Origin of the sequence: Streptomyces viridochromogenes (assembly GCF_001270495.1) — a bacterium.
GTDB lineage: Bacteria > Actinomycetota > Actinomycetes > Streptomycetales > Streptomycetaceae > Streptomyces > Streptomyces viridochromogenes_A.
In genome coordinates this window covers 1-57,671 of the sequence record NZ_LGUR01000194.1, presented here as the reverse complement: position 1 = coordinate 57,671, position 57,671 = coordinate 1, and the positions used below count along the sequence as shown (strand labels likewise).

At 71.1% G+C, this 57,671-nt stretch carries 45 protein-coding genes (1 of these 45 running past the window's edge); 16 read left to right on the top strand and 29 right to left on the bottom strand.

Going from position 1 to position 57,671, the window contains the following annotated elements:
• Both ADK36_RS19255 and ADK36_RS19250 read right to left on the bottom strand, forming a co-directional pair.
• Positions 1–57, bottom strand: the 5' portion of a protein-coding gene (locus ADK36_RS19255; protein ID WP_053198406.1) for a lactonase family protein. 996 nt of this gene lie to the left of the window's left edge; the window shows 57 of its 1,053 coding nt (coding positions 1–57); it begins with the start codon at positions 55–57; its stop codon lies beyond the left edge, outside the window.
• Positions 58–731: 674 nt separating this feature from the next.
• Entirely contained in the window at positions 732–2,222 is a 1,491-nt protein-coding gene (locus tag ADK36_RS19250) for an FUSC family protein (RefSeq protein ID WP_053198404.1), read from the bottom strand.
• Positions 2,223–2,424: 202 nt separating this feature from the next.
• Here ADK36_RS19250 and ADK36_RS19245 point away from each other — a divergent pair, with 202 nt between their 5' ends.
• The 3 genes from ADK36_RS19245 (at position 2,425) to ADK36_RS19235 (ending at position 6,599) form a co-directional block, all read left to right on the top strand.
• The gene (locus ADK36_RS19245) at positions 2,425–2,904 is read left to right on the top strand and encodes an Lrp/AsnC family transcriptional regulator (RefSeq protein WP_048580784.1); all 480 of its coding nucleotides are present in this window, start codon (positions 2,425–2,427) and stop codon (positions 2,902–2,904) included.
• A 19-nt stretch (positions 2,905–2,923) separates the two neighbouring features.
• Positions 2,924–3,610: an HAD family hydrolase gene (locus ADK36_RS19240; RefSeq protein ID WP_053198400.1), complete on the top strand. Its 687-nt coding sequence runs from the start codon at positions 2,924–2,926 to the stop codon at positions 3,608–3,610.
• 166 nt (positions 3,611–3,776) lie between these two features.
• The gene (locus tag ADK36_RS19235; protein WP_053198397.1) at positions 3,777–6,599 is read left to right on the top strand and encodes a beta-L-arabinofuranosidase domain-containing protein; all 2,823 of its coding nucleotides are present in this window, start codon (positions 3,777–3,779) and stop codon (positions 6,597–6,599) included.
• Between the two features lie 21 nt (positions 6,600–6,620).
• Here the strand turns inward: ADK36_RS19235 and ADK36_RS19230 are convergent, their stop codons facing one another.
• The gene (locus ADK36_RS19230) at positions 6,621–7,424 is read right to left on the bottom strand and encodes a LysR family substrate-binding domain-containing protein (protein WP_053198395.1); all 804 of its coding nucleotides are present in this window, start codon (positions 7,422–7,424) and stop codon (positions 6,621–6,623) included.
• A 58-nt stretch (positions 7,425–7,482) separates the two neighbouring features.
• Between ADK36_RS19230 and ADK36_RS19225 the strand changes: the two genes are divergently transcribed.
• On the top strand, positions 7,483–7,875 hold the full coding sequence (locus tag ADK36_RS19225) for a DUF5997 family protein (protein ID WP_048580781.1): 393 nt from the start codon (positions 7,483–7,485) through the stop codon (positions 7,873–7,875).
• 78 nt (positions 7,876–7,953) lie between these two features.
• Here ADK36_RS19225 and paaE read toward each other — a convergent pair whose 3' ends face one another.
• The 25 genes from paaE to ADK36_RS19100 form a co-directional block, all read right to left on the bottom strand.
• Complete coding sequence (gene paaE / locus ADK36_RS19220) at positions 7,954–9,069, bottom strand: 1,2-phenylacetyl-CoA epoxidase subunit PaaE (protein ID WP_048580780.1); 1,116 nt, start codon at positions 9,067–9,069, stop codon at positions 7,954–7,956.
• Entirely contained in the window at positions 9,070–9,579 is a 510-nt protein-coding gene (paaD, locus tag ADK36_RS19215; protein WP_048580779.1) for a 1,2-phenylacetyl-CoA epoxidase subunit PaaD, read from the bottom strand.
• The gene (paaC, locus tag ADK36_RS19210; RefSeq protein ID WP_048580778.1) at positions 9,573–10,400 is read right to left on the bottom strand and encodes a 1,2-phenylacetyl-CoA epoxidase subunit PaaC; all 828 of its coding nucleotides are present in this window, start codon (positions 10,398–10,400) and stop codon (positions 9,573–9,575) included. The genes paaD and paaC overlap by 7 nt, the downstream gene beginning before the upstream one ends.
• A 10-nt stretch (positions 10,401–10,410) precedes the next feature.
• Positions 10,411–10,704: a 1,2-phenylacetyl-CoA epoxidase subunit PaaB gene (gene paaB / locus ADK36_RS19205; RefSeq protein ID WP_048580777.1), complete on the bottom strand. Its 294-nt coding sequence runs from the start codon at positions 10,702–10,704 to the stop codon at positions 10,411–10,413.
• The gene (gene paaA / locus ADK36_RS19200; RefSeq protein ID WP_053198393.1) at positions 10,701–11,687 is read right to left on the bottom strand and encodes a 1,2-phenylacetyl-CoA epoxidase subunit PaaA; all 987 of its coding nucleotides are present in this window, start codon (positions 11,685–11,687) and stop codon (positions 10,701–10,703) included. Before paaA ends, paaB begins: the two co-directional genes overlap by 4 nt.
• A gap of 116 nt (positions 11,688–11,803) precedes the next feature.
• Entirely contained in the window at positions 11,804–12,706 is a 903-nt protein-coding gene (locus ADK36_RS19195; RefSeq protein WP_048580775.1) for a peptidoglycan-binding protein, read from the bottom strand.
• Positions 12,706–14,256 (bottom strand): DUF6519 domain-containing protein, encoded by a 1,551-nt coding sequence (locus ADK36_RS19190; protein WP_048580774.1) that lies wholly within the window; start codon positions 14,254–14,256, stop codon positions 12,706–12,708. Before ADK36_RS19190 ends, ADK36_RS19195 begins: the two co-directional genes overlap by 1 nt.
• A gap of 78 nt (positions 14,257–14,334) precedes the next feature.
• A complete protein-coding gene (locus ADK36_RS19185) occupies positions 14,335–16,521 on the bottom strand; it encodes a hypothetical protein (protein WP_053198391.1) in 2,187 nt (728 codons plus the stop codon).
• Entirely contained in the window at positions 16,521–20,363 is a 3,843-nt protein-coding gene (locus ADK36_RS19180) for a putative baseplate assembly protein (protein ID WP_234329804.1), read from the bottom strand. Before ADK36_RS19180 ends, ADK36_RS19185 begins: the two co-directional genes overlap by 1 nt.
• Positions 20,360–23,476, bottom strand: coding sequence for a putative baseplate assembly protein (locus tag ADK36_RS19175; protein ID WP_048580772.1), 3,117 nt, complete (start codon positions 23,474–23,476; stop codon positions 20,360–20,362). Before ADK36_RS19175 ends, ADK36_RS19180 begins: the two co-directional genes overlap by 4 nt.
• Positions 23,473–23,868: a GPW/gp25 family protein gene (locus ADK36_RS19170; protein ID WP_048580771.1), complete on the bottom strand. Its 396-nt coding sequence runs from the start codon at positions 23,866–23,868 to the stop codon at positions 23,473–23,475. Before ADK36_RS19170 ends, ADK36_RS19175 begins: the two co-directional genes overlap by 4 nt.
• Complete coding sequence (locus ADK36_RS19165) at positions 23,865–24,200, bottom strand: hypothetical protein (RefSeq protein ID WP_048580770.1); 336 nt, start codon at positions 24,198–24,200, stop codon at positions 23,865–23,867. Before ADK36_RS19165 ends, ADK36_RS19170 begins: the two co-directional genes overlap by 4 nt.
• A 23-nt stretch (positions 24,201–24,223) precedes the next feature.
• Positions 24,224–24,760, bottom strand: a complete 537-nt coding sequence (locus tag ADK36_RS19160) for a phage baseplate assembly protein V (RefSeq protein WP_048580769.1) — start codon at positions 24,758–24,760, stop codon at positions 24,224–24,226.
• 42 nt (positions 24,761–24,802) lie between these two features.
• Positions 24,803–25,942 carry a hypothetical protein gene (locus tag ADK36_RS19155; protein WP_048580768.1) on the bottom strand — a complete coding sequence of 380 codons (1,140 nt, stop codon included), beginning with the start codon at positions 25,940–25,942 and terminating at the stop codon, positions 24,803–24,805.
• Positions 25,935–26,318 carry a hypothetical protein gene (locus ADK36_RS19150; protein WP_030050780.1) on the bottom strand — a complete coding sequence of 128 codons (384 nt, stop codon included), beginning with the start codon at positions 26,316–26,318 and terminating at the stop codon, positions 25,935–25,937. The genes ADK36_RS19155 and ADK36_RS19150 overlap by 8 nt, the downstream gene beginning before the upstream one ends.
• 11 nt (positions 26,319–26,329) lie before the next feature.
• A complete protein-coding gene (locus tag ADK36_RS19145) occupies positions 26,330–27,049 on the bottom strand; it encodes a hypothetical protein (RefSeq protein ID WP_048580766.1) in 720 nt (239 codons plus the stop codon).
• Positions 27,050–27,064: 15 nt separating this feature from the next.
• Positions 27,065–27,634 carry a HEAT repeat domain-containing protein gene (locus ADK36_RS19140; protein ID WP_048580765.1) on the bottom strand — a complete coding sequence of 190 codons (570 nt, stop codon included), beginning with the start codon at positions 27,632–27,634 and terminating at the stop codon, positions 27,065–27,067.
• Between the two features lie 8 nt (positions 27,635–27,642).
• Positions 27,643–34,380 (bottom strand): eCIS core domain-containing protein, encoded by a 6,738-nt coding sequence (locus tag ADK36_RS51140; protein WP_276525837.1) that lies wholly within the window; start codon positions 34,378–34,380, stop codon positions 27,643–27,645.
• Positions 34,377–34,715 (bottom strand): hypothetical protein, encoded by a 339-nt coding sequence (locus tag ADK36_RS19130; protein WP_234329802.1) that lies wholly within the window; start codon positions 34,713–34,715, stop codon positions 34,377–34,379. The genes ADK36_RS51140 and ADK36_RS19130 overlap by 4 nt, the downstream gene beginning before the upstream one ends.
• Positions 34,706–36,724: an ATP-binding protein gene (locus tag ADK36_RS19125; protein WP_053198388.1), complete on the bottom strand. Its 2,019-nt coding sequence runs from the start codon at positions 36,722–36,724 to the stop codon at positions 34,706–34,708. The genes ADK36_RS19130 and ADK36_RS19125 overlap by 10 nt, the downstream gene beginning before the upstream one ends.
• Positions 36,725–36,760: 36 nt before the next feature.
• Complete coding sequence (locus ADK36_RS19120) at positions 36,761–37,621, bottom strand: DUF4255 domain-containing protein (protein ID WP_053198386.1); 861 nt, start codon at positions 37,619–37,621, stop codon at positions 36,761–36,763.
• A gap of 33 nt (positions 37,622–37,654) precedes the next feature.
• Positions 37,655–38,401, bottom strand: coding sequence for a hypothetical protein (locus tag ADK36_RS19115; protein WP_053198384.1), 747 nt, complete (start codon positions 38,399–38,401; stop codon positions 37,655–37,657).
• Positions 38,394–39,131, bottom strand: a complete 738-nt coding sequence (locus ADK36_RS19110; RefSeq protein ID WP_053198382.1) for a hypothetical protein — start codon at positions 39,129–39,131, stop codon at positions 38,394–38,396. Before ADK36_RS19110 ends, ADK36_RS19115 begins: the two co-directional genes overlap by 8 nt.
• 26 nt (positions 39,132–39,157) lie before the next feature.
• Positions 39,158–39,682, bottom strand: a complete 525-nt coding sequence (locus ADK36_RS19105; protein WP_004003113.1) for a phage tail protein — start codon at positions 39,680–39,682, stop codon at positions 39,158–39,160.
• A 33-nt stretch (positions 39,683–39,715) separates the two neighbouring features.
• Entirely contained in the window at positions 39,716–41,581 is a 1,866-nt protein-coding gene (locus ADK36_RS19100; RefSeq protein ID WP_048580760.1) for a phage tail sheath subtilisin-like domain-containing protein, read from the bottom strand.
• Between the two features lie 648 nt (positions 41,582–42,229).
• On the opposite strand from ADK36_RS19100, the gene ADK36_RS19095 reads away from it, so the two are divergent.
• The 12 genes from ADK36_RS19095 to ADK36_RS19040 all read left to right on the top strand — a co-directional run bounded on the left by ADK36_RS19095 (position 42,230) and on the right by ADK36_RS19040 (position 56,386).
• On the top strand, positions 42,230–43,564 hold the full coding sequence (locus ADK36_RS19095; protein WP_053198380.1) for an ABC transporter substrate-binding protein: 1,335 nt from the start codon (positions 42,230–42,232) through the stop codon (positions 43,562–43,564).
• Positions 43,561–44,496: a carbohydrate ABC transporter permease gene (locus ADK36_RS19090; protein ID WP_048580758.1), complete on the top strand. Its 936-nt coding sequence runs from the start codon at positions 43,561–43,563 to the stop codon at positions 44,494–44,496. Before ADK36_RS19095 ends, ADK36_RS19090 begins: the two co-directional genes overlap by 4 nt.
• Positions 44,493–45,437 carry a carbohydrate ABC transporter permease gene (locus ADK36_RS19085; protein ID WP_048580757.1) on the top strand — a complete coding sequence of 315 codons (945 nt, stop codon included), beginning with the start codon at positions 44,493–44,495 and terminating at the stop codon, positions 45,435–45,437. Before ADK36_RS19090 ends, ADK36_RS19085 begins: the two co-directional genes overlap by 4 nt.
• A gap of 26 nt (positions 45,438–45,463) precedes the next feature.
• Positions 45,464–46,372 (top strand): 5-dehydro-4-deoxyglucarate dehydratase, encoded by a 909-nt coding sequence (locus ADK36_RS19080; RefSeq protein ID WP_053198378.1) that lies wholly within the window; start codon positions 45,464–45,466, stop codon positions 46,370–46,372.
• Positions 46,369–47,628, top strand: a complete 1,260-nt coding sequence (locus ADK36_RS19075) for a glucarate dehydratase family protein (RefSeq protein ID WP_048580755.1) — start codon at positions 46,369–46,371, stop codon at positions 47,626–47,628. Before ADK36_RS19080 ends, ADK36_RS19075 begins: the two co-directional genes overlap by 4 nt.
• 104 nt (positions 47,629–47,732) lie before the next feature.
• A complete protein-coding gene (locus ADK36_RS19070; protein ID WP_053198377.1) occupies positions 47,733–48,791 on the top strand; it encodes an NAD-dependent epimerase/dehydratase family protein in 1,059 nt (352 codons plus the stop codon).
• Between the two features lie 407 nt (positions 48,792–49,198).
• Entirely contained in the window at positions 49,199–50,611 is a 1,413-nt protein-coding gene (locus ADK36_RS46365) for a C40 family peptidase (protein ID WP_053198375.1), read from the top strand.
• Positions 50,612–50,742: 131 nt separating this feature from the next.
• Positions 50,743–51,087 (top strand): hypothetical protein, encoded by a 345-nt coding sequence (locus ADK36_RS19060; RefSeq protein ID WP_048580752.1) that lies wholly within the window; start codon positions 50,743–50,745, stop codon positions 51,085–51,087.
• 243 nt (positions 51,088–51,330) lie between these two features.
• Positions 51,331–52,260 carry a DUF6192 family protein gene (locus ADK36_RS19055; RefSeq protein WP_048580751.1) on the top strand — a complete coding sequence of 310 codons (930 nt, stop codon included), beginning with the start codon at positions 51,331–51,333 and terminating at the stop codon, positions 52,258–52,260.
• Positions 52,261–52,448: 188 nt separating this feature from the next.
• The gene (locus ADK36_RS19050) at positions 52,449–53,642 is read left to right on the top strand and encodes an IS5 family transposase (RefSeq protein ID WP_159029128.1); all 1,194 of its coding nucleotides are present in this window, start codon (positions 52,449–52,451) and stop codon (positions 53,640–53,642) included.
• Between the two features lie 173 nt (positions 53,643–53,815).
• Complete coding sequence (locus ADK36_RS19045) at positions 53,816–54,832, top strand: terpene synthase family protein (RefSeq protein ID WP_078916148.1); 1,017 nt, start codon at positions 53,816–53,818, stop codon at positions 54,830–54,832.
• Positions 54,833–55,381: 549 nt separating this feature from the next.
• On the top strand, positions 55,382–56,386 hold the full coding sequence (locus ADK36_RS19040) for a substrate-binding domain-containing protein (RefSeq protein ID WP_053198373.1): 1,005 nt from the start codon (positions 55,382–55,384) through the stop codon (positions 56,384–56,386).
• Between the two features lie 70 nt (positions 56,387–56,456).
• Here the strand turns inward: ADK36_RS19040 and ADK36_RS19035 are convergent, their stop codons facing one another.
• Positions 56,457–57,458 carry a LacI family DNA-binding transcriptional regulator gene (locus ADK36_RS19035; protein ID WP_048580748.1) on the bottom strand — a complete coding sequence of 334 codons (1,002 nt, stop codon included), beginning with the start codon at positions 57,456–57,458 and terminating at the stop codon, positions 56,457–56,459.
• Positions 57,459–57,671 lie beyond the last annotated feature (213 nt).

Genomic DNA, 57,671 nt, shown 5'->3' with positions numbered 1-57,671 from the left:
GGCCGCCGTGAACGACCCGATGTAGGCCCGTGCCGCCCGCCTGCCACCGTCTGTCACCGCTGTCCCCTTTCGGTCGGGTGCCGTTCGGGGTGACGGTAGCAGCGGATCATGATCGGTCTAGACCAAGGGTGCCGAGTCGTCGGCGTGTGGGGTCGCGTGCCGCCCTCGCGCGGGCCGCCCTGACCTAGGGCCTGTATTGAGTTGCTCCGCGGCGTCGCGACGCCCGGCACGCACTCTCGCCGCACCGGCCAAATGCCCTAGTAGCTCCGCTACGAGGACATTCGTCCGGCACGCCGAGAGCACGCACCGAACGCCGCTCCTTCCTCCACGGAGCAACTCAATACAGGCCCTAGGGGTGACGTGCGCCGGCGGGACGCCGCTCCCCCGTCTCGCGGCTGCGACGGACGACGGGCGTGGCGCGCCGCCCGAGACCGGCGACACGATCCGCGAGGATCCGCCCCGGCCGCACGGCGGCGGCGCGACGGAGCGTGTACGGCGGCCAGTCGTGCCGCACGGGGAGTCGCGGGCCGTCCTTCAGCGTGGGCGGGGCCCTGGAGCCCGGCCGCCCGGACAGTACTGCCCCTGAGGGCCCGCCCGCGGGCCGCTCCCGCGCGGCTCGCGGGCGAGTGGGGCCGATGGAGGCGGAATTACCCGCCGGATGGCCTGATCCACCCTCCAGGTGGCCGACAAAAGCGACCGGACGGCCCGAGGGGCCGTTCCGACCGGCGGGGTCAGGCGCCGACGAGCGGCGACCCGGACGGTGCGCGCAGCGGCTGGGCGAGTTCTGCGAGAGCCCGCTCCAGGTCGTGCAGATGGGCCAGCGCGGGGTCGGACTCCGTCGGACGTACGGTGGGCGCGGTGACGTCCGCGCCACCGGTGAGCGCCTCGACCGCGGCCTCGACGCGCCAGCAGGCGGCGGCCAGGCGGGCGTCGTGCGAGGCCACCGGGTCGGCGGCGACGGCGACCAGGCCGCGGGTCTCGCGGGCGCAGTCGTCCAGCAGGGCCAGGACGTGGCGGGCGCGGCGCTTGCGGGCCGGCATCGGGTTCAGCGGGTGCACCAGCGGGGCGACCGCGAGCCGTACCCGGCCGAGCAGCTGTTCCAGTTCGGCCACCCGCGAGGCCGGGTCGGCGCTCTCGTCACCGGCGAGGCGTGCGGCGGCCTCGGCGGTGGCCGCGTGGACACAGCGCAGGGCCCGCTGGATCCAGGCGTCGGTGACGGCGTGGGTGGTGACGGGCAGCACGAACAGCACGGCCAGCACGGCGCCGAGCGCCCCGACGCCGGTCTCGGCGAGCCGCAGCGCCAGCAGGGCGGGATCGAGGACGCCCAGGAGGCCGTAGAGGAGCTCGGCGAGCACCGTGACGCAGAGCATCATCCAGGTGTAGGAGACGGCGGCCGTGTAGAAGACGCCGAAGACGCAGACGGCGAGGAGCGCGGCCGTGGGGACCGCCGCGCCGTGCAGCGGGACGGCGACGAGCAGGCCGAGGCCGATGCCGATCACCGTGCCGAGGACCCGGCGGAAGCCGCGGACCAGGGTCTCCCCGCGCGAGGTGGTGTTGACGAAGATCCACCAGGTGGCGCCGACGGCCCAGTACCAGCGCTGTCCGGACACCAGTTGGCCCACGACGAGGGCGAAGCCCGCGCCGGCGGTGGCCTGAATGGCCTGGCGCGTGGTCACGCGGGCCAGGCCGCTGCCGCCCGGCGGTGCGGGCACGGGCGCCGGGGGCAGGCGGCGTTCGTAGCACCACAGCCCGAAGCGCACCGCGGCCGCGGTGAGCAGGGACAGCAGTACGGCGGCGTAGAGCTCGGGCAGCTGCCCCGGGGTCGCCCGGAGGAACTGCGCCACGAAGAAGGTCATGAACGCGAACACACCGAGGCTGTGCCCGCGCGGCCCCCAGCGGCGGGCGTACACGCCGGCGCCGACGACGGCGAGGAAGGTGAGGTCGCGGGCGACCGGGTAGTCGTGCAGCTCGGCCGCCGCCGCGAGGACGGGGAGGCCGACGAGCGGCAGCAGCGCGGTGGTGACCATCTGCCCGCGGACGGTGGCGTCGGTGACGGTGAACAGGGCGAGCAGCGCGGCGAGCCCGCCGGTGACGGCACCGACGAGGGAGTGTCCGGCCAGTGCGCAGACCACGACCGCGAGCCCGATGCCGAGGACGGCCCGCACGGCGAAGCGCAACCGCGCCCGCCCCGGGTCCGACGCCGCGAACACCCTCTTCAGCACTGTTTCCGCCCCTCCGCACCGGCATGAAAAAGGCGCCGCGGGGTCCGCAGCGCCATCGACGGGTTCATTGCAGCATCAAGAGGCAACCTGGCTCAAGCGCCACCTAGAATGCTGAGCCGTTGGTATAGAAATGGCAGCCCCTTTACGTCCATCGGCGGGCCAACGGACCATGACGGACGAGGGGTGAGGGAAGGTGGACGCCATGGCCGTGGACGAGCTCGACACCCGCATCCTGCGGCTGCTGCTGGAGCAGCCCCGTACCAGCGTGCGCGAGTACGCCCGCATCCTCGGCGTGGCGCGCGGCACGTTGCAGGCCCGGCTGGACCGGCTGGAGCGGGACGGCGTGATCACCGGCACGGGGCCGATGCTGTCACCCGCCGCCCTCGGCCACCCGGTGCTGGCGTTCGTGCACATCGAGGTCACCCAGGGGCATCTGGACGACGTGGGCGACGAGCTCGCCGCCGTACCGGAGATCGTCGAGGCCTTCTCGATCACGGGCGGCGGGGACCTGCTGACCCGGGTGGTGGCACGCGACAACGCCCACCTGGAGGACGTGATCCAGAAGCTGATCAGCCTGCCCGGCGTGGTCCGTACCCGCACCGAGGTGGCCCTGCGTGAGCGCGTGCCGCACCGACTACTGCCGCTCGTGGAGTCGATCGGGCGGGCTGCGGCCCCGAAATGACCTTTGACATGCTGAGGTCATGAGCGGCCTCAGGAACACTTCGGTCATCTTCGATCTCGACGGAACACTCGTGGACAGCGAGCCCACCTACTACGAGGCCGGGCGTCACCTCCTGGCCGAGCACGGGGTTCCCGACTTCACCTGGTCCGACCACGAGCGCTACGTCGGCATCAGCACACTGGAGACGGTCACGCTCTGGAAGCGGGAGTACGGCCTTCGGCCCTCCGTCGAGGAGTTGCTCGCCGCCAAGAACCGCCGCTATCTGGACCTCGCCCGCACCGCCACGCGCGCGTACCCCGAGATGCGCGGATTCGTGGAGCTGCTGGCAGCCGAGGGCGTTCCGATGGCCGTGGCGTCGGGGTCGTCGCTGGAGGCCATCACGGAGATCCTGGCCGGCACGGGCCTGGACGCCCATCTGCGCACGGTCGTCTCGGCCGACGAGGTCGAGCGCGGCAAGCCCGCCCCCGACGTCTTCCTGGAGGCGGCCCGCCGACTGGGCGTCGCACCCGGCGACTGCGTGGTCATGGAGGACGCGGCCCCCGGCGCCGCCGCGGCGCACGCGGCCGGCATGCGCTGCATAGCGATCCCGTACGTGGCCGCACAGGCCGATGCCCCGGAGTTCGCGACGGCCGGGCTGCTGCTGCGAGGCGGCCAGGGAGAGTTCTCGGCCCGCGCGGCCTACGACTGGCTGTGCCGGACGAGTTAGCCCCTGATCCGTCGACGGGCCGAACGGCCGGAGCCCTCACCGGAATCGGCCTGAACTTAAACCCTCCAGACCCGTTGACCCCTGCCCGCCCCCTCCCTATCGTCTGGTCGACTGTCCGTACGTCGTTCGCTATACCGAACATGCGACCCCCCACGTGGAGGCACCCATGGCACCGCCCCTCTCCAGACGATCCCTCCTCCAGGCCGCCGCCCTCGCCGCGGCGGCCCCCGCGATCAGCTACACGGCAACCGGCCGGGCCTCGGCCGCCGTCCAGGAGGCGCAGGCCGTGACCGCCACCCCCGCCCGCTGGACCGTCCAGCCCTTCGCCCTCGACGACGTGGCCCTCAGGCCCGGGCTCTTCGCCGACAAGCGGCAGTTGATGCTCGACCACGCCCGCGGCTACGACGTCAACCGGCTGCTGCAGGTCTTCCGCGCCAACGCCGGGCTCTCCACCGGCGGTGCGGTCGCGCCCGGCGGCTGGGAGGGCCTGGACGGTGAGGCGAACGGCAATCTGCGCGGACACTACACCGGGCACTTCCTGACCATGCTGTCGCAGGCGTACGCCGGCACGGGCGAGCAGGTGTTCATCGACAGGATCCGCACCATGGTCGGGGCGCTGACCGAGGTGCGCGCCGCCCTGCGCAAGGATCCCGCCGTACTGAGCGTGAGCGGGAAGTTCGGTACCGCAGCCGAGAACGTCCGCGGGTCCTACCAGTACGTCGACCTCCCCGCCGCCGTCCTCGGCGGCGCCTCCGCGATCACCCTGTCCGCCTGGGTGAAGCCCACCCACGACGCCAACTGGACGCGGGTCTTCGACTTCGGGAACAACAACACCCGGTACATGTATCTGGCCGCCCGCAACGCCGCCGGCGTGCCGCGCTTCGCCCTCACGACCAACGGGCCGGGCGGCGAGCAGGGCATCGACGGCACCGCCGCGCTGCCGCTGAACCAGTGGAGCCACCTCGCGGTCACGATCGCGGGCGGCACCGGCACGCTGTACGTCAACGGCACCGCCGTGGCCCGCAACACGGCGATGACCCTCACCCCGGCCGCCCTCGGCACTCTCACCAACAACTGGCTCGGCCGTTCCAACTTCGCCACCGACCCCGTCTTCGCGGGCGCCTACGACGAGTTCAACGTCTGGTCGCGCGCCCTGACCGCGGCCGAGATCACGGACCTGCAGAGCCGCCGGGCCGCCGACGCCCCGGCCGGCCGCGGCAACCTGGCGTCGTACGCCTTCGACGAGACCTCCGGCGGCACCTTCGCGGACGCCTCCGGCCGTGGCCTCACCGCGACCCTGCGCCGGACCTGGGGCGGGCCCAGTCACCCCGGGTTCCTGGCGGCGTACCCGGAGACGCAGTTCATCGACCTGGAGTCGAGGACCGCCAGCGACTACACGAAGGTCTGGGCGCCGTACTACACCGCGCACAAGATCCTCAGGGGTGTGCTGGACGCCTACCTCACCACGGAGGACGCGCGGGCCCTCGACCTCGCGTCCGGCATGTGCGACTGGATGTACGCGCGGCTGTCCAAACTGCCCGAGGCCACCTTGCAGCGGATGTGGGGGCTGTTCTCCAGCGGCGAGTTCGGCGGCATCGTCGAGGCGATCTGCGATCTGCACGCGATCACCGGCAAGGCCGAACACCTCGCGCTGGCCAAGCTGTTCGACCTGGACCGGCTCATCGACAACTCCGCCGCGAACACCGACATCCTCGACGGGCTGCACGCCAACCAGCACATACCGATCTTCACCGGGTACCTACGGCTGTACGACGCGACCGGCGAGGCCCGCTACCTGGACGCCGCCCGGAACTTCTGGGGCATGGTCGTGCCGCACCGCATGTACGGCATCGGCGGCACCAGCACCGCCGAGTTCTGGAAGGCGCGGGACGCGATCGCGGGAACGATCAGCGACACCACCGCCGAGACGTGCTGTGCGTACAACATGCTGAAGCTGAGCCGGACGCTGTTCTTCCACGAGCAGCAGCCGAAGTACATGGACTACTACGAGCGGGCCCTCTACAACCAGGTCCTCGGCTCCAAGCAGGACAAGGCGGACGCCGAGAAGCCCCTGGTCACGTACTTCATCGGGCTGACGCCGGGCCATGTGCGCGACTACACGCCCAAGCAGGGCACCACCTGCTGCGAGGGCACCGGCATGGAGAGCGCCACCAAGTACCAGGACTCGGTGTACTTCAAGGCCGCCGACGGCAGCGCGCTGTACGTCAACCTGTACAGCCCCTCCCGACTGACCTGGGCCGAAAAGGGCGTGACGGTCACTCAGACGACCGCCTTCCCCCGGGAGCAGGGCACCACCCTCACCATCGGCGGGGGCAGCGCCGCCTTCGCCCTGCGGCTGCGGGTGCCGTCGTGGGCGACCGCCGGGTTCCGGGTGACGGTCAACGGCAGTGCGGTGAGCGGGACTCCGACGCCGGGAAGCTACTTCACCGTGTCGCGGACATGGCGGAGTGGGGACACCGTGCGCATCTCCATGCCCTTCCGGCTGCGCGTGGAGAAGGCGATCGACGACCCGTCGCTGCAGACCCTGTTCTACGGCCCGGTCAATCTCGTCAGCCGCAACGCCGCCACGAGCCACCTTCAGCTGGGCCTGTACCGCAACGCCGGCCTCTCCGGCGACCTGCTGCCCTCGCTCGCCCCGGTGAGCGGCAAGCCGCTGCACTACACCCTCGCGGGCACGGAGTTCGCCCCCTTCTTCGAGGGCACCGAGGACCCGACCCACGCCTACTTCCGTCGCTCCGAACCCCGGGTGGTCTTCGGCAACTCCGACTCCGGCGTCGCCAACCCCGCGAAGTCCGACGGCACCACTCTGCTGGACGAGATCTGGGCCGGGGCTCCGTTCGGCAACAAGGGCGCGCTGGTCACGCGCGTGCGGTCCACCGTGAACGCGTGGGTCACCGCGGGTCGGCTGAGCCAGGCCGCCGGGCAGACGGTGGTGCGTACGGCGGAGCAGGCGACGTACGCCCCCTGAACCGCCGTGCCCCGCCGCCCGCTAGGACCGGCGGCGGGGCTTGCCTCGCCGGGCGCCCTTGGCACCCTTGGCGCCCTTGGCCCCGCCTGAGCCCCCGGAGCCCCCGGAGCCCCCACGGTGACTCCGGCCGGTTCCGGGCTGCTTCCCCGAGCCGCGGCCGCCGTCGGGGTGCTTGCGCCTGGGCTGCTCCTTGGCGGCCGGGGCCTGGGACGTCGTACGACCCCGGGTGCTGTTGAGCGTGCGGCCGCGGACGACGCCGATGAGGTCCTCGACCAGGTCGGTGGTCGCCTCCTCCGGCCAGGACAGCGCGACACTCGACTGGGGGGCGTCCACGAGTGGCCGGTAGGTGAGGTCCTTGCGGTGGTGGAGACGGGCCAGCGACTGGGGTACGACGAGCAGGCCGACGTTCGCCGCGACGAGCTCGACGGCGTCCGCGGTGGTGGCGGGGCGCTCGAAGGCGGGCTGCCCCGGCGGCCGCTCCCAGTCGAGGACGTCGTCGAGGGGGTGGAAGACGACCTCGTCGGCCAGGTCCTCGGTGGTCACCTCGTCGACCGCCGCGATGACGTGGTCCTTGGGGACCACGACGACCGTGGCCTCGGTGTAGAGGGGGATCGCGCTGAGGACCGTACGGTCGACGGGCAGCCGTACGAAACCGGCGTCCGCGTCACCGTCACGGAGCGCGCCCGGCGCCTCGGCGGCGGTCACCGGGTGGAGGGTGAGGGGGACGTCCGGGAAGCGCTCGTTCCAGATCCGCACCCACTTCGAGGGGGTCACTCCCGGGACGTACGCGAGCCTGAACGAGGGGGGGACTTCCGAGCCTGTCACCTGGCCAGGTTACCGGCCGTGGTCAGCGGCGGTTCACCCAGTCGATACCCTTGAGACCATGACGTCGCACCAAAGCACCCAGACCATGAAGCCCGCGACCGCGGCGAAGAAGCTGGGTGTGTACCTCGAAGCCACCCCCGCCGAGTTCCGGGAGGGCGTGGTCACGCGCGCGGAGCTGAACGCGCTCCAGGCCGACCCGCCGCAGTGGCTGCGCGACCTGCGACGCGACGGCCCGCACCCCCGTCCCGTCGTCGCGCAGAAGCTGGGGGTCTCCATCGCCGGGCTGGCCCGCGGCGGTGTCGCGGAGGCCCTCACCACCGAGCAGATCGAGGCGCTGAAGCAGGAGCAGCCCGAGTGGCTGCAGAAGGAGCGCGCGACCCAGGCCGAGGTCCGCAAGGAGGCGGCCCGCCTCAGGCAGCGGGACGCGGAGCGCACGGCAGAGGGCTCCTGACCTGACCGTCGCCGCGCGCGTCCGGCCCGCCTGCCGCCGACCGGCTCGGTCGGCGGGGGGCCACTCAAGCGGCAGCCGTCAGCTGTCGTAGTCGACCGTCACCGTCTCCGAGACGGGGTACGACTGGCAGGTCAGCACGTAACCCGCGGCCACTTCGGCCGGTTCCAGGGCGAAGTTGCGGCGCATGTCCGCCTTGCCGTCGGTGACCAGGGCACGGCAGGTGCCGCAGACACCGCCCTTGCAGGCGAACGGCAGGTCGGGGCGGGTCCGTTGGGCGCCGTCGAGGAGGGTTCGTTCGCGCGGCAGGGCCGCGGTGGTGGAACGGCCGTCGAGGGTGACGGTGACCTGGCTGACGGGTCCGCGCGGGCCTGCTTCCTCGTGGTGCACCTCCCGGACGGGCTCGTCGTCGGCGAAGAACAGCTCCTGGTGGACCCGCTCCGCGGGGACCCCGAGCCCCTCCAGTACCCGCTGTGCGTCCCGGACCATGCCGTGCGGGCCGCACAGCCACCAGTGGTCGGCGGTCGTCACGTCGACCAGCGCGTCGACGAGCGTCGCGAGCCGGTCGGCGTCGATACGGCCGGAGAGCACCTCGGCCTCGCGGGGCTCGCGGGAGAGCACGTGGGCGAGCTGGAACCGGGTCGGGTAGAGGTCCTTCAGGTCCGCGAGCTCGTCGGCGAACATCACGGTGCCGGTACGGCGGTTGCCGTAGAAGAGGGTGACCGTCGAGCGGGAGTCGGCGGCCAGGACGGACTCGGCGATGGACATCATCGGCGTGATGCCGGAACCGGCCGCGATCAGTACGTGATGGCCGGGCGTGGTGAGGTCGGGCGTGAAGGCGCCGGTGGGGGCCATCACCTCGACGGTGTCGCCGGGGTGGACGTCGTTGACGAGCCACGAGGAGAACAGGCCGCCGGGCACGACCCGGACACCGATCCGCGGGCTCGACCCGACCGGCGAACAGATCGAGTACGAGCGCCGCTCGTCCCGCCCGTCGATCTCGCGCCGCAAGGTCAGCGACTGTCCGGGCTCGAAGGCGAACTCCTCGGCCAGCTCCTCCGGGATGTCGAAGCCGACGGCGACCGCGTCCGCGCACAGGGGCGTCACGGCGGCGACGCGCAGGGGGTGGAAGGCCGGACGGCGGCGGGTGCGCGGGCGTACCGCCGCAGCCGTCTGTGCTTCCTTCAGGCCTTCCATTCAGATCTCCTTGACGTACTCGAACGGCTCGCGGCAGGCGCGGCAGCGCCACAGGGCCTTGCAGGACGTGGCGGCGAAGCGGGAGGTCTCCTCGGTGTTCGCCGAGCCGCAGCGCGGACAGGTCACCGCGTGCCGGGTGGGGGACAGGACGAGCCTGACGGGGCCGCCGTGCGGTGCGGGGCCGGGCGGGGCGATGCCGTGCTCGGTGAGCTTGCGGCGGCCGGCCGGGGTGATCCAGTCGCTGGTCCACGGCGGGTCGAGGACCGTACGGATCTCCACGCGCGCGTACCCGGCCGCACGCAGCCGCGCCGCCACGTCCGCGCGCATCTCCGCCATCGCCGGGCAGCCGGAGTAGGTCGGGGTCAGGCTCGCGACCACCGTGCCGTCCTCGGTCAGCTCGACGTCGCGCAGCACGCCCAGGTCGGCCAGGGTGAGCATGGGCAGCTCGGGGTCCGGCACCTGTTCGGCGACGTGCCGGGCGCGCCGTGCGGCGGGCAGCGTGGTCACCATGTCGCCTCCGGGTGGGCCCGGGCCACGCCCTGCAACTCGGCCAGCAGCGGGGCGAGATGCTCGGTGTGCTGGCCGTCGCGGCCGGATCCGGGCAGCGGGCGGTACACCGGCATGGGCAGTCCGGCCGCCTGGGTGACCTGGCGCAGGACGGCGACGACCTCGTCGCGTACGTCGTACGCCGTGAACAACTCCCCCAGGTAGGGGGCCACTTGTTCCAGGGCCTTGCGGGTCCGGCGGTGCGACTCCTCCGTGCCGTCGCCCAGGCGCACCGTCCACTCCGCCGCGTACTGCCGGTGGTAGGCCAGCTCCTTGACGCCCTTCGTGGCGATCGCCGCCAGCACGGGGTCCGGGTGGGACGCCAGCCGCTCGAAGTGGGCGAGGCGCCAGCTGGAGAGCAGCAGGAGCCGCACGATGGAGAACGCGAAGTCGCCGTTGGGTGCTTCGGCCAGGCGTACGTTGCGGAAGTCGGCGGCGTCGCGGAAGTAGGCGTAGGCGTCCTCGTCGCGTCCGGTGCCGTCGGCCTGGCCGGCGCGGGAGTAGAGCAGGCGGGCCTGGCCGAGGAGATCGAGGCCGATGTTGGCCAGCGCGACCTCCTCCTCCAGCTCGGGAGCCCGGGTGATCCACTCGGCGAGACGCTGGGCCGAGACCAGGGCGTCGTCGGCCAACGCGACGCAGAGGGCGGCGAGTTCACCGGCGTCGATGCCCTGGGGCACCGTGGTGTCCACGCCGTGCAGGGGGTCCTCGAAGCCGGTGCCGTAGGCCCAGCGGGCGTCGTCCTCGTGTCCCTCGGCGAGGGTCAGATAGACGTGGTCGTCACTCATGCCCTCTCCTTCAGATGTGCGGGACGTCGTCGGGGATGTCGTAGAAGGTCGGGTGGCGGTAGACCTTGTCGGCGCTCGGCTCGAAGAACGGGTCCTTCTCGTCGCGGGTCGAGGCGGTGATGTGCTCCGAGCGCACCACCCAGATGGACACGCCCTCGTTGCGGCGCGTGTACAGGTCGCGCGCGTGGGTGAGCGCCATCCGGTCGTCGGCGGCGTGCAGCGAGCCCACGTGGACGTGGTTGAGCCCGCGCTTGCCCCGTACGAACACCTCGTACAGCGGCCAGTCCTGCTTGTCGGCGCTCATGCCGCCGCTCCCTTCTCGGCACGGGCGGCCTGCTTGGCCGCGTGGGCGGTGGCCGCCTCCCGCACCCAGGCGCCCTCCTCGTGGGCGCTCCTGCGCCGCTGCATCCGCTGGTCGTTGCACGGCCCGTCGCCCTTGATGACCCGCATCAGCTCGTCCCAGTCGGGGGTGCCGAAGTCGTGGTGGCCGCGCTCGGCGTTCCAGCGCAGCTCCGGGTCGGGCAGGGTGACGCCGAGCTTCTCGGCCTGCGGGACGGTCATGTCGACGAAGCGCTGACGCAGCTCGTCGTTGCTGTGCCGCTTGATCTTCCAGGCCATCGACTGCGCGGAGTTGGGCGAGGCGTCGTCGGGCGGACCGAACATCATCAACGACGGCCACCACCAGCGGTTCACGGCGTCCTGCACCATCTCCCGCTGGGCCTCGGTGCCGCGCATCATCGTCATCAGCAGCTCGTAGCCCTGCCGCTGGTGGAACGACTCCTCCTTGCAGATCCGCACCATCGCGCGCGCGTACGGCCCGTAGGAACTGCGGCACAGCGGGACCTGGTTGCAGATCGCCGCGCCGTCCACGAACCAGCCGATCACGCCGACGTCGGCGAAGCTCACGGTCGGGTAGTTGAAGATCGACGAGTACTTCTGGCGGCCCTCGATGAGCCGGTTCGTCAGCTCCGCGCGGTCGGTCCCCAGGGTCTCCGCCGCCGAGTACAGATACAGCCCGTGCCCGGCCTCGTCCTGCACCTTCGCGAAGAGGATCGCCTTGCGCCGCAGGGAGGGCGCCTTCGTGATCCACTCCCCCTCCGGCTGCATGCCGATGATCTCCGAGTGGGCGTGCTGCGCGATCTGGCGGATCAAGGTCCTGCGGTAGCCGTCGGGCATCCAGTCCCGCGGCTCGATCCGCTGGTCGCGCGAGATCGTCGCGTCGAAGTGCTCTTGCAGCTGCTCCGTCATCGATACCAGCTTCCGACTTCCGGCTTCCCAACCGACCATTCGTTCGGTACCAGTGTGACTTGTTTTCGGATGCCGAGCAAGACCCGTCACGCAAGTCAGAGCCGCCCCGGATACCGGGGAGGGGTATCCGGGGCGGCTCCGGGGAAGGGATCGTCTCACTTCCCCCCGTCGGGCACCTTCAGCTTGTCCCAGCTGACCTTGCCGGGGATGCCGTCCGCGTCCTTGCCCTTGAAGTGGAGCTTCTGCTGCCAGGCGGCGTAGGAGCGGCGGTCGGCCTCGGTCCACTCCGGGCTCGGGCCCTCCTCGTAGCGGCCGCAGCCCTCGGCGACCAGGCGGTGGCCCATGGCCGTGATGATCGGGGACTTCTGGCCGATGTGGAAGAAGCCGCTGCCGGGGAACGGCACATGCTTCGGCTTGGGCACGGGCTTCGGGTCGGGGGTGGTGTCGCCGCCCCCACCGCCACCGCCGCCCTTCAGCCGTTGCGCGATGCGCTTGCGCATTCCGTCCATGGTGAAGCCGCGCGGGTCCTGCTTGCCGGGCTGCCACTCCTTGTGGCCGATGACCGAGCGCTCGCTCCAGCCGTGGTGGCGGCAGATCGCGGCCGAGACCTTCTCGATGGCCTCCTTCTGCGCCTCGGGCCAGGGATCCTTGCCGTCGCCGAGGTTGATGCACTCGAAGCCGTAGAAGCGGGCGTTGCCGTCGGTGTCGGCCTCGTTGTCGTGCGGCAACCTCGACTCGTTGATCACGGCGCGCAGGACGTCGCTGTCACCGAGACCGGCGTGGTTGGCGCGGCCGTTGCCGACGAGGTGGATCTCGCCCTTCTTGTCTATGACGCCGTGGCAGAGCGGGCCGGGCAGGCCGGAGTAGCCGTTGTAGCAGATGTTCACCGAGGCCTCGGTGCCCTTGGTGACGGTGTGGTGGATCATCACGCCGTTCACCGGGCCCCAGGCGCCCTTGCTGTTGCGGTTGTGGGTGCGCCAGCTGCGCACCTCGTGGACCGTCAGACCCTCCGCGCGGAGGATCTCCACCATCTTGGACGCGCTCAGGGGCTTGGCCATCAGTTGTCTCCTTCCGCCGCGGCCTCCGCGTCCGCGGTGGTCTGCGACCTCCCGCCCGACGGGTCCTCCGCCAGCTGCTCCTCGCGGCGCGCCTGCTCCTCAGCCGCGAGCGTCGCCTCGTCGGCGGCCGGGATGCTGCTGGCCAGGGGGTTGAAGGCGAGGCGCAGATCGACCGTGCCACCCTCACCCTTGACCAGGGCCAGCGGCGCGAAGGCGCGGACGATGCCGGAGGGGCCCTGGAGCAGCGGGCGGCGCGCGGCGTCCGTGGGCCACTCGACGCGTCCGGTGGCGGTGCGGGCGGGGATGATCCAGTGGTCGCCGGTGCGGTAGGCGGCGCCCTTGGCGAAGTACACCTCGACCCCGTCCTCCAGCGGCAGCCACTCCCCCTCGGCGACGGGAACCGCGCCGCCCTTCAGGGCGGTCGTACGGCCCTTGCGCCTCGGTCCGCCGTGGTGGTCCCAGCGGCGCAGGAACGGGTTGAGGTGGGGCAGCCGGCCGACGGACTGGTCGGGCTCGGCGCTGAGGCGGACGCGGCGGCCCGGCAGGTCCAGTTCCTCGACCCGGAGCAGGGGCAGGGGTTCGAGGCGGGAGGCGTACGCGGTGTCGGTGAGCTCCACGTGGTCGCCGACGTCCAGGTCCAGCTTGTCGTCGTGCCCGAGGGACGCCAACTGCACCCAGGTGCCGTCGAGTTCGTCGACCGGGAAGACCACGGAGCCGTTCTCCCGGGACCACTTGAAGGTGGCGTCCTTCGCGTCGCCGCCCGCGTGCACCTCGACGCGGTACAGCTGGTTCTCCGGGCCACGGTAGCGGGCGTCCGGCTTGACCAGGCAGGGGTCCTCGTCGGCGTGGTCGGGCCGCTCGCTGCGGGCGGCCAGGCGTGCGGTGGGCGCGGCCTGCTTCTGCGCCCACTTGTCGAAGGCGGCGCGGACGACCTCCTTGGACGGGTCGGTCTCCTCGATGTCCAGCGCGGCCAGCGACAGCGGCAGCACCTGCCAGACGACCTTCACACGGGCGGCCGTGTCGGGCATCGCGGCGCCGAGAGCGACTTCCCGCAGGGCCGGGTCCTCGGCGGCGGAGACGGCGCGCTCCCACACGTTCAGGTAGACCACGAACGGCGACGTGGCAGGCGAGGGCAGCCGGTCGCCGGGCTTCTCCGGGTCGCGGAAGCCGTCGGGCTGGTCCCAGTAGGTCCAGTACGCGGGCGGGGCGGCGGCCTCCTGCTCCTGCTCGCCGGCGTCGTCCGGGACGGGCACGCCGGGCGCCGGGCGGGTCGCGTCGACCAGGATGCCGTCGACGTAGTACCGGCCGCCGCGGATGTGCAGCGTGTCGATGTCGTGCTTGCCGCCCACATAGTCGATCTTGAAGCCGGCGGCGTCGCGCGGCCCCCCGTGCCGGCCGATCAGGTCGGCGGCGAGCGTGCGGGCCTGGTGGAGCTGGATCGCGGTCTGCTCGTTGATGTCGGCGTCGAGCTGAACGCGCCCCTGCTGGGCGATGACCGCCGAGTAGCGCCGCTGCGGGCGGAACGTGAGGCGGGAGAGGTCAGCGTGCATGAAGGGGGTCCCCCTGGTTCAGGAAAGTGCGGGTAGGGCTTACGACGGCGAAGCGCACGTCATGGCTCATGTCTCGCCTCACGTCACGAAGAAGATCCCGGCGTCCGTGCCCGCCGGGGTGTACTCCGCGAGCCGTGCCCTGAGGCCGTCCTCGCGCTGCGGCCGGTACAGGTCGTGGAAGGCGCCCATCTCGGCGCCGTCGTCCGAGCCGCGCCGGATCTCCTCGGCGCACCGGTCGGCGAGGAGCCCGTACCAGGGAGTCCCGTAGCGCTCGGAGGTGAACAACGGCCGTACGCGACCGGCCTGTTCGGGCCCGGCCAGGTCGGGCTGGCAGCGGTACCGGCGCGGGGTGCGCGATCCGGCCGGAACGTAGGAGTACCGCAGGCAGCCGATGCCGCGCCGGGCCACGTGCAGCCGGCCGGTGAAGACCGAGTTCTCGGCGATCTTCACCGCGTGCGTGTGGATCTCGCCGATGACGGTGGTGCGGTGCAGATGCAGCACCGCGTGCGCGTGCCGGCAGTCCGGTGCGGACAGGGCCTCGCGGTCACTGCCCGTCGCGTCGAGGATGCTGTCGCGCAGGTGGATGTCGAGGGGGTCCTCGCTCACCTCGTCGCCGATGACCTCGATGGTGCCGAGGATGCTGTGCTCGATCTGGAGGCACGCGGTGGTGCGGTCCAGGACGATGCTGGGCTCCTCCGGCGAGTGCGGATCGCACTCGGGCTCCAGCGACCAGCCGGGGACGAGCGTGGAGTGCCGCACGACGACCGCGCCCATGGGGCCCGTGACGTTGATGCCGCGTCCGGCGACCAGCAGGCCGTCGAGGACGATCCGCGGACGTTCGTGCGGGGCGCAGTCCTCGGACACCGCACGGATGTTGAGGGCGTCGGGGCGGTTGCTGTACCAGTCGAGCAGGCGGATCACCGGCCGGGTGCCCTCGGCCGCCCGCACTTCGAGGCGGTCGCCGGGGTCTAGGTCGAAGTCCAGCTGCTCCTGGTAGGCGCCGCTGTGCGTGATCTCGATGATGCCGCAAGCGCCGGTCCGGTCGGCCCGGCGGTCGTGCTGCCAGGCCCGGTAGGCGTCCATGATCTGGCGGTACGGCTGCCCGGGCCCGACCCGGTAGACCTCGGCGTCGGGACGCGGCTCGCGGTCGAGCCGGTCGTACTCGCCGCCGCCCGTGTCGGCGGCGGACGCGTAGTGGTAGTCCACCCACACGCCCTGCCGGGGCGCCGACCGCGACCCGAACGCGATGCGCCCGAGCTCCGGGTCGACGGCGACCTGGCCGCGCCCCGGCCGGTAGCGCCAGTCGGACAGGTCGGCGACCACGATGTCCGACGGCGGTACGGGCTGGTCCTCGCCGTCGCGCCGGATGACCAGGCTCTTGCCGGGGCCGTAGTAGTCGGCGAGCCGGTCGTGGAGCTGGCGGCGGGTGACGAACGCCGGGACGTTGTCGATGGTCGCGATGTGCGTGGGCGACGGCTCCGGGAACGGCTTGGTGACCAGCGGGGTGTCGTTGCCCAGGATCGAGAAGGTGTAGAGGTTGCGGGCGCGGTCGATGCAGTACGCCGGGGACTGCGTGAGCGAGTGCGCCTTCAGCCGCCAGACGAAGAGCGCGACCCCCGCTGGAGTCCAACCACCCTGTCGGTGCCGGGAGTTGGCGCGGCGGACGTCGACCGTGCGCGCCGTCGCGCCGAAAGCGCCGCCCGCGAGGTCGAGGGCGGAGTTGTCGCGCAGGTCGACGAGACGGCCGCGCTCGCCGCGGTGGACGCCGGTGTCGCCGTACAGCTTCACGGGCTGGGTGTGGGAGACCTGCCGGGACAGCTCGACGGCGCGGGCGGGCCAGCCGGTGACCTGGTCGGCGAGTTCCTCCAGGAGGTGGAGGGTGCCCTTGCGGCGGCGGTTGGCGACGGTCGCGGCCACGTCGGCGCGCGGGGCGATGGCCTCGGCGAGGGCGGCGCGGCCGCCTTCGTGCAGGCCGGCCGTCAGGACCCGCTCGTAGCCGGGCAGGGTGCGATAGCCGACCAGGTCGCCGAGGTACGGCAGCACCCAGGGCGCCGCCGTCTCCACGAACAGGTCCTCGTAGCCCTGCTGGACGCCGTCGCGGACCCGGTCGAGCTGCTCGGCGATCACCGCGAGCAGTGCGCGCAGCGGTTCGCCCTCCTCGGCGTCGCGCAGCAGATGCCAGCGAGGCAGCAGGGCGGCGAGTCCGTCCGGCTCCCTGGACGTGCTCGCCGGGGCCGTGGTCTCCAACTGGACGTCCGGGGACATCACTTGACCTCCGTCAGAATCAGGGTGTCCGCGGCCCTCGGCGACAGCATGGCGAGCTGCGCCGGGCGGATTCCGCGGAAGACGAACACCGAACGGCCCTTGGCCAGGCGCCGGGTGTCGGTGATGTCGGGGTTGAGGCGCAGGAGTTCGGCGAGCGGGACGCCGTACTTCGCGCAGATCTCCGACAGTGTCTCGCCGTCGGCGGCGCGCACCGTGTGGATCTTCTCGTCGTACGTCGCCTCACGCGCCGGGACCGACGCCCTGGGCGGGCCGGGGTCGGTGAGGATCCCGGTGAGTTCCTCCGGCGTGGCGGACGCGGGGACGCCGGTGAAGACGTCGACGTCCACGTAGTCGACGCCGGGCACGGAGTGGGCCGTGGCCAGGACGTCCGAGAGCCGGGCGGGTCGGCCCAACTCCCGTCCCTCGTAGCCGAGTCGGTGGAGCAGCGCCTGGCGCAGCCGGGGCTCGACGATCTCCCAGGCATGGTCCCTGGCCACCTTCACCTTGGCCGCGACGAGCAGCAGGACCAGCTCCCGCACGTCCACCCGGACCGTGAGGTTGAGGTCCCCGTACTCGGTCAGCGCCCCGCGCAGGGCCCTGAGGGTGTCCGAGTCGCCGTCGATCGGCACGTCGTCCGTTCCCGCGACCGTCACGTGCAGCACACGTCGCAGCCCGTCGAAGAGTTCACGCGCGGCGGCCCGGCCGATGCCGGCCCGGGAGCGGGCGAAGTCCTCGTAGTCGGACGCGGAGACCAGCCGGTCCAGCGCCGACACGGCGAGCGGGATCGTACGGCGGGTCAGGCCGGGGCCGTCCGCGTCGGCGCCGCCCTTCGCCGGGCGCGGGTTGGTCACCTGGGTGACGCCGAGGGGCCGGGTGAGGGGCTGGGTGACGCGGTCGGCGGCGACGTTGGCGGCCTTGCCGGTGCCGAAGCGGTAGCGGGCGCGGATGTTCTCGTGGCCGGAGGGGAGCCGGGCCCCGTTGACTCCGTCGCCGAAGGTCACCGTCGTACGGCCGTCGGCGGTGGAGCCGGTGATGTAGACGCGCTCGCCCGGGCCGCGTCCGGCGAGACTGTCGACCTCGTGCCACCGGACGCCGTCGACCCGTACCTCCAGCACCGGCGTGGCACCGAGGGGGTTGTCGTCGGCGAGCCAGGTGAGCGGGGACTGCCAGAGCGCGAACGTCTGGTTCGTACGGTCCGAGTCACCGCTGCCGATGGCCTCCTCGCGGCTCTCACCGTGGCTGGCCTCGACCACGTTGCCGAGGATCCTGACGGTCTCGCGCCGGTAGCGGTGGGCGAGGTCGGCGGTCAGGGTGAGCCTGGTGTGGACGTGGTCGCCGGGCAGCCGCGGGTCGACGGCCGCGTCGGCGGCGGCGAGGGTGACGACTTCGGTGGCCTGGACGCCCGCGGTCCCCGGGATGTCGCTGCGCTCGCCGGTGACGACGAGAGTCCGGCCGGCGCGCAACCCGTCGTACAGCTGGGCGAGTTCGATCTCGTTGCCGTGGACGTCCTCGCCGAGCGGTTCGTCGGCCGGGCGCAGGGGTGCACCGGCCGCGTGGACGGTGGTGTCCCGGATGTGCGAGAGCAGGACGTCGAACTCGTCCAACCACGGTTCGGCGAGGGTGAGTTCGGTGCCGCGTCCGGTGATGCCGTAGTTGGTGTACGCCGCCGTACGCGCCGCCACGACCTGGGTGGTGACGAACGCGAGCTTGGCGTCGCCGGGCACACCGTCCTGGGCGCCCTTGGCGGGGCGCTGGATCGCGACCCAGCTGCCGACGGTGATGCCGGTGTGGACCGTGTCCAGCTGGAGGACACGGCGGTTCAGCGGCTCGGGCTTGCTGGCAATGACAACCTCGACGTTGGGCTCGGTGGTGCCCACCGTGTACTTGAGGCTCACCTCGTACTCGCCGTGGGTGAACTGCTCGCTCGCGTTCGGCCGCAGGGCGATCTGCTCGGAGGTGCCGTTGTGGACGCCGACGTGGACCAGGCCCTCGTCGTCCGGCCGGGACACGAAGAGCGTGCGCTCGGGCAGACCCGACAGGAGGCGGGCCGTGACGCCGGGCTCCTGGGAGTCGGAGGGACGCCGGTTGAGCCAGTTCAGGTCGCGGTCCTGGCCGGAGCGCACCGACAGCTCGATGCGGCCCGTGCCGAGCGGGAAGGTCAGCGGCTGGGTGACGGGCAGGTTCTCGGCGCGCTGGTCGGAGCTGCTGCCCTCGACGTACTGGAACTCGGCCCGGACCGGCGTCCTGCCCGACGTGTCGTACACGACGCGCATGCTCGCCAGCACGGCACCGGTCAGCGGCCAGTCGGCGGTACGGATGACCCGGCCGCGGTCGTCCTGGACCGGCTTGAGCGGGGCCGTGGCGCCGAAGGGGGCGGCGGTGACCCGCATGGCGAGGAGTTCGCGGAGCAGTGGCGGGGTGCCGGGGGCGGCGGCTGTGCGCCAGGCCGGGTAGAGGGTGCCGAGGCCGGGGTTGAGGGCGGAGAGCAGGCGGGCGGTGTCGCTGCCCGGACGCTGGGAACCGTTGCCGCCGCGCGGCGCGGGGGTCGAGGCGCGCAGGGCGGGCAGGACAGCGCCCAGGGCTTGCAGAGCCGCGGCGCGCGAGTCGCCCTCCAGGGGCGCGGGGCTGTGTCGATGTGCGGCTCCGCCGCGGGGCGCGACCAGCCCCGACGGCACCGCGGACGACCGACTACCTGGCTCCTCCGATTGCGCCGGCGCCAACTCCAGGGCACGTTGCGTGAGCTCGGCCAGCACCGCCTCCAACTGCTCGAACCAGGCGGCGACGTCGTCATACGCCTCGGCCAACACCTGAGCCTCACCAAGACGCGCGACCGGTTCCGCGAGACGAGCCGCAAGCCGTTCGGGACTCTTGATGCCGTCCAGGTCACCCCGCAGGGGAGCGAGCACCTGGTCCTCGAAGTCCTCGATCAGCCGACTGACGGGCCGAGGGTTCGGCACCTCGGGCGTAGGCGGCTCATCCCCCGGCTCCCCCGGTGCGGCCGGCGCGGCAGTCCACCGCCGCACCTCGTCGACCAGCTCCTTCAACGTCGGCGGCGCGGACTGCGGCAGCGAGATCGCCGTGATCTCGTCCTCCCGGTCGACCCGCGCCTTCGCGACAGGCAGCAACTTCCGTTCGCCACCCGCCCGTTCACCGAAGACGAACAGCAACTGGTCCCCGGTCTGGAGCGAGTTCGCCGTGCCCTCGACGAACAGCTCCGAGCGGCGCTCCAGGTCCGCGGGGGTGACGAGTGAGGGGCGCCGACGGCGCACCTTCAACTCGTTCCAGTCCCAGCGGGCCGTGAGGTCACGGCTGGTCTCGAAGGTGAGGGACTGCTCGTCGGCGGAGGCCGGCACGCTGTGGCTGCGGGCGCCGCGCGGGATGGTGACCGGCAGCGCCTCCGCGCGCGGGTCGCGTTCCAGCGTGTACGCCAGATGCGTGGCGGCGGCGACGCCGGGGCGCGGGCGGTGGCCGACGAGGCGGCCGAGCAGGACCAGGGAGCGGTGCTCGTTGGCCGTGCGGATGTAGGCCTCGTCCGCGATGCGCTCGGAGTGGAAGGTGAGCAGGTCACCGAGGACGGCGGTGGCGTCGAGGAGGCCGATCGCCGGGTCGTCGGGGGTGCGCACGGTCAGGCCACCCAGCGCCGGGTAGGCCGGTGAGGCGAGGCGGTCGAGGAGGGCGGCCAGGAAGGAGCCGTACTCGCCGACGCGGTAGTCGAGGGCCGTGCGGCCGGGCGGGTTGTGCACGGGAGCCGGGGCGAGGCGCTCGTCGTGGCCGCCGCGGCAGGCGCCGCCGCAGGTGCAGTCGTCGGTGATCGTGCCCTCGGTCGTCATGGTCTCGCTCATCGGGCACCTCCCAGGGAAATCGCCAGCCGGCCGTTCTCCGGCCGGTCCGGGTCGTTGTCGCAGGTGGCGATCTCCAGCGGGCCGAGCCGCAGCACGCCGTCCTCCTTCTCTCCTCGGTCCGGCTCGAACAGCCTTTGCAGTCGGGTGACTTGGACGCTCGCCACGCCGGGCACGGCTGCCGCGACGGCGACGAGCCGGCTGAGCCGCACCGGTTCGCCGAACGTCAGCGCGTCCGGGTGGAAGAAGCCGAGGCGCCCGTCCGCGAGGCGGCCGTTGCCCAGGACGCGGTACAGCTCGGCCAGGATCTGCCCGTGCTGGTGGCCCGGCTCGGCGCACACGCTCAGCGCGATGTCCAACGGGACGAGACGCGCCGCGCCGACCACGAGGTCGTGGCCGATGCGCCGGTACGACTCCAGGGACTGGGCGACCGAGGCCAGCAGCTCGGCCGACGGGGCGCCGGTGCCGTAGGCGTCGATCGCGATGTGCGCCTCCTGGACGCTGCCCGTCCAGCGCAGCTCCGCCGCCGCCCGCTGGACGCCGGGCAGGGCGGAGGCGAGGGCCGCGTAGTCGTCGGCGGTGACCGCGCGCAGCCGGGTGCGGCGCAGGTCGAGCGGGGCCAACTGGCGTACCTGCTCGACGGGTTCGGGCGCCGTGCCGCCGACAGCCGGGAGCGGGTTGCGGACCACGGCGGCGGGCGGGGGCTCGCAGTCGGCCTGGACGACGAGGTGGTTGATGGCCTCCGCGCCTACGTTGCCGGCCGTTCCGCCACCGAGGCGGTAGTGCAGGGCGAGCCGGGATCCGGGGGTCGGCTTCGCGCCGTGGCGTCCGTCGCCGAACCGCAGGGCGAGACGGCCGTCGTCCTCCAGTTCGCCGACGAAGTGCCGGTCGCGGGGGCCGCTTTCGAGCAGGTCGCGGCGCGGCTCCCACACCGAGGTCTCGCCCTCGTCGACGCGTACGGCGGGCAGGGCGTGCCGCGGGTCCTGGGCGAGGGCGTCGGTCGCGGAGCCGCGCAGCACCGTCTCGTCGGGGTGCAGTCCGGCGGCGTAGGCGGGGCCCCAGCTGTGCGCGATCTCCCAGGCGATGTGCCCGTCGAGCACGGTGCCGGCGCGGGCGCGCGCGGTGAGGACCTCGACGCGGCGCAGTTTGGCGCCGAGCAACTCGTCGTTGCGGTGCAGGAGTTCGCGCAGGGCGCGGACGGGGTGGCGGTGGAGTTCGATGTGCTCCAGGATCCTCAGGCCGTAGATCACGGTGAGTTCGTCGATCTCCCGCTCGGAGAGGCCGTCCCGATCGCGGGCGCTGCGCCACAGTTCGACGAGCCGTTGCCGGACGCGCCCCGGGATCGCGGCGATCCGCTCGGCCTGCCCGGCTGCGACGGTGGCCGGCTCGGGGAACGGCACCGTCTGCGCCACCGGCGCGCGACCGAGGACGGGGCGGAAGCGGGGCTGGACGCCCGGGTAGACGGACTGGGCGAGCAGGGTGCGCAGGGCGGCGGCCTGGGCGTACGCCGTGCCCGGCACGACCCGTTCGTGGCGTTGCCCGGCGCGTTCCAGGCCGAGTCCGGCGCGGTTGGTGGCCGACTCGCCGACGACCTCGAAGAGTTCGCGGATGTCGTCGGGGGTGAGGGCCTCGCCGGAATCCGCCTGATCTGTAAGGGAGTTGATGAGCCGGGCGGGGGCGTTGCCCTCGTCGCGGTCGTGGCAGCCGAAGGAGGGAGGGTCGCAGGGGGCGACCTCGGCGGGGACCTGCGGGACGGTGAACGTCTCGGGGAGCCCGTGCAGGGTGCGGCCGTGGTCGACGAGGACGACGTTGCCGCGGGCGAGGGTGATGTCCTCGACGGGCAGGCAGTCACGGCCGCCGCGGGTGGTGAGGCAGAGCGGGAAGCGCAGGGCGTCCTCGGTGGCCCAGGTGACCTCCAGGACCGGCTGGTCCTCGATGCGGTCCACGGCCGGGGTGACGGAGGTCAGCCGGACGGCCTGGCGGTGGCTCGGGGCGGCGTCGCCGGGGGTGCCGGTGCGCGGGCCCTTGACCTCCTCCAGGACGAGCACGTCGCCGGGCTTCAGATCGAGTCGGCGGTCCCGGCAGGTCTCCGGGTCGACCCACGCGTCGCGCAGGGTGGCGGAGGTGGCGCCCTTCGGCAGGGTGCACACCTCGCCGCCCCAGCTCCACAGCCGGATCGCGTTGTGGGCGACGCGCAGCTCCAGCGGGTCGGCGGTGACGACCGGTTCGAAGACCTCCACCGAGCCGCGCTCGTCGAGGTCGCCGAGGTCGGCCTCGTCGATGACCGTGCCGGGCTCGGGCCGGTCGTGCGGGTCGAGGGCGCGGACGTCGACGGAGGCGAAGCGGTAGGTGCCCGGCGCGAGCGTGTGGTCACCGGCGGTCTCGACGGCGACGTATGCGCGCGCCGCGCACCCGTCGTGCATCGCGTAGTCGATGAGCCGGACGTGCCGCCGTACGGAGACGCGGCGGCGGGCGGTGTCGAGGTAGGCCTCGGTGGCGACGGCGTCCTGCTGGTAGCTGATCTGGTCGCCGGTGTACGCGAGCAGCTCGACGAGGGTCATGCCCAGGTCGGCGGGGTTGCGTTCCACCCAGTCCGGGGTGGTGAGCGCGAGCCGGTCCAGGAGCAGCTTGCGGATGGTGTCGTAGTCGCGGGCGGTGTAGTCGACGACGGGCGCGGCGGGGAAGCCCGACTGCTCCGGATCGTCTTCCTCGCAGTCGAAGGGAGTAGGGCAGTCGGGCCGGAAGGCGAAGGTGGCCCGGTGGTACCGCTGGTCGAAGCCGCGGAAGGGCTCGGTGCCGGGGCGGCCGTACGGGTCGGTCTCGACGAGGGAGAGCCGGTAGCGGGAGGTGTCGCCGGCTCTGTCGAGGGTGACGTAGAGCCGGTCGTCGAGCTCGGGGTCCTCCTCGCGCTCCACGCTGACGTCCACGGCGGTGATGCCGGTGATGCGGCGGCCGCCGTCGATGCGGACGTTCTCGGGGCCGAGGCCGTGCGGGGCCTTGCCGAGGAAGGTGACGGTGAGGAGCAGGCCGTCGTCACTCACCTCGACGGCGTCGACGCCGCCCAGCTGGGCGGCGCGGACCTTGGCCCGGCGGGAGGTGGCGGTGGTGCCGGTCATGCCGTGGCCCTCCCTTCGAAGACGTCGTCGCGCCGGGCGCCGTCGGCGCGTACGACGTACGACAGGTACACGCGGACGACGTTGTCCTCGCTGACCACGTCGAGGGCCTCCACGTCGATGAGGTCGCCGAGCCAGCGCTGGAGCGAGGCCTGCACGGAGAGTTCGAGGGTGCTGATCAGCTCGGGGCTGGTCGGGGCGAAGACCAGGTCGAGGAGCCCGCAGCCGAAGTCGGGGCGCATCACGCGCTCGCCGGGGCTGGTGAACAGCAGCTGCTCGATGAGGTCGTGGACGTGTTCGCCGTGCCTGGCGTGCGCGGTACGGCCGCGGCGGTCCGCCCGGAAGGGGAAGGCGAGGTCGGAACGGGGCCTGGTTGCCCGGCTGGTGGGACTCATCGGACGGTGACCTTTCGCTGCGCGGCCTGGACGACGGGCGGTCCCTGCGGCACGAAGGCCGCGGTGAAGCACTCGGCCGCGGAGGTGTCGAGCAGCACGGGCGCGCCGTCGACGGTGATACCGGAGCCGGCGGCGGTCCAGCGGACCGTCACGCACGGCGAGGGCACGCCGTTCACGGTGTGCGGGCAGCCGGTGACCACATAGCTGTGCGCGGCTGTGGCGACGGCGGCGCCCGCGAGGCGTACGCCGCCGGAGGGTGTGGTGGCGGGCGCGGCACGGCCGCCGTGCGGACAGCCGATCACGGCACCGGCGTCGAGCAGACTCCCGGACATTCTCTTCTCTCCCCCGTCTTCCTTCATCGCTTGGAGAGCACGGTCAACTGGCCCTCGTTGATGGTCACTTCGTTGCCGCGCAGCAGGATCTCGGCGCCCGCGCCGGTCGAGATGACCACGGCCTCCCTGGTGATACGGATGTATGCGCCGCCCTGGGCCTGGAGCAGAATCCCCTGCTCGGCGCCGGGCGTGTCGTTCATGACGAGCTTGTGCGCCTGCGGCGTCTGTACGACGACGGGCTTGTTGGGCGAGTTGGCCTGGAGTTCGCGGCGCGCGTCGGGCGGAAGCTCCTCGGCGGCCCCGTACCAGCACCCGGTCCACACCGGGAAGCTGGGATCCCCCTGCTCGAACTCCACCCATACGCCCGCCCCCGGCGGCGGCACCACGAACTGCCCCGACTGGGGTCCGGTGAACGGCAGGCAGGGCAGCGCCCACGTCGACGGCTCGTTGCCGAGGACGTCCGGGACCTCGACGGTGATCCGGCCGATGCGCAGCGGGTCGTCGTTGTCGACGACCCGGCCGCGGAACTTGCCGAGGTAGCGATTGCTGGGTGCCGCCATGGTGGGGGTGCTCCTGGTCGATGGTTCGTGGGGTTACGCGGGTCAGGGCCGGACGTAGTCGCTACGCGCTTCCAGGCCCTCCCTTGAGAGGGTGAAGTTCTGCTGGTACGAGCCCGGACGCAGGTTGTGCGTGACGGACTTGACGAAGTAGTCGCCGTCGTACGCCCGTCCCGAGCCGCGTACGCCGACGAGCTGGCGGGGCTGGAGGATGTAGCCGTGCCGGATGACGTCGAGTGAGCCGGAGCCGGAGACGACGTCGGCGGACACGGCGGCGCGGGCGAGGAGTTCGGCCTCGGCCTGCTCGCGCTGGTGCTTGGCGGTTCCGGAGAGGGTCCTGCGCTTCAGCGCCGGGGTGGGCCGCTTGCCGAGGGGTGGGCGCAGCGGGCTGATGGACGGCTGCGGGAGCAGGTCCGACTGCCGGGTCTCGGGGTTCTGCCAGCGGGCCTGCGGCTCTTCGCGTGCGGTTCCGTCGTAGGCGAACGTCAGCTGGTCGACGGTGGAGTTGGCGTCCATGTTGACGTTCAGGGCGTGCTGGCGGATGCCGAGGCGGATCTCCGGTCCCCAACGGGCGGAGGACTGGCCGGGGTTGGGCCCGGGCTCAAGGTAGAAGGTGTACCCGTTGGCACGGGCGAGCTCGGTGACGTACTGGAGGTCGGTGCCGGTCTGGTAGTGCACGCGGAGGTCCTGGTGCGGGGGTTGGGCGACCTGCTCGGTGTAGACGTCGGGCCGGATGCCGTAGTCGGAGTACCGGCGCAGGATGGCGAGTGCGCGCTCGGAGGGCGGGAGGTTCGGGTACCGGGCGGTGCGTTCCTCCAGATCCATGAGCAGTGTCAGGTCCTCGCCGGTGACGGTGAGGGTGGAGTGGCCGGGCTGGTTGCTGGCGCCGACCTCGTGGCGGACGACGAGCCCGTCGAAGAGGACGGCGGAGGTGCCGCGGACGGTGACGGTGACGATGAGCCGTGTCTTGGGGTCGAAGAACCCCTCGGGCAGGAGCCGCCGGCTGATGATCCCGTTCTTGGTGAGGTCGAAGGCGAGCTGGAAGCCGCTCCGCTCCCCCGCGGTGGCGGTGATCTGGGCGGACAGCAGGGCCTCGGTCACCTCGGCCGGGACGGGCCGGGCGAGCTTGGGCCCCATCTGGAGCGCGATGTGGACGGGGCCCTGCCCCACGGGCAGATCAAACACGCCGGTCTCCCCTGCCGCCGGGGAACCCGCCGGCGAGCGGGATGTCGATGACGCGCCCGGCCTCGTCGGTCAACTCCCGTGGATCCAGTACGGGGTTGGCGTCGGCGATCTGCCACCACTGGCCGGGGTCGCCGAAGTACCGCTGCGCGAGGAGGTCGGGGCGCTCGCCGGCGCCGACGGTGTGCGGCTGGGTGAGGTCGGGGTCCCCGGTCTGGTCGACCGGGGGCAGCAACCGCCGCTTGGTGTAACGGACCTCGGTCCCGTCGGGACGCCGGTGGATCCCGATCTCGGCGTCGTGGTACCGGCTGGTGCGCGGGTAGGGGTGGGCACCCGGTATCGCGTCCAGGGCATTCTCGTACGGCTCGATCTCAGCCATGGTCGTCCTCCTCAGCCCCTGCCGATCACGGCGTTGGTTCCGAATCCGCCTATTCCGCCTCCGCCGATGCCTCCACGGAGCCCGAGCGAGCCGAGGCTGCCGCCGCGGGCGGCCGCGGCGAGGCGTTCCTTCTGGGCGAGGTGGGCCATGTACAGGTCGGCGCCCCGGTGACCGGCGGGGAGGTCGCTGACGGTGAGGATCTTCATGCCGATGCTGAGCGAGGCGCGGATGGGGTTGAGGTTCACGTCGAAGGCGGACTCGTTGACGGAGAGCTCGGTGAGCCGCACGGGCATCACCCGCTTGCTCCCCCAGGTGAAGAGGGTGAGCGGCATCTCGATCGGACTGATCTCGATGGCCCCCTTCTGGGAAAGCTTCATCGCGGCGCGGAGCTGGGCGGTTGTCGGTTGCACCAGCATTTCGAGGGTCGCGAGCTGGGGGTGAATACCGTCGGGCGCGGCGACCTCGAACTGGTCGGTCGCGTCGATCTCGGCGGTGAACTTCCAGGTCTCCTGGGCGGGGCCCTTGAGCCGGAGGGCTTCATTTCGGTCGCCACTGCCGGTGCCACCGCTCCCGGAGTCACCGCTGTCGCCGGCGGACTGGGGGGCGACGCTGCGCTCCAGGGTGTCCGGGTTGAACTGGAGGACGATGATCCGCTGGGGGGTGCCGGTGTCGGGGTTGACTACGACTATTCCGGAGCGGATGGGTTTGGGGATGTCGGCGTAGCGGGTCACTGTCGCGGTACCTCGTCAGTTCTCGTTGCCATGGATACTCAGGCCCTCCAGCAGCAATCGAGCGTTCTCCCTCACATGGTCCACAGGGTCGGTCCGAGACAGCTCCCGAACGATTTCGACGAGCTGCGGCCAGGGGACATAGCCGGTCGATACGACGATCGACTGCCGCACACCGGCATCAGGATCTGTGGCCAGCGAGTGGAACAGTTCGATCATTTCGTCAACCGGCTGCTCCGGAGCCGTAAATGCTGCCGCGTACACCGCGGTCAGCCTCGCGTCCCGGTCCGCTGCCCGGCGCGCTCCTTCCAACGCCTCGGAAAACTCCCACACATTGCAGGACGCCTTGAGCATCTCGGCGGTTCGGGCTGAATTTTCACCGCGGAAGGTGACGAACGGGATTCCGGTGAGCGGATCCTCGATGTAGTGGACCTCGACCCGGTCAGAAGTGATCCACACATTCATGAAGATATCCGCTTTGCGGTTCCCCAGGATGCGCATCTCCCACCTGTTCCGCATAGCGAAGCTTGCCACACCCGCTTCAGCCTTTTCCGCCTTCAAGGCAAGGCGAACGTCGTAGTCGGCCACCGCTCCTCCTACAGGTTGTAGTAGTTCCACATGTAGTCCCTCACGAGTTGCCGACCCTGAGCCATGGCATCCTGCTCGGTGTCGCCGACTATCTCGTCACGCTGCAGATGTGTCCGAACCCAGCGTTCCGCCAAATCTATCTCACGCCTGACCAGTTCATCCCGTACCTGCTGTGCGACGCTGTCCTCTTCCGTCCCGTCCTTGTTCTTCTTCTTGCGGCCGACGACCCCCTTTGCCAAATCCCGGGCTGCTGCCACTGCTCCCTGCATGGACATCGGGAACAGCCCGCGCCCGCCCAACCTGGTCCAGGGCTTCTTGCCTCGCCACTTTCCTGTCTTGGGGTTCCGATTTCCTTGATAACCGCGGAACGCTTCGTCCCAATTGACATCACCCGCGGCAATCAAGGTGGTGAGCATGGCGGCGAATCCGAGGTTGCCGGGGTTACGGACAGATTCGCGCACGAACATGAGCCAGTGCAGTTCGCGTATCAGCTTTCTCTGTTCCGTGGTCAGGTTTCCCGGCATGACGCCGTGCGCGGTGAAGCTGTGCATGGCGGCCGCGAGAGACGGACCATCGAGCCCTTCCGCAGCGAGCGCGTCGATTTTCCTGGCGATGTTCGGATAGCTCGACTTGATCGGCTTGCCGTTTCGCATCTTGCCGAGATCTATCTGCGTATACGCATTCAGTTCGCCGGCCGTGTTTTCTTCCTGCACCAACTCCTGGTTCTGGCCGACATGGTAGTCCTCCATGACTCCGGGCCCGGGCTGATGCGGCGGAATCGTTCGCTGCTGCCCACCCGGTGTCGACACCGGCAGACCGCTTCCGCGGTTCCGCAGGTAGTTGACTGCGCCCGGGAAATCAGCTGCCGCGTTCACGGACACGGGGTCGGTTGCCACCGCATTCTTCGTCTGAAGCATGCTCGTGGCCGCTGCCTGGACTCTCGGATCCTTCAGCATGTCGGCGGAGACCCCCTGGATGATCTGACGGAGATCAGCCCCCGTCAGCTTGAACCCACCAGCCGCTCGCGCCTCGGGATTCAGTCTGGCTGTAATGTCGAACAGCCGATCATCTTCCCGGGTCAGACTGGTCAATCGGTACCAGGTTTTCGCCGACCGGAGAAAGACATCCAATAGCTTCGCCGTTGTCCCACGGCGCAGGACACTGTTCAGCTTGGGCCGCAGCCGGGCCACGATCTTGCGGAGACGGTCCTCCTTGGAATCCGATGATTCCTCGTCCTTCTTCCGCTGATCCTTCTTGTTCTGCTTCGACTTGGCTGGGTCTGCGTCCTTGCGCCTGTTTTCCTTGTTCTTACCGTCGCGCTTCCCGTCCCGGTCCTGGCGGTGCTTGGGCTTCTTCGGGTCCTGATCCCGATCCCGGGCCTTCCTGTCATCCCCGTCCTTGGACTTGGCGGGAGAGTCCTTCCCCCCACTCTTCGGCTTGGCCGGGTCCTGGTCCTTCGGCTTGGCCGGTGCCGCGCCGTCGGTGTCCTTGGGCTTGCCTGTGGTGTCCTTGTCGTCCTTCGGCTTGGCGCCAGCGTCCTTGTCGTCCTTCGGCTTGTCCGACCCCCTGTCATCCGCGCTCTTCGCCGTCGTGTCCGGGTCACGTTTCGGCGTCGCCGGGGGTTCCGCCTTCGGCTTCGGCTTGACCGTCGGCGTCGGCTTGGTGTCCGGCTTCTCGTCCCTGTCCTTCGGCTTGCCGTCCTTGTCCTTGCTGGCTGCGGGCGTGGGCTTCTTGGCGTCACCCTGCGTCGGCTTCGTCTTCCCCGGGGCGCCGTCCTTGCCCTGGCCCGGCTTCGGCGCCGTAGCTGTCTGGGTCTTCGGGTCCGTGCCCGGCTTCTTCGCCGGATCGGCCTGGGGCTTCTTGTCCCCGCCCTTGTCGTCCGTCCCGTCAGCCCCCGCGCCCTTCCCCCCGCCCGGTTTCTCCCCCTTGCCCTTGCCGCCCAGCTTCGCGGCGATGTCCTTGAAGCGTCGGCCCACCTTCGCCACGTACTTGCCGATGCCGCTCAGCAAGGCCTCGTAAGCGAGTTCGAGCAGGGCCACGATGCCCGCGGCGACCGCCTTCGCGAAGAGGACGCCGGCGCCGCCGCGGCGGACGGCCTTCAGCCAGTCGAGGACGGCTCCCATGGCGCGCAGGATCTCGCCGAGGGCGCCGATGGCCGTGCGGATGGCGTCGATCACCGCCATCACCCAGCCCGCGCCGGGGATGAGCTTGGCGATGACCTTGGTGATGACGATCTCGCCGATGATCAGGGGGAGTTGGGGGACGATGGCGTCCCAGGTCTCCTTGACGATCTGTTCGAGGGTGATGCCGCCCTTGATCAGTTTGTCCAGGATGGCCTTCGGGACGCCGATGATCTCTTCGATCTTGGACTGGAACCAGTCCTTGACAGCCGCCTTGACCTCGCGGAACAGATGGTTCTTCGCGCCGTCCACGGCGGAGTCCTTGGCACCGCTCAGCCAGCCACCGGGGTCGGAGAGGAAGTCGACCGCGACGAGCATGAACTCGCCCAGTGCGCCGAGCATGCGTGAGGCGAACTGGAGGACCGCCTTGACCGCGTCCACGATCGCCTTGACGACATCAAGGAGCGCCTTCTTCAGGACGTCCAGGATGCTGCTCAGGAGCTTGCCGATGGCGTCCAGGAGGTCGCTGATCGCCTGCTTGAGCGCCTCGGCCAGCCGCTGGACGAGGGCGATGGCCGCCGCGATCAGGTCGGTGATGAACTTGCGGATGCGGGCCGCGAGTTCGATGACCGCCCGCACCATCGCCACCGCGAACTCGATCAGTTCCTTGATGAAGTTCTTGATCGCTTCGACGATGTTCTTGCGGGCCTCGTTGATCCAGCGCTCGACGGTGTCCTTGAAGTTCTTGATGAAGCCGACGACCGCGTCGCGCGCCGCCCGGATGACCCGGACGATCGCGTTCTTGATCTCGATGACCTTCTGCTTGATCCAGTCGAAGGCCTTGGTGATCCAGTTGCCCGAGTCCTCGACGGCGCCGTCACGCTGCTTCTCCGCGTCGCGCTCCGCCTTGTCGCTCTCCTCCTGGATCTTCTTGTCGCTGCCCTCCTTCTCCTTGTCGACGTTGTCGTCGGTCTGCTTTTCCTTGTCCTCGACGTCCTTGCGGACCTTGTCGTGCCGGTCGGTCTTCTTGTCGCCGAGGCTCTTGAGCTCCTTGTCCTGCTCCGTGCGCCAGCCCTCGCGCTGGGCGGTGACCTCGCCCATCGCCTTCTCGCGCTCGCCCGCCTGTGTCTCGGTGTTCCGCCCGATCTCGGCGTCGACCTGCTGTTTGTGCTTGGCCTGCGAGTCCCGGAAGTCCCGGTCCTTGGCCTGCCGGCCCTCGGACACGCCCTTCTGACCGTCGTTGAACGCGGCCTGGACCTGCGGTCCCTGCTCGTGCTCGGCCACTTCGGAGGCCGCCTCGGGCGGTACGGCACCGGTCGCGCCGCCGCCGTCGACCGCGACTCCCTCGCCGCCCTGCGCACCCGGCACCGATGCGCGCATCTCCTCCTTGGGGGCGTTGGGGTAGACCTGGTCCTCGCCCATCGCCCGGCCTGAGTCGTCGCGGGCCGTGGCCACGGTCTCCTGGCCCTTGGCGTCGACATGACCGTCCTGCTGACCGGCGCTGTCCTCCGCCGAGCCCTTCAGCTCCACGCCGGGCGCGTTGCCCGCCTGGGCCTGCTTGAGCGCCTCGTCCTTCGTGGGCAGCCCGGCGAACTTGGCGGCCAGTTCCTGCGGATCCACCTCGAAGCCGAGCCAGCTCGCCACCTTGCCGATGCCGAAGCCGAGCGCCATCTTGAAGGTGTCCCAGCCGCCGGGCTCCTCGGCCTTCTCCGCCTCGATCTGGCCCTCGGGCTCCTTGGCGCCCTCGACCTCGGCGTTCTCCTGCTCGGGAGCCTCGGCCTCCTGAGGCTTGTCCTGCGAGTACTCGGCCGGGGCGTCCGACTTCGGCTTGCCCTGCAACGTCTGCGGCGCACCCGCAGGGCGCTGCATCGAGGGAGGCGCGGAGGCCAGCGTCTTGTGTTCGTCGCCGACCGTGCGGTCCACCGCGCCGCCGACCCCGCCCATCGCCTGAAGTGCCTTGTGCGGCTTGAGCTTCGACGCCGTCGCGAGCCCGGCCTCCGGCGAGACCCCGGAGAGGTTGGGGACCGGCGCGGAGTCCTTCTTGCCCTTGCCGGCAGCCGGGGCGGCCCCACCGCCACCGCCGGCACCTCCTCCGCCGCCACCTCCGCCTCCACCGCGCGCCGCCTTCGGCGCCGGTGCGCTCTCCCGTTCCGCCTTCGGTTCCGGGGAGGCCTTCGCCGAGGCCGACGTCGGCTCCGACTTCGCGGCGGCGGGCGCGGATGCCGAAGCCGACCGTGCGGGCGCCGCTGATGTCTCCGTACGAGCAGGCGCCTCCTTACGGCTCTCCTGTGCCGGTGTCTCACCAGCCGACTCGGCCCCGGAAGTCACGGAAGTACCAGCCGACCCCGAAGTCCCGGCCGAGCCGGACGAGTTCGCCGTACCGGCACCGCCCGTTCCGTCGGACGCCCCGGGCGCCGTAACCTCACCCCCGCCGCCGGACGACGCGTCCTGTACGGACCCGCCGCCCTGCTCGCCCCGCGCGCCGCCCCCGCCGTCCTCCTTCGCCCCGGCGTCGCTCTGCGCCGACTGGCCGCCCTTCGCCTGCTGGGACTCCTTCTCCGGAGCGGTGGCACCCTTGTCGCCCGCCGCGTCCGTGCCCTTCTCCTCCTTGGCGGCCGACTCCTTGGCCTCGGTGCCGCCCTCGGACTTCCCCTCCTGCTTGCCCGGCGCCTCCTGCACCGTGGTCTGCGCGGCCACCGGCCCGGCCTTGGGGTCGTCACCGCTCTTGGGGTCCCGGGTCCCCGGTGCCGGACGCGCGGCCTGCTCCAGGGCCGGGCCGCCCGGACCGGCGAGGCTGTCCGGGCCGCCCTCGGTCTCCGGCGCCGACGACTCCGGCTCCTCGACGGACTCGGCCGGTTCCTCCTCGGGCTCCGCCGCCTCGTCCTCGGCGTCCTCCGCCTCCCGCTCGGCCTGCACCTGTTCGGCCCTCGTCGGAGGCGGGGCCGCGAACGACGGGGCCGTCTGTGCGGCCGCGGGCGCGGAAGGGTCCAGCTTGTCGGCGGTCGGTACGGCGGACACGTCGATGTCATGCTGCGGAACGAAGTCGTCCGGCTGGAGCTTGACGTCCCAGGCGCTCGGCTCCTCGCCCCCGACCTCGACCTCGGACTCGCTGCCGGAGCCGAACGGGTCCTCGTCGGTCTCCTGGTCCCGGCCGTCGAGATCCTGGTTGCGCTTGCCGTCGAGCGTGCTGAGCCTGCCGGGCAGCTGGGTGTCCTTGCCGGACGCCGTCGGCGAACCGGTCGGCTTCTGCTGGCCCCGCTTGTCCTGCTGCTTCAGCTGACGTCCGGCAACGGCAGCCTCGGCCGCGCCCGGGCGGTTCTTCGCCGCGGACTCCTCTTTGCTCGCGGCGGCAGCGTCCTCGCGCTCGGTCCGCTCCTGACCGCCCTTGTCGCTCTCCTTGCCGCCCTTGTCGTTCTCCTTGCCGTCGTTGCCGTCCTTGCCCTCCTGGCCGGCCGCGCCCCCGGACCTTCCCTCCGAGGCGGACGAGGACTGCTCCTCACGGGCCGCGGCCGCGCCCCCACCGGATGCCGGGGCCCCCGCCGTCCCGGATCCCTGCCCGGCCGACGCCTCCTGCTCCTGTGCCCCGCCGGGCGCACCCCCGCCCTGCGGAGTGCTCCCCTGCTCCTGCGTCCCACCGTTCTGCGGAGTACTGCCGGCCGCGCCTTCCTCGGCGGTCCGGTCCTTCTCCGGGCCGGGCGCGAGCCGGGGCCGCTCCTCCTGCGCCCGCCGCTCCTCAGCGGAGCGCACGGCGTTCTCGCGCTCGGTCCGCACCTCCTCGGCCGTGTCCGGCTCGATCTCCGGAGCGTCGTGCGCGTCCCGCTCCAGACCGTCCTCGGCGTGGTCGTCGTACGCCTCGATCTCGTCGACGAGGTCGAGCACCCGGTCGTGCTCCGAGCCGAGCAGCCGGCTCTCCAGGCGGACGAGGACGCCGTCGAGCAACTCCTCGGGCAGTCGGGCGAGTTGCTTGCGGGTGCGCTGGGACAGGTCCTCGGGGTCGCCGCGCAGGGATCGTACGAGGGAGTTCGCGAGGCGGTCGACGAGGGTCGCGGGGTCGATGGCCTCGGCGCGGTTGCGGTCGGCGTCGACGGTGGCGTAGCGCAGCCAGCCGGGGGTGGCCTGGTCCTCGGCCACGTCGGCCGAGGACTGCTCCGGGCCGGTCGCCGACGGACGTACGAGATCCCGGGCGGCCGACTCCGCCTCCCGCTCGATCGCCTGCTGCGGCAGGCTCACCGCCCCCAGCTCCCGGCCCGCACGCAGCGTGCCGAGGCCGTGCGGGTTCTGCACGGTGTGCAGGAGCTCGTGGGCGAGGAGGCGGTGGCCATCGTCGGTGCCCGGCTTGAAGGCGCCCTCGCGGAAGAAGATGTCCTGGCCGACGGCGACCGCGTCGGCGCCGAGGAGTTCGGTCAGCTGACCGGCGTCCCGGTCGGTGTGCAGGCGGACGCGGCCGAGGTCGTGGCCGAGTCGCTCCTCCAGCTCCCGTCGCACGCCCGGGTCCAGGGGCTGGCCGGCGCCGCTGACGATGTCCTTGGGCTCGGGTGTACGGGACTTGGCGGCACGCTCCTTGCGCTTGCGGCGGCGTTGTTCGGCCGCCTGCTCGGAACGGGCGTCCTGGGAGTGGGTGCTCATCGCGTCACCTCCCCGTGGCCGCTGAGTCCTTCGTGCACCGCCCGGGCCAGTTCCTGGCCGAGGCGGCGGGCGGACAGGCCGGCGGGCAGGGGTGGCAGGCCGGACAGGGCGTCGAGGGCCAGGGCACCGTCCGCGGCGAGCGGGACGCCGTGGGCACGGACCAGGCGGGTCAGTTCGCGTTCGAAGGCGGCCGACACCCGCTCCGGGTCCACCCGGAAGCCGTGGAGGGCGAGTTCGCCGATCTCCACCCGGATCTCCCGAGGCTCCCGGTCGTGACGGGACTCACGGGACTCGCGGCTCTCACGCGCGTCACGGAACCCCCCGTTCACACCCATCCCCGCACCTCCCCCGGGGTCAGGGAGCGCTCCAGCTTCTGGTACTCCGTGCGGGCCGCCGCCAGCATGTGCCGCATCTGGAGCCGGTCGCCCTCCTCGGCCGCGAGGAAGGCCCCGGACAGCGCGATGTTGCGGATCGAGCCGCCCGCGACGGTGAGTTGGGCGAGCAGGCCGGGGTCGATGCCCTTGGCCGGAGCCTGCGAGGGCAGCACGCGGCGCCAGATCTCGGCGCGCTCGTGCTCGGCCGGGAAGGGGAAGTCGACGACGAAGCGGATGCGGCGCAGGAAGGCGGTGTCGAGGGCCTTCTTCATGTTGGTGGTGAGGATGGCGAGTCCGCGGTAGGCCTCCATCCGCATCAGCAGGTAGCTGACCTCCAGGTTGGCGTACCGGTCGTGGCTGTCCTTGACCTCGCTGCGCTTGCCGAACAGCGCGTCGGCCTCGTCGAACAGCAGGAGCGCGCCGCCGCGTTCGGCGGCGTCGAAGACCCGGCGGAGGTTCTTCTCGGTCTCGCCGATGTACTTGCTGACGACCTGGGAGAGGTCGACGATGAACAGGTCGAGGCCGAGTTCCTTCGCCATGACCTCGGCGGCCAGCGTCTTGCCGGTGCCGGAGCCGCCCGCGAAGAGGGCCGTGACGCCGAGGCCGCGGCGCAGGGTGCCGGCGAATCCCCACTCCTGGTGGACGGTCGCCCGCTGCCGTACATGGGCGACGATCTCGCGCAGCACACCGGTCTGGCGGTCGTGCAGGACCAGGTCGCCCCAGCCCGCCTCTGGTTCGATACGGCGGCCCAGCTCGTCCATCCCGATCCTGGCTTCCTCCAGGCCCGCGCTCCAGGCGAGTTCGGCGGCGTCCAGGGAGTCCTCGTGCGGCAGGCGGCGGCGCACGGTCGCGGCGGCGGACCGGATGACGTGCGGGGGAAGCTGGAACTGGGCGACCAGGGAGCGCAGTTCACCCTCGTCGAGATCGGCGACCGGGTGGAACGCCTGGGCCCACAGCTCGACCTGCTCGTCGTCGTCGAGGCGCGGTACGGCAACCTGTGCACCGTGCGGCCGCTCCGAGCGCAGCGGGTCCTCGCTCGATACGACGACCGGTACGGCCGCCCCGGCCAGGAACGCCTCGGCCGCCGCCCGCTGGTCGCGGTCCAGGTCGCCCACGTCGACGAGCAGCGCGGCGGGCAGCAGGATGGCCTCGCGCTGCCAGAGGCGGGCCAGGCGGTCGCGTTCGGCGGGGTCGGCCGGGATGTCCTCGGCGCCCATCGCGTACAGCCCGAGCCCGGACCTGGCGGCCGCCGCGGCGGCGATGTCGGCACGGCTGCGCAGGTCGCCGCCGGTCACCTCGACGAGCAGCGGTGCGTCGGGGCTCGCCCCCGTCGTCCAGCCCTCGGCGACCCTGCTCGCGGCCAGGTCGTACGACGGCGGCAGTTGCTCCGGCACCGGTGTGCGGCGCAGGCGGCCGTGCAGGCGGGCGTCCAGGTAGGGCGAGCCCAGCAGGAAGTGCAGGATGCGCTCGTCGAGCCGTAGCCGGGAGGTCGTCAGCCGGGAATCGTCGTCGAGCTCGACGATCCGCCAGCGCCGCAGCGGCGCGACGGGCGTGAGCGCGCTCCAGTGCGGTTCGGCGAGGGCGGCCAGGGCGAGCGAGAACGTCGGGTACGCCCGCTGGGGGTCACCGCAGGCCGCGGCGCAGCGGGCGGCGGTCGTGGGGTCCAGTTCGTCGGCGGCGGCGAGGAGGATGAGGTCGCGTTCGAAGGTGGTGAGGCCGAAGCAGGTGACGAGGGCGTCGAGGGGGGCGGTGCCCGGGGCGGCCAGGGGTGCCGGGCTCGCGGAGCCGGCGGTGGTCGGCGCGGCGGACTCGGCGTCGGACTCCGGACCGGCGGCCGGCCGGCCGGGTCCGGTGGCGTGGGCGTCGATGCGGGCCAGGACACGCCGGACCTCCGCGGTCAGCGTCGCGCCGGCCTCGTGTCCGGCGGCCGTACCCGAAGTACCCGCCGCTCCCCGCCCGTTCGTACCCATGCCCTCATCCACCCCCGTCGTTCTCCCCATCCCCTCTCAGCCCTCCGTGCCCTTCCGGGGTTCCGGCTGCGCCGACTTGCTCACCCGGGTGGCCTTGCGGGCGCGTGCCGGAGCCTTGGTGACGGCCTTGGTGACGGTCTTGGCCGGTGCCTTCGCGGTCTTCTTCGCGGCACCGCTCCCCGGCCCGGGATCGTCGACGACCGCCGCGTTCACAACACCCGCTGGCGAACGGTCGGTTGACGTCCCCTCAGCCTTCGGCTCAGCCCCCGGAGGGGCCGGCGCCCCCGGCGCCCCGAAGGGCAGCACCCGTACGTCGGGCCGCTCCACCGGCTTCGCCGGTACCGGCTTCTCGCGTCCGTCGATGAGGATCAGGGTCGCCTGGTAGACCACCGACAGCGAGTACGGCGTCTGGTAGAGCATCCCCCACAGCTTCGACGTCTCGTCGATGTCCATCACCGTGGGGACGAACCGCACCCGCTGGGCCGCCTCCGCGAGGTCGCTGCCCGCCAGGTGCGGGAGTTGGCCCGTCTCCTCGATGACGTCCTTCGGCAGGATCGGGATCTCGTGCAGGGTGCGCACCACGGAGCCGATGAGCCGCTGCCCGACCAGGGTCGTCTCGTCGCCGTACGCGCTGATGAGGTAGTGCAGGTCCAGCGCGGCGGCCGGACGCTTCACCAGCGTGCCGTCGGAGGCACGGGTCGGCAGGTCGTTGTTGCGCATCGAGGTGTTGGGCGTGACCTGGTAGAGGAACACGTTGAGGGTGGGGTGGTCCGGCGGCTCTGTGGGCGGCCTGTGCGGCTCCACCTTCACGGCCTCGTCGAACTCCGGGCCGATGTTGGACGCGAGCAGCAGGGCGAGGGCCTGGGTGACATGGGCGATGGCGAGTGCGTTGCTCATGGCGTCGGTTCCTCGGTTCCTCGATCTGTCATGTCACTCCCACCCCCGCGCCAGATAGTCGGCCAGGCTCAGGGTCGGGCCCGGTCGCTCCGTGGACGACGTGCGCTGCCGGGTGCCGCCGGACGGTGACGGTCCGGCCGTCACCTCCAGCCGCCCGATCTGTACCTGCACCACCTGCTCCGGCGTCCGCGAGGGGCGCCGCGCGGCGGCCTGCCGTACGGCGTCCCTGGCTGCCGCTGTGTCCGCGGCGCTGGGGCGCAGCGCCGCGGACACAGCGGCGGGGGAAGCGGCGTCCGTACCCGGGGGGTTGGGTACGGCCGCCGCGGTCGGAGGTGCGCCCCGCTCCGGGCGCCCACGGCCCGTCGCCCGTTGCGCGGCGTCGGGCATCGGCCGCGGCTCCGCGGCGAGCGGCGCGACGGGGCGCAGCAGACGTGCCTCGGGCAGGGCCCTGAGGGCGGGCCGCGGTGCCGGGTCGGCCGGGGTGCGTTCGGTACGTACGACCGTCCGCTCCCGTTCCGTGTGCGGCCGGGCCGGCGGTGTCGCCGGGCCCGGCGCGTCCCCCCGCGGTACGGCCGAGGGGGTGGTGGAGGGCCACAGCAGGTCGGTGCCGTCGTCCGGGTCCGGTGCCGTGCTCCGTACGGCCTCGACCCGCTCGAACGGGCCGGGCAGCCGAGGACGTACCCGCACCACACCCGGGCGCGGGCCGGCGGCGGCCGGGGTGTGCCGGGCGATCAGCCGGTCGAGGAAGTCGGGCACCGGCGCCCCGTCGGCGTCAGACATCCGCACACAGCTCCAGGTAGTAGCGGCGCCGCAGCGGGCTGAGCGCCAGGATCTCCGGCTCGCTCCAGCCGTACGACGTGGCGAGCAGATGGACGTCGAGCAGCAGGTCCCTTGCCCAGGCGTCGAGTTCGGTCCACAGGTAGGAGGCGATGTCCAGCTCGGCCCTGGTGGCATCGCCGCACTCGGGGCAGGCGATGGTGAGCGTGACGTCGGCGCCCGGGTCGGCGGCCTCGACGGCCTCGGCGATCCGGCGCTGGACCGGGACCGGCAGATCACCGGCGCCCACCGGCGTCCCGTCGCGTACCGCCGAGACCAGGCACCGCGCGAGCAGGGCGGTGCGCGGGTCGGCAGCCCGGGCCGCCGCCGTCAGGTCGGCGACGCCGGGCAGCCGGAACTCCACGTCCCACCCGTCCTGCCGGACGCGCACCACGGAGTCGCCCGGGGTGCCCTGCCCGGCCAGTGACCGCGCGAACTCCCCGGCGTCCAGGTCGAACTCCATGTCCTCCCCGCACGCCGAGCACGCCAGCCGCACCTGCATCCGCTCCCCGAACAGGGCGCGGCGCAGCGCGAACAGGTCGGCCTCGCGCTCCCCCACCGGCAGGACCGGCAGGGTCGCGGTGTCGACGTCCGGGCGCGCCGTGCGGTGCAGCAGCAAGGCGCGCCCCGTCGGTGCCTCGGCGAGGCCCGCCTCCCAGGTGGCCAGCAGCTCGGCCGCCCCGGTGATCGCCATCTCGTCCCCCCTCGACTACCCGCTGCTCAGGCCGGGTTGAGGAAGGACGGCTCCTCCGGCTCGGGCACCTCGTAGTCCCGCTCCCAGCCCTCGCATTCCAGCTTCAGCGACTGGATGGCCACCGCGTTGGCGTTGGCGTCGAGCTCGCCGAGGACCTGGTACTCGCTGGGCCAGGTCCGGTAGAGCTTGTGCGAGACGGCGACCTGGCCGGCCTCGTTGAGGACCTGGATCACTATGTCCTTGCGGAAGTCGGCGAGGGACACCTCGGAGCCGAGGCCCGCGCCGACCTGCCAGACCTTGTTGGCCCAGCGGTCGAACTCGGGGTCGTGGGTGACTCCGCGCTCCAGGGTGATGCCCTCGAACTCGGAGCGGCCCGGCGACTTGCGCGGCGACGAGGGGTCGCCGCCGTGGCGGTGCTTGACGACTTCCGTCGTCCGCTTCAGCGGACTGATCTTGCTGATGCCGGCGACCGTGCGACCGTCCCACAGGACCAGGAACTTGAAGTTCTTGTAGGGGTCGAAGCGATGCGCGTTGACCGTGAACTCAGCCATCGGATTCCTTCAGTTCTCCACGATTCCCGGCGCCTAGAGCGCGAACTGCCCGGACGTCTGCTGGATTTTGACGATCACGAACTCGGCCGGCCGGACCGGTGCGATGCCGACGAGGACGTTGACGATGCCGTTCTCGATGTCCTCGGTGGTCGTCGTGTCGCTGTCGCACTTGACGAAGTACGCCTCACGCGGGGTGCCGCCCTTGAAGGCGCCCTGGCGGAAGAGCGTGTGCAGGTACGAGGAGGCGGCGAGCCGGATCTGCTGCCACAGGTTCTCGTCGTTGGGCTCGAACACCACCCACTGCAGGCCGCGCTGGAGGCTCTCCTCCACGTGCAGCGCGAGGCGCCGCACCGGCACGTACTTCCACTCGCTGTCGAGCGCGTCGGAGCCCTCCAGCGTGCGAGCGCCCCAGACGACCGGGCCGGTCACCGGGAAGGTGCGCAGGCAGTTGACGCCGAGCGGGTTCAGCAGTCCCGTCTCACGGTCCGTCAGGTTGACGGTCAGCGAGTGCACGCCCGCGAGCCGCGCCTCGGTGCCGGCCGGGGCCTTCCACACGCCGCGCTCGGAGTCGGTGCGGGCGATGACTCCGGCGACCGCGCCGGACGGCGGGAAGGAGCGCAGCCGGCCCGTGAGCGGGTCGGTGAGCTGGAGGTGCGGGAAGTACAGGCCGGCGTGGTTGCCGCGCACGGCGTCGAAGGCGGCGAGCCCGGCGCGTGCGGAGTCGACGCCGACCCAGGTGCTGGGCGCGTCGACCAGCAGGAAGATCCGCCGCTCCTGGCACAGCCGCTGGGCGGCCGAGATGACGGTGAGGGCGTCCTCGGTCTTCTCGTACGCCGCGAGCTCGGGCAGCGCCAGCAGGTTGACGTCGGCGACGCCGCGCAGCGCCTGGATGCCGGTCTTGTCGCCCTCGCTGCCGATGAGGTCGCGCGGGCCGGGCGCCGCGCCGTCCTCGCCGCCCTCCAGCGGGAAGACCGGCGGGTTGACGGAAGCCTCCAGGCCGAGGTCGTTGGCGCACTCGCCGAGGAAGCGGACGACGTCCTCGGGGTCGGTGGAGCCGGCGACGACCTGGATACGGCGGCCGAAGGCGGTGACCTCGGCGCCCGCGAAGGCGTGCTTGCCGGGCGCGTCGGGCAGGGCGCGCAGCTTGCGCTCCAGGAGCAGCGCCAACTCGGCGACGCCGCACGGGGCTTCGCCGTCGCAGTCGGGGTCGTAGAGCGTGAACTCGCGCTCCACCTCGCCGATCTTGACGGTCAGGTCGACGGCCAGGTTCGGGAGTTCGTCGCCGAAGGGCTTGGAGACGGTGCCGGACGGGTCGGGTCGGCCCTCGCCGACGACCTCGACGCGGATGAGGCGCGAACCCGAATTGATCACGGTCTGCGCGTAGCGGCCGTTCGCGGGGTCCATGGACAGGCCCGTGAAGCTCTCGCGGGCGTCGCCCTTGGCGTCGTAGACACGCAGGTTGAAGGTCTCGTCGGGGCACGGTGTGTCGTGGTCGACGGCGACGCGCAGGCCGTTGCCCCAGAGGCCGGGTTCCTTGGCGTGCACTTCGAGGACCGGGCCCTCGCTGTGGCCCTCGGTGGACTTGAGGGTGACGCAGGCGGCCTTGCCGCTGCCGGCCTTGGCGACGCGGACGATCACCGCGACGGTGCCGCCGTTGCCGAAGAACTGGTGGACCGCGTAGCCGACGGCGCTCTGGGCGCTCAGGCCCCCGAAGCGGCGCTCGAACTCCGTGAAGCTGGTGACGCGAACCGGCTCGTTGAGCGGACCACGCCGGGTGTGGCCCACGAAGGCGGTCACGGACGTGGTCAAGGTCGAGATCGTGCGGGTGCTGCTGGGGAGCTCTTCGACGTAGACGCCGGGATACGTCGGCTTTGCGGCGCTGACCGCGCTCATCGGCATTCCCCCTCCTTATCCCTGTCTCGGGTACCGGACAAAGGCACCAAGAGATGGCAGAGGGAGGCATTCCCGACCCGGGGCACGAAAACGCCACTCACATGGGCGACGTAGTCACGTGCACCGCACCAGTTCCCCCGTCATCACCCCGTGGACGGTCGGCCGCACGGGTCAAGCAACGCGCTTGTGACTCCTGATGCTCAAGTGCTCAACACACCTTGCTGGGTTCGAAGTTGACCGAACAAGACGCCTTCCGGCCAGCCGGCGAGGGGGTTTGGTGAAGGCCCGCTCCCCGTATCAGCACATCACGCCTGCGCGCCCCGGCCAGGTGGTTCACAGATCCCGCACAGGGGTGCCGCCCCGGAGCGCCGGAGCGCCCCCGGCGAGCCACCAAGACACCCCCCTCACACCGTTCGACTGGTCGCACGGACGTACGGCCTCCCCGAGTCGCACACAACGCGCCATGGCTGGTTTTCCCCGGGGTGACCAGATACCGCCGAGAGTCCGCCCCAACCGCCATCCACCCCTCTAGGGCAGGTGAAATCTCGCCGTCATGTCTTGACATACGGCTGAAATGATTCGTAGCTTGGCCGATCATTTAGATGCGTGAAGTCAGTTCATGCATATGAACTCCAGATCCAACGGAGTGTATCCATGCGGGATCACCGACAACGCCGCCGCCCGGCCGCCCTGCTCGTCGCCGCGGCGCTCGCGTTCGGAGCGGCCGCGTGCGGCTCCGGGTCCAGCAGCGCGGGCAGCGACGACCCGAACACTCTGGAGGTGTGGACCCGGAGCAATCCGGACTCCGCCGCCACCTACGACCGGGTCTTCGCCGCCTTCACCAAGAAGACCGGCATCAAGATCGACTACCAGCCGGTCATCAACTTCGACCAGCAGCTCCAGAGCCGGGCGTCCACCAAGGATCTGCCGGACGTCATGATCAACGACACGGCGCTGATGGGCAGCTACCAGAGCCAGGGCCTGCTCAAGCCGATCGACCCCGCCTCGATCGAGGGCGGCGACCAGATCACCGGGAAGTCCTGGTCCTCCACGGTGGGCGTCGACGGGAAGCATTACGGCATCCCGTACTCGCGCCAGGCCCAGACCCTGATGATCCGCACGGACTGGCTGAAGAAGCTCGGGCTGAAGGCGCCCCGGACCTGGCAGGAGATGCTCTCCGTCGCCAAGGCGTTCGCCACCCGGGACCCGGACGGCGACGGCAAGGCCGACACCTACGGCATCGTCGCGCCGGGCAGCGCCCAGAACGGCTACGCCGCCTGGTGGGGCGCGAGTTTCCTGTGGCAGGGCGGCGCCGAGATCATCAAACCGGACGGCAAGGGCACGTACACCCCGGCCATGGACTCGGCGGCCGCCGTGAACGCCGTGACCTGGATGAAGGACAACCTCTTCTGCGGTGACAACGGTGTCGTCCAGCCCGGCGCGCTCACCGCCGTGACGTCGACGGCCACGAACTTCCAGGACGGCAACGCCGGGATGTACATGACCGGCCCGTACAACATCACCACCTTCGACGGCACGCTCGGCAAGGACAAGTACGAGGTCGTCCCCGCCCCCGCGGGCCCGGCCGGCGGCGATGTGCTGGCCGACGGCGAGAACGTCTACCTCGGCGCCAAGACCGGCAAGGACAGGCAGGAGCTGGCGCTGGCCGCGTTCCTGGTCTCGCCCGAGGGCCAGAAGATCGCCATGACCAGCGCCGACGGCCACCAGCCCGTCGTCCGCATCCCCGTGAACTCCACGCTGGACGCGGCCAAGGTCCGCGGCGACGCCCGCTGGAGTGTCGTACAGAAGGCCTACGAGCAGGCCTCCCAGCAGTTTCCGAACGCGCCGGACTTCGCCCCGATCAAGCAGGACACCGCCGACGCGCTGAACTCGATCTTCACGTACTGCGGCGGTGACGTCCGCTCACAGCTCAAGGAGCTCAACGAGACCCTCGCCGGTGACCTCAAGGACCAGGACCTGCTGAAATGACCGCTACCGTCCCCGCCCCCGCGGCGCGCAGAGGCCTCGACAAGAGGGGCTCGCACAAGAAGGCGTTCAACAAGAAGGCCGTAGTCCCCTGGCTCTTCCTGGCTCCGGGGCTGCTGCTCGCCCTCGTCTTCAAGTTCTGGCCGATGGCCAAGGGCATCTGGCTCAGCTTCTTCGACGTACGGCCCTTCCTCGGCGACCGGTGGATCGGCCTCGACAACTACACGAGGGTCCTGTCCGACAACCGCTTCCAGGACGCCATCGGGCACACCCTGATCCTGGGCATCGGCCAGTCGGTCGGCGCGATCCTGCTCGGGTTCGTCCTCGCCCTGCTGCTGGAGGGCCAGGCCCGCTCGCTGAAGATCCTGCGCACCGCCGTCTTCCTGCCCGCCGTCACGGCCACCGCGGTCGTCGGCGAGCTGTGGCGGCTGATGTACTACCCGACCTCCGACGGCCTCCTCAACAGCGGCCTGCACCTCCTCGGGCTCGGACCGGTCCAGTTCCTCGACAACCCGAACATCGCGCTGTACTCGACGATGGCGATGGGCATCTGGATCTGGGCGCCGTACAACATGGTGATCCTCCTCGCCGGTCTCGCGGGCGTGGACCGCTCGCTGTACGAGGCGGCGGCGATGGACGGCGTCTCGCTGTGGCAGCGGCTGCGTCACATCACGCTCCCCGCGATCCGTCCGGCGCTCATGATCGTGCTCACGCTCGCCACGATCCGCGGCCTGCGCGTGTTCACGGAGGTCTACGTCCTCACCGGGGGCGGCCCGGCCGGGTCCACCGACGTCTGGATGACCCGCGCCTACACCCTGGGCTTCACCCGCAACGACATCGGCGGCGCCTCCGCGGCCTCGGTCGTCCTGCTCGGCGTGACGCTGCTGCTCACCGTCACGATCAACTACCTCCGCAAGAGGGGAGAAGCGCGATGAGCGCCCCCGTCATCGACCCGGTCCGGCCGGCGGCCCCCGGCACCCCGGCCGGACGGAGCGCCAAGGCACAGCGGGCCACCCCGGCCCGCTTCGACACCGCTCTCGGCTGGAACGACAAGCCCTCCCTCGCCTGGGCCCTGCGCATCCTGCTCTGTCTGATCGCCCTCGGCATCTTCGCGGCGCCGTTCCTGACGATCTTCTCGGGCGCCTTCACCACCAACCCCAGCGGCTCCTCGCTGTCGTTCCTGCCGCACGACAGCACGCTGCTGAACTTCAGGGTGGCGGGCGAGCGCGGCATCTGGGACTACCTCGGCAACTCGCTCGTCATAGCGGGCGGCGGGCTGCTGCTCCAGCTCGTGGTGTGCACGCTCGCCGCGTACGCGTTGGCCCGGCACCGGTTCCGCGGGCAGGCGCTGATCATGATGCTGTTCATGATGACGCTGATGCTCCCCGAGGAGGTCATCGCGATCCCGCTGTCGCTGGTCCTCGGTGACGTGCCCGTGGTCCACCTGGACCTCAAGGGAACCGTCTGGGGCGTCATCCTGCCGCTGGGCGCCTGGGGCTTCTCGGTGATGATGCTGACCGAGTTCATGCGGGACATCCCCGCCGAGATCGAGGAGGCCGCCCGCCTGGACGGCGTGGGCGAGCTCAGGATGCTCTGGCAGGTCGTCCTGCCGCTGTGCAAGCCCGCGCTCGGAGTGGCCGGCGTGCTCGGCTTCATCATGATCTGGGACCAGTATCTGCTGCCCCTGATCGCCGCCAAGGACCCCACCGACTACACGGTCACCGTCGCCCTGTCCATCCTGCGCACCGACCCCGAGGTCGGCTCCGGGGTGGTGCTGGCCGGTGCGGTCATCGCCCTGATCCCCAGCCTGATCGTCTATCTGCTCCTCCAGCGCTCGCTGGTCACCGGCATCGCCGCCGGTGCCACCAAGGGCTGACCTCTACCCCCACGTTTGAGAGAGACATGAAGTTCCAAGGAGTGCTGTTCTTCCCGGTCACGCCGTTCGGCGCGGACGGCTCGCTGGACGAGGAACGGCTGGCTCAGCACATCGAGGCGGGCGTCGCGGCGGGCGCGGGCGGCGTGTTCGTCGCCTGCGGCACCGGCGAGTTCCACGCCCTGACGCCCGACGAGATCGAGCGCGCCACGCGGATCGCCGTCGAGACGACCGCCGGCCGCGTGCCCGTCCTGGCCGCGGCGGGTGGCCCGCCCCCGGTGGCCCGCGACCAGGCCGCCCGCGTCGCACGCGCCGGCGCCGACGGCATCCTGCTGCTGCCGCCCTACCTGGTGACGGCACCGCAGCGGGGCCTGGTGCGGTACGTCGAGGAGGTCACCGCCGCGACCGACCTGCCGGTGATCTTCTACCAGCGCGGCAACGCCCGTCTCACCGAGAGCACGGCGGCCGAGATCGCCGCCCTGCCGAAGGTCGTCGGCCTCAAGGACGGCCTCGGCGACATCGAGCGGATGCACCGCGTCGTCCGGGCCGTACGCGCCGTGCCCGGCGACGCGGACTTCCAGTTCTTCAACGGCCTGCCCACCGCCGAGATGACCGCGCCCGCCTACCAGGGCATCGGCGTCGACCTGTACTCCTCGGCCGTGTTCGCCTTCGCCCCGGAGATCGCGCTGGCCTTCCACCAGGCGCTGGCGCGCGACGACCGGGAGCTGGTGACGACCCTCCTGGACGAGTTCTACGGCCCCCTCGTGGAGCTCCGCGACGAGGTCCCGGGCTATGCAGTGGCCCTGGTCAAGGCCGGTGTGGCCCTCCGCGGCCTGGACGTCGGCGGGGTACGCGCCCCGCTGGTCGACCCCACGCCGGAGCATGTCGCCCGGCTCGCGAAACTGATCGACCACGGTCTGGAGGCGGTCCGCGCATGAGCACCACCATCGGCACCCGCATCCGCGAGCTGATCGTCACCCCGATCGCCTTCCGCGACCCGCCCCTGCTCAACTCCAACGGCGTCCACGAGCCGCTCGCCCTGCGCGTCATCCTCCAACTCGTCCTGGAGGACGGCACGGTGGGCCTCGGCGAGTCCCCGGGCGGCGTCGCCCGCCTGGAGCGACTGCACGCGGCGGCGCAAGTGGTCGTCGGCATGGACGTCTTCGACACGACGGCCGTCACGGCCGCGATCGACGCCGCGCTGCTGCCCACCGTGCCCAGCTCGCACGAGCGCGGCTGGACCACCTCGGCGGTGGAGGTCGCCTGCCTCGACGCGCAGGGCAAGCTGCTGGACCGCCCGGTCAGCGACCTGCTCGGCGGGAAGGTCCGCGACTCCGTGCCCTTCGCGGCGTATCTGTTCTACAAGTGGGCCGAACACCCGGCCCTGGACGGCCGCGTGGCGGTCGGCGACGACTGGGGCGAGGCGCTGGACCCGGCCGGGATCGTCGAGCAGGCACGGCTGATGCAGCAGCGGTACGGGTTCGAGTCGTTCAAGCTCAAGGGTGGCGTCTTCCCGCCCGACGAGGAGATCGCCGCGATCAAGGCACTGGCGGACGCCTTCCCCGGCCGGCCGCTGCGCCTGGACCCCAACACCGCCTGGACGGTGGAGACTTCACAGTACGTCGCCCGCGAGCTGGACGGCGTACTGGAGTACCTGGAGGATCCCACGGCGACCATCCCCGGCATGGCGGAGGTGGCGGAGGACTCGCCGCTCCCCCTCGCCACCAACATGTGCGTGATCGCCTGGGAGCACCTGCGCCCGGCGATCGAGCAGAACGCGATCCAGGTGCTCCTCACCGACCACCACTACTGGGGCGGACTGCGCCGCACCCGTGAACTGGCCGCGGTCTGCGAGGCGTTCGGCCTCGCCCTGTCGATGCACTCCAACTCGCACCTGGGCATCAGCCTCGCCGCCATGACCCATGTCGCGGCGGCCATCCCCAACCTCGACCACTCCTGCGACACGCACTACCCGTGGAACTCGGCCGACGACGTGATCGTCCCCGGTCCCCTGGAGCTGCGCGACGGGGCGGTGGAGGTGCCCTCGGGCCCGGGCCTCGGCGTCGAACTCGACCACGACGCCCTCGACCGGCTCCACCGGCTGTATGTGGACTCCGGGGTGCGCAGCCGGGACGACACCGGCTACATGCGGCGGATCCAGCCGGAGTACGAACTGCGGTTGCCGCGCTGGTGACTCGGGCCGCGGCGGCGGGCGCGGTCCGAGTCACCTCGTGGCCCGCCTCGACGGCCGCGGCCCCATAGGGTGACCCGCGACCACACGACAGGAGGGGTGAGGGCGTGGGTGAGGGCGGCTCAGCAAGGGCGTTGGTGACCGGCGGCAGCGGTTTCGTCGGAAGTCACCTGGTCAAGCGGCTTCTGGAGCGCGGGTACCGGGTGCACGCCACCGTGCGCGGCACGGCCGACGCGGCGAAGGTACGGCCGCTGCGCGAGATGCAGGAGGCGCACCCCGGCCAACTCTCGTTGTTCGAAGCCGACTTGCTGAGGGAGGGCTCCTTCGACGAGGCGATGACCGGCTGCCGGGTGGTGTTCCATGTGGCGTCGCCGTTCCGCATGCCGGAGAAGATCAAGGACGGCCGGCGGGACATGGTCGACCCGGCTCTGCTCGGCACGCGCAACGTGCTGGCGGCCATCGAGAGGACGCCCACGGTCGAGCGGCTGGTCCTCACCTCCACCGTGGGCGCGATCTTCGGCGACTACGCGGACGTACTGGCCATGGACGACGGGGTGCTGTCGGAGCGGTACTTCAACACCACCAGCACGGTCGAGAACAACCCCTACCACTACGCCAAGACGGTCGCGGAGCGCGCGGCCTGGGACGCGGAGGCCGCCCAGGGCCGCTGGCGGATGGTCGCGGTCAACCCCGGCCTGATCCTGGGCCCCTCCCTCACGCCCGCCTCGGAGTCGGGCAGCCTCTTCCTCCTGGAGGAGCTGTTCAAGGGCTACTTCTTCTACGGCGCCCCGGACTTCAGCTTCACCACGGTGGACGTGCGCGAGGTGGCCGACGCGCATGTAGCGGCGGCGGAGAACCCGGACGCGAAGGGCCGTTACATCCTCGCCGACCGGACCATGACGTCCTTCCACGAGATGTCCCGCATCATCCGGACCCGCCATCCCCGTGACCTCCGCCTCCCGCGCACCGCGCTCCCGCACTGGCCGGTACGTGTCCTGGGCCCCGCCTTCGGACTGACCCAGGACTACATCCGCAAACACCTCGGCATCCGGTTCCGGGTGGACAACAGCCGCAGCGTGAGCGAACTGGGCATCACCTACCGCCCGATCGAGCAGACGGTCCTGGATCACTACGAAGCGTGGCGAAGCCAGCGCGCCGCGCAGTGAATTCGGGTGCCCTACCGCTCCAAGCGTCGAAGGTCACAAAAACGTATCGGACATTTCACATGTCAACCTTCACGCGAGGCTCACAAGTTGGTTAAGTTACGCCTCGGACCGCACGACGACCTCCGGCGAACCCCGCCGGGACGCGCGGCCTCCGCCGAGTCCGGTGTGCGCCCGCGAGGGTCCACTGGAGCCGGGGACCCAACCGAACCTGGGGTGAATCGGCCCAACCGCCCTGCGGGGCAAGGGCCGTAGGGCACACCTTCCGGAACCGACCGCCCGAACCCTCCCCCAGTGCCTGAACGGCCTGGAGGACCCCCACGCTAACCCGGTAGGCGGAGTACGGAAGGAGTACGTCGCCCATGGCGCCGGAACGCAGCGCGCGTCCGGGGGCTCTGAGCCTCCCTGGCATGCGCAATTCCGCACTCGCGTCGGCAGCACTCACCTCTGTGGCCCTGCTCGCCCAGACGGCCAACGCCGCCCCCTCGGCCGCGGACGAGACACCGAGTCGCGAGGAGGTCAGCCGACGGGTCAGCTCCCTCTACGACCAGGCCGAATCCGACACGGGCACGTTCAACGCCACCCGCGCGGCGGCGACCGGCCCGCGCAAGCGCGCCGACCGCCCGACGGACACGGGACGCAGGCCCGCCCCCACGTCCCGGAACGACGACAGCGGGCGCGGCGGCCCCGCGCTCGACAGCGTCGCCCGGCAGTGGTTCGATGTCGCGCGCTCGAAGCTGGGGCCGACCGTCCCGGCGGTGCTGCCGGGCGACAGGATGCCCGACCGCCCCACGGGAGGGCGGGCCGCGCGTACGGGAGACGGCCTCACCGACCGCGGGCGGGAGGCGACCGGCCGGGCCGCGCTGGAGCTGCCGGCCGCACCTGTGGCCGAGTTGACGGCCGGACCGGCCACCGCGACGGCTCCACCGGCCGAACTGACCGCCGGCCCCCTCGCCGCCCTGCCGGCCGCGCCGGAGGCGCCGCGGGACACCTCCCGGACCGCTCTCGCCCTGCCCGCCCCGTCCGCCGAACCCACGGCCGACCCGCAACAGCGGTCCTCGCTGCGGACGTCCAAGGAGCAGAACCAGCGGAAGCTGTCCCAGGCCCGCGAGTTGCTGTCCCTGCACGTGGCGCGGCAGAGCACGTCGCTCGCGGCGGTCGGGGCCCTGCCCGCCGCCGACACCTGGAGTGCCACGCCGGCCCAGGTCCAGTCCGCGGCCGAGACACGGTGGGAGGCGCTGCGGAACCAGGGACCGGCCGACCTCACCACGGTCCCGCCCGGCACGTCGGCGTGGCCCACCACGGCAGACCCGCTCACCGACCCCCTCGCCGCACCCCGGCCCTACGCCACCGAGCAGACCTACGGCACGAGCCATGCCTACGACACGGGGCAGCTCCTCGCCACGAGTCAGGACGCGACGGGCCAGGTCCTCGCCACGGGCACCGCCCTCACAGCGACCGCGCCGCAGGACACCCGGGCCGTGCGGGCCCTGGACTTCGCCCGCGCCCAGCTCGGCAAGCCCTGCGTCTGGGGCACGAGCGGCCCGGACGCCTACGACGGCCCCGGCCTCACCCAGGCCGCCTGGAAGGCCGCCGGTATCGCCCTCCCCCGGACCGCGCCCGAGCAGGCCACCGCAGGCCAAGGGATAGCGCTCACCTACGTCGAACCCGGCGACCTGGTCCTCTTCCACGTCGGCCACGTCGGCATCTACTCCGGAAACGGCATGATGATCCACGCCCCGGGGCCGGGAGCGGCCATCCGCGAGGAGTCCATCCACTACGCCGGGGAGTCGGCGATCCACAGCGTGATACGGCCCGCCTGAGCCATCACCGGGGCCACGACCAGCCAACGATCAGGACTCCACCACCCCGCCGTCCCCGTCAGAAGCTGTTTCAGATCTGCTGATCAGTGACTCTCCATGAAACCCCGCCGGTGCCCGCTCGTTGGGGGGTCATGAGCAACGACACTGTTCGGACTGCCCGCGCGTCGGCGAAAGACTTTGCACTGGGCTATGACCCCGGCGATTCGCTCCGTACCAGGGCATTCGGGGTCTTGGTCGACCGAGCGGCAGAGGCCTATGGGATCAACATGCACTACGCGGGGGACGACCCGGACGCCGCGCGCGAAGCAATGGAAGCTGGCCTGGCGTCTGTCTCTCGGGGTTTCGCCGCTGCGGCACTGGAGGCTGTCGCTCAGAACGAGACGCTGGCGCTGAGCCTCGACCAGAAGTTGCACCTGGGCGAACTGGCCGGCGAGTTGGATCTGGAGACCGTGGAGTTCCTCCGTGGTGCATGCTGATCAGGAGCAACGTGCCTGAGAACCGGTGATCTGTGCTGCTCTATCACATATGACGGAGTCGTTCAGCCGCATGCCAGATACGAGCCGTGTTCGGGCAGGAACGGGATAGCTCGCACGCGAAGTGGGGTATTTCCGGTCGTTTGTGGTGACCTTGGGGCGGTCGGTGGAGCCTCGGGCATATGCGGGCCGGAGTGATGGTGGCCGGTGAAGTGCTGGTCCTTCCGGCCCCTGGGAGTGTGCCCCGTGGTCCAGACGGTCGGCAGTGTGCCATGCGAGCGTTTCGATGATCTGGTGGACCGGTCGGTGGAGCTGGTCCGCGTGATGACAGGCTGCCAATTCGCCCTGGGAGACATCGCGCTGGAGATCGCCCCGTTGCGCACGCACGGAGGGAACATGGCGCTGGGCGAGGGCGAGGAGCTGGGGGTGGAGGACGCGTTACGCCTATTCGCCGAGCAGACAGGGCTGTCCTTCCATACCGTGCGCACGTATCGGTGGGTGGCCGCACGCTGGCCGAAGGACCAGCGCCAGGAGGGCGTCTCCTTCGAGGTGCACCGGATCCTGGCATCGACGCCGGACGCGTACGAGCTGATCCAGCACCCGCCGGCCAACGAGCGGACGGGCCGCTGCGAGTGGAGCGGGGACGCAGCGAAGCGGGCGGCGGGCTGGGCGACCGCGACACCCGTGACGGTGGAGGAGAAAGTCGAGGCCATTCGTGACCTCGCGCAGGACGAGCAGGTGGCCGCCCAGGCCGCATGCGATCTGCTGCACCGGCCGGAGGTGGCCTTCCGGGCCATGCGGGACCGGCAGGCCCGTGAGCTGGTCAACCAGGCCCAGTTCGACCAGGCCGACCTCGCCGAGGAAAGCGACGAGGAGGAGTGGTGGGAGGGGAACGACGCAGAGGAGGACAGCGTCGTCGATCCCGTCGCAATCGTGCGCGGGTTCCACCGGTCGATGGAGTTCACCGACTTGATCGGCGTCTGCCAGGGCTTCGTGGCCGGGGCAAGCCGACTGGTGCCGAAGCTGCGGGGCCGGGAGTTCTCCGAGTCCCAACTCGCCCTGGTCACACGCCAGGTGGAGAAGATCAGGGCCACGGCGGACTGGATCGAGACAGCGGTGTCCACCGGCAGGGTGGACCTGGATGAGGCCCTGGCCGAGCTGTTGCGGGGCCAGTAGCCATGAAACGGAGGGCGGGACACCCCGCTCATGTTCATGGTGAAGCCGTACGCAAGGCCCTGGAGGAAGCACGTCCAGCCGGGCTGCACCTCAAGCAACTGGTCAAAGCCACCAAACGGACCCCCGCGCAGGTCTGGACGGGGCTCCGGTTCCTGCGCAAGACCGCGGTCAAGGAAGGAATACCCCCGGTGACTTTCAGCAGACGGGACGGGTTCCAGCTGTCCGAGGAGCCCGAGGTGTGGATCGCTTACGAACGGGCCGTCTTCGAGGCCGAGTTGCACCGGATCACGAACTTCATCGCCGGGATCGTCGCCCCGCACACCAAGCGCACCCCCGAAGGACGAGTGGGCCCGCCTGGTCCTGGAACAGCTCGGCGGGGTCAAGGCAACCCTCGAAGTCCTCACCCGCATGGAACGCTGATGACCTGCACGAACGAAACCGGAGCGCCGGCCGTGCGTGAGCGGCACTATCCCAGCGACATGACGGACGCCGAATGGGCCGTCCTGGAGCCCCTGCTGCCGCCGATGGCCTGCACCCTGCCCACGGGCGGGCGCCGGGAGAAGCATCCGCGCCGTAACGTGGTCGATGCCATACGGTATGTCAACGACAACGGGATCAAGTGGAGGTCCGTTCCCGTCGACTTCGGCATCCCCTGGCGGACGGTGTATGGCTATTTCCAGCGCTGGCGGGCCAGCGGGGACCTGGCCCGCATCCATGCCGAGCTGCACGAACAAGTCCGCGTCCATGACGGCATCAATCCCCGCACCGTAGCGGTGATCCTGGACTCCCAGTCCGTCAAGGGATCCGAGACGGTGGGCCAGGACACACGCGGGTTCGACGGCGGCAAGCTGATCAACGGCAGGAAGCGACACCTGGCCGTGGACATGCGCGGCATGCCCCTGGCCGTCATGGTCACCAAGGCCTCGCCGCACGACAGCATCCCCGCCCGCGACCAGCTCTTCCGCCTGCGCCTGACTCATCCCGAACTCACCGTCGCCTGGGCCGACTCCGCCTACGGCGGGACCCTCGTCGACTGGTCCCGCTCCTTCCTCGGCATCACCCTCAAGACGGTACCCCGCCGCAAGGACCAGGACGGATTCGCCGTGCTGGCGAAGCGGTGGAGGGTCGAGCGGGCCATCTCGTGGATCATGAGAGCCAGGAGAAACGTCCGCGACTACGAGCGGCTCATCTCCCACAGCGAGGCCCACATCACCTGGACCTTCATCACCCTCATGGTCCGCCGCCTCACCCGCCCTCCCCGGCCACCACGCGCCGCGCCCCACCCCGTCGAACCGGTGAAGACGATCAACAAGCCCAACCCCATACGCCTCCGGATGCAGCAGCCGAACACCATCCGCCTCGCCCCCACCGCCTTGCACTGAAGTCCTCCATTCCGGCCGCGTAACTCATACGGATGGGATCCCCTATGCGGTTGCCGTTGTGCCTGTTTCCGAACTTAACGAGCGGGATCCCCCGACTGCGTCCGGTATAGGGGTATCACCGAGATACGGGTACAAGCCCCGCTTTGGCTTACGAGAGAAAACAGGAGCAGACGATGACAGGTATGCGCATTCCGGACTTCTATGCTCCGTTCCCGCTGGAATGCAACCCTCATATGCAGGAAGCCTCCAGGGTCATGTGGGAGTGGATCGACTCCCACGGGCTGGCGGCGACAACCAAGGCCCGTGCCCGCATGCTCAACACCGGGGCCGATCTGTCGGGTGCGTACGTCTGGCCGCGAGCCGAACCCGGCATGCTGTCACTGGGTCTGAGGTGGCTCGCGTTGACGTTCCGGATCGATGACCAGCTCGACGAGGACGACTCGGACGAGCAGCCGGGCTCTCGCTCCCAGGCAATTGAGGAGCTGTGCGGGATCCTGCACGGCGCTCCTGCCCAGCCGTCCCCGGTCGCCGATGCCCTGCACGGACTGTGGGAAGAGACGAGGACGGGGACGCCGGCGAGCTGGCGGCGCGTCTTCGTCGCCAGCTTCGAGGCGTTCTTGCGGTCTTACACCCTGGAGGCAGAACTCAAGGCAGCCGGCCGGATACCGGAACTCCCCGAGTACCTCGGGTGGCGGATGTACTCGGTCGGCATGCCTTGGCTGTGGGACCTCGACGAACTGCGCCTGCCGCTGTTCCTCCCCGACAGCGTGCGCACCTGCGAGGCGATGAGCACGCTCCGGCGGGCGGGCTCACTGCACATCGCCTTGGTCAATGACGTGTTCTCCGTGGAGCGGGAAAGCATGCTCGGCTACCCCTACAACGCGGTCTCCCTCATCATGCGGGCACAGGGATGCTCTTTGCAGGAAGCGGTGGCCCAGGTCGCAGGCCTGGTCGCCGAACACGCTCGCACGGTCAGCCGCATCCTTGAAACAGACCTCGCCGCCGAACTCCGGCACCAGCATCTGCCCCCCGACGCCCACGCGGCCGCCCTCGACTACGGTCAGAACATCGCCTTGAACCTCCGCGGACAACTCGCCTGGCACGCCTCGGTCCGCCGTTATGTCACCACCGACATCACCGGGCCATGGGCAGGGAATTACCCCGACGATCTGCTGCGGCAGACAGACTGACCCACACGATCGGGCGGCGCCGTCGGCGTCCTCGGCGAGGATGCGGTAAACGGTGGCGACCGAAGGGCGCTTGCCCTGGTTCTTGCCCGAGGTGATGACCAGCTTGCGGGCGATCAGGCATGGACCCCGCCCTGCGCCCGTGGAGGAAACTCATTGCCCCATTGACCCGTATCTCGGGTATCGCCGAGATGAGCCCAAAGGGGCCATGGAATGTTCTTGAAGGCGTGCAATAGGTGCTGCGGGTCCCATCCGATCGGGTAGCGATGGACGTCCTGCACGCCTGTCGGTGGGTGGGAAGAACACGCGCGTCACTCAACGTCACTGATCAGCGGATCTGAAACAGCTTCTCAGGCGGGGTGGTTCTTCTTCGCCCACCTCGGCTTTGTCGATACGTCCTGACAAACCCATTGACATCATCTGCCGTCCGCCGCATAGTACCTGCCACTAGAGCGCGCTAGTGGAGCGCTCCAGCCGTTATCCAGCGGGCGGTACCCGTGAACCTCCCCCACCTGAGATCCGCCCCGACCAGCACAGCGAGGTGCATGGGACATGCGCAGACACCACCGAGCCGCGACACTGACCGCCGCCGCCCTGGCCGCCGCCCTGTTCGCCGCGGGATGCTCCAGCAGCTCCGGCGGGAAGGAGGCCGAGGAGGGCTCCGCCGGCGCCTCGGCGGGCAAGGCGACCACACCCCGGATGACCGTGGCCATGGTCACCCACGCGGCTCCCGGTGACACCTTCTGGGACCTGATCCGCAAGGGCGCCGAGGCCGCCGCGGCCAAGGACAACATCAAGCTCGTCTACTCCAGCGACCCGAGCGCCGGCAACCAGGCGAACCTGGTGCAGAACGCGATCGACCAGAAGGTCGACGGCATCGCCCTCACCGCGGCCAAGCCGAGCGCCATGAAGGCCGTGGTGGCCAAGGCCACGGCGGCCGGCATCCCGGTCGTCGGCTTCAACGCCGGCCTCGACGACTGGAAGGGCCTCGGCATGCTCGAGTACTTCGGGCAGGACGAGAACATCGCCGGTGAGGCCTTCGGTGAGCGGCTCAACGAAACCGGTGCCCAGCACGCCCTCTGCGTCATACAGGAACAGGGCCATGTCGCCCTGGAGGCCCGCTGCGCCGGCCTGAAGAAGGGGTTCGAGGGCAAGACGGACATCCTCTACGTCAACGGCACCGACATGCCGTCCGTGAAGTCGACGATCACCGCCAAACTCCAGCAGGACTCCTCCGTCGACCAGGTCGTCACCCTCGGCGCGCCGTTCGCGCTGACCGCCGTGCAGTCGGTGTCCGACACGGGCGGCAAGGCCAAGGTCGCGACGTTCGACCTGAACAAGGAGTTGGTCACGGCCGTCCAGGACGGCAAGGTCGAGTTCGCCGTCGACCAGCAGCCGTACCTCCAGGGCTACCTGGCGGTCGACTCGCTGTGGCTGTACAGGACGAACGGCAACTTCAGCGGCGGTGGCACGGCTCCGGTGCTGACCGGGCCCGCCTTCATCACCAAGGACAACGTCGACGCGGTGGCCGAGTTCGCCGCGAAGGGCACGCGCTAGCCGCGTCCATGGACAGGCGGGGTCGGCCGTGGCCGCGACGGGGCGCGGCCGATCCCGCCGCTGTTGCTGCTCAGGCCGGCTCCCGCGGGACCGGCCCGCTTGTGCCCCGGACGACGAGCTTGGGGTCCAACACCGCCTCGCGCGGCTCCCGTTCGGGGTCCTGCAGCCGGTCCACCGCGAAGCGGACCGCGTGCTCGGCCATGAGGACCGCGTCCTGGCGGACGGTGGTCAGGCCGATCGACATCAGATGGGAGAGGTGGCTGTCGTCGTACCCGACGACCGACACATCGCGCGGGACCTCGACGCCCGCCTGCGTCAGTGTCATCAACAGGCCGATCGCGCAACGGTCGTTGCCCGCGAGGACCGCCGTGGGAAGCGGCAGCCCCCGCTCGCGCTCCGCCAGCAGCAGGTGCGCCGTCTCGATGCCCGACTCCTCGGTGTGGAAGCCGGGGATGACGCGCGCCTCGTCCGCCAGCCCGTGCCGGCGCATCCCGGCCCGGTAGGCGCGGCGCCGCTCGGCCGAACCGGGGCCGCGCCCGCCGTCGATGTGCACGATCCGGCGGTGGCCCAGCTCCACGAGGTGGTCCATGGCCTGCCGGACGCCCTTGCCCTCGGCACTGTGCACGAAGTCCATGCGCGCGTGGGGCACCCGGCGGCTGACCGAGACGGTGACGGTACGGCGGCTGAGCGCGTCGAGGTAGTCGGGCTCCGCGTCGGGGCCGAGCAGGATCACCGCCTCGCAGCGATGTCCGAGCAGCGCCTCGACCGCCTTCTCCTCACTGCGGCCATGGGTCGCGGCGGAGAGCAGGACGTCGTAGCCGAGCCGCTCGGCCTCCGGGTAGATGCCCGCGATGAGGTCCGTGTGGAAGGTCTGGTGGACGGTGAAGAGCACACCGAGGGTGCGACTGCGGCCGCGGGCCAGCAGCCGGGCGGCGTTGTCGGGCCGGTAGCCGATCTCGTCCGCGATGCGTAGCACCCGCTCACGGGTCTCACGGCCGGCGCCCGGCAGGTCGCGGAAGATGATCGAGACGAGCGCCCGGGAGACACCCGCCTTCTCGGCGACGTCCGCCATCGTGGGCCGCTGCTTGCCTGCTGCATCCACCTGTGGCTCCCACCCTTCGACGCTGCTCACCTTAACGGGGCCTCGAAATCTCCCGGCAACAAGCTATTGACATGACATTTGGACCAGGGTCATCGTACTCGGACTAGAGCGCGCTAGTAGAGCGCGACAGCACATCCGTGAACACGTTCGCCGGCATCCGTCCCTCCCCTCCCCTCCCCTCCC

Excerpts from the sequence above, each read along its gene's own strand:
- ADK36_RS19235 (WP_053198397.1), top strand. The coding sequence starts at position 3,777 with ATGGCACCGCCCCTCTCCAGACGATCCCTCCTCCAGGCCGCCGCCCTC.
- ADK36_RS19075 (WP_048580755.1), top strand. The coding sequence starts at position 46,369 with ATGAGCACCACCATCGGCACCCGCATCCGCGAGCTGATCGTCACCCCG.
- ADK36_RS19080 (WP_053198378.1), top strand. The coding sequence starts at position 45,464 with ATGAAGTTCCAAGGAGTGCTGTTCTTCCCGGTCACGCCGTTCGGCGCG.
- ADK36_RS19175 (WP_048580772.1), bottom strand. The coding sequence starts at position 23,476 with ATGACCGGCACCACCGCCACCTCCCGCCGGGCCAAGGTCCGCGCCGCC.
- ADK36_RS19110 (WP_053198382.1), bottom strand. The coding sequence starts at position 39,131 with ATGGCGATCACCGGGGCGGCCGAGCTGCTGGCCACCTGGGAGGCGGGC.
- ADK36_RS19130 (WP_234329802.1), bottom strand. The coding sequence starts at position 34,715 with ATGGGTGTGAACGGGGGGTTCCGTGACGCGCGTGAGAGCCGCGAGTCC.
- ADK36_RS19035 (WP_048580748.1), bottom strand. The coding sequence starts at position 57,458 with ATGGCGGACGTCGCCGAGAAGGCGGGTGTCTCCCGGGCGCTCGTCTCG.
- ADK36_RS19115 (WP_053198384.1), bottom strand. The coding sequence starts at position 38,401 with ATGTCTGACGCCGACGGGGCGCCGGTGCCCGACTTCCTCGACCGGCTG.
- paaD (WP_048580779.1), bottom strand. The coding sequence starts at position 9,579 with ATGGTGACCACGCTGCCCGCCGCACGGCGCGCCCGGCACGTCGCCGAA.
- paaC (WP_048580778.1), bottom strand. The coding sequence starts at position 10,400 with ATGAGTGACGACCACGTCTATCTGACCCTCGCCGAGGGACACGAGGAC.
- ADK36_RS19225 (WP_048580781.1), top strand. The coding sequence starts at position 7,483 with ATGACGTCGCACCAAAGCACCCAGACCATGAAGCCCGCGACCGCGGCG.
- ADK36_RS19190 (WP_048580774.1), bottom strand. The coding sequence starts at position 14,256 with ATGCACGCTGACCTCTCCCGCCTCACGTTCCGCCCGCAGCGGCGCTAC.
- ADK36_RS19125 (WP_053198388.1), bottom strand. The coding sequence starts at position 36,724 with ATGGGTACGAACGGGCGGGGAGCGGCGGGTACTTCGGGTACGGCCGCC.
- ADK36_RS19180 (WP_234329804.1), bottom strand. The coding sequence starts at position 20,363 with ATGAGCGAGACCATGACGACCGAGGGCACGATCACCGACGACTGCACC.
- ADK36_RS19185 (WP_053198391.1), bottom strand. The coding sequence starts at position 16,521 with ATGTCCCCGGACGTCCAGTTGGAGACCACGGCCCCGGCGAGCACGTCC.
- ADK36_RS19100 (WP_048580760.1), bottom strand. The coding sequence starts at position 41,581 with ATGCCGATGAGCGCGGTCAGCGCCGCAAAGCCGACGTATCCCGGCGTC.
- ADK36_RS19105 (WP_004003113.1), bottom strand. The coding sequence starts at position 39,682 with ATGGCTGAGTTCACGGTCAACGCGCATCGCTTCGACCCCTACAAGAAC.
- paaA (WP_053198393.1), bottom strand. The coding sequence starts at position 11,687 with ATGGTCGGTTGGGAAGCCGGAAGTCGGAAGCTGGTATCGATGACGGAG.
- ADK36_RS19060 (WP_048580752.1), top strand. The coding sequence starts at position 50,743 with ATGAGCAACGACACTGTTCGGACTGCCCGCGCGTCGGCGAAAGACTTT.
- ADK36_RS19085 (WP_048580757.1), top strand. The coding sequence starts at position 44,493 with ATGAGCGCCCCCGTCATCGACCCGGTCCGGCCGGCGGCCCCCGGCACC.
- ADK36_RS46365 (WP_053198375.1), top strand. The coding sequence starts at position 49,199 with ATGCGCAATTCCGCACTCGCGTCGGCAGCACTCACCTCTGTGGCCCTG.
- ADK36_RS19195 (WP_048580775.1), bottom strand. The coding sequence starts at position 12,706 with ATGGCCAAGCCCCTGAGCGCGTCCAAGATGGTGGAGATCCTCCGCGCG.
- ADK36_RS19040 (WP_053198373.1), top strand. The coding sequence starts at position 55,382 with ATGCGCAGACACCACCGAGCCGCGACACTGACCGCCGCCGCCCTGGCC.
- ADK36_RS19160 (WP_048580769.1), bottom strand. The coding sequence starts at position 24,760 with ATGGCGGCACCCAGCAATCGCTACCTCGGCAAGTTCCGCGGCCGGGTC.
- paaB (WP_048580777.1), bottom strand. The coding sequence starts at position 10,704 with ATGAGCGCCGACAAGCAGGACTGGCCGCTGTACGAGGTGTTCGTACGG.
- ADK36_RS19095 (WP_053198380.1), top strand. The coding sequence starts at position 42,230 with ATGCGGGATCACCGACAACGCCGCCGCCCGGCCGCCCTGCTCGTCGCC.
- ADK36_RS19120 (WP_053198386.1), bottom strand. The coding sequence starts at position 37,621 with ATGAGCAACGCACTCGCCATCGCCCATGTCACCCAGGCCCTCGCCCTG.
- ADK36_RS19240 (WP_053198400.1), top strand. The coding sequence starts at position 2,924 with ATGAGCGGCCTCAGGAACACTTCGGTCATCTTCGATCTCGACGGAACA.
- paaE (WP_048580780.1), bottom strand. The coding sequence starts at position 9,069 with ATGGAAGGCCTGAAGGAAGCACAGACGGCTGCGGCGGTACGCCCGCGC.
- ADK36_RS19150 (WP_030050780.1), bottom strand. The coding sequence starts at position 26,318 with ATGGCTGAGATCGAGCCGTACGAGAATGCCCTGGACGCGATACCGGGT.
- ADK36_RS51140 (WP_276525837.1), bottom strand. The coding sequence starts at position 34,380 with ATGAGCACCCACTCCCAGGACGCCCGTTCCGAGCAGGCGGCCGAACAA.
- ADK36_RS19245 (WP_048580784.1), top strand. The coding sequence starts at position 2,425 with ATGGCCGTGGACGAGCTCGACACCCGCATCCTGCGGCTGCTGCTGGAG.
- ADK36_RS19165 (WP_048580770.1), bottom strand. The coding sequence starts at position 24,200 with ATGTCCGGGAGTCTGCTCGACGCCGGTGCCGTGATCGGCTGTCCGCAC.
- ADK36_RS19090 (WP_048580758.1), top strand. The coding sequence starts at position 43,561 with ATGACCGCTACCGTCCCCGCCCCCGCGGCGCGCAGAGGCCTCGACAAG.
- ADK36_RS19170 (WP_048580771.1), bottom strand. The coding sequence starts at position 23,868 with ATGAGTCCCACCAGCCGGGCAACCAGGCCCCGTTCCGACCTCGCCTTC.
- ADK36_RS19045 (WP_078916148.1), top strand. The coding sequence starts at position 53,816 with ATGACAGGTATGCGCATTCCGGACTTCTATGCTCCGTTCCCGCTGGAA.